At 39.6% G+C, this 57,671-nt stretch carries 51 protein-coding genes (2 of these 51 cut by a window edge); 38 read left to right on the top strand and 13 right to left on the bottom strand.

The annotated features are described in order from the left end of the window. Both pgm and A6E03_RS15940 read left to right on the top strand, forming a co-directional pair. Window positions 1-1,620, top strand: the 3' portion of a protein-coding gene (gene pgm, locus A6E03_RS15935; RefSeq protein WP_065591439.1) for a phosphoglucomutase (alpha-D-glucose-1,6-bisphosphate-dependent). The gene continues 27 nt to the left of window position 1, outside the view; only the last 1,620 of its 1,647 coding nucleotides appear in the window; its start codon lies beyond the left edge, outside the window; its stop codon occupies window positions 1,618-1,620. A gap of 73 nt (window positions 1,621-1,693) precedes the next feature. Next, window positions 1,694-2,449, top strand: a complete 756-nt coding sequence (locus A6E03_RS15940) for a Nif3-like dinuclear metal center hexameric protein (RefSeq protein WP_065591440.1) — start codon at window positions 1,694-1,696, stop codon at window positions 2,447-2,449. A 102-nt stretch (window positions 2,450-2,551) separates the two neighbouring features. Here the strand turns inward: A6E03_RS15940 and A6E03_RS15945 are convergent, their stop codons facing one another. Next, entirely contained in the window at window positions 2,552-3,841 is a 1,290-nt protein-coding gene (locus A6E03_RS15945; RefSeq protein WP_065601242.1) for a citrate synthase, read from the bottom strand. A 392-nt stretch (window positions 3,842-4,233) separates the two neighbouring features. Here A6E03_RS15945 and sdhC point away from each other — a divergent pair, with 392 nt between their 5' ends. The 9 genes from sdhC to A6E03_RS15990 all read left to right on the top strand — a co-directional run bounded on the left by sdhC (window position 4,234) and on the right by A6E03_RS15990 (window position 15,652). Then, window positions 4,234-4,629 (top strand): succinate dehydrogenase cytochrome b556 subunit, encoded by a 396-nt coding sequence (sdhC, locus tag A6E03_RS15950; protein ID WP_065601284.1) that lies wholly within the window; start codon window positions 4,234-4,236, stop codon window positions 4,627-4,629. Then, the gene (gene sdhD, locus A6E03_RS15955) at window positions 4,623-4,970 is read left to right on the top strand and encodes a succinate dehydrogenase, hydrophobic membrane anchor protein (protein WP_065591441.1); all 348 of its coding nucleotides are present in this window, start codon (window positions 4,623-4,625) and stop codon (window positions 4,968-4,970) included. Before sdhC ends, sdhD begins: the two co-directional genes overlap by 7 nt. Then, on the top strand, window positions 4,970-6,736 hold the full coding sequence (gene sdhA, locus A6E03_RS15960; protein WP_065591442.1) for a succinate dehydrogenase flavoprotein subunit: 1,767 nt from the start codon (window positions 4,970-4,972) through the stop codon (window positions 6,734-6,736). The genes sdhD and sdhA overlap by 1 nt, the downstream gene beginning before the upstream one ends. 14 nt (window positions 6,737-6,750) lie before the next feature. Further along, window positions 6,751-7,464, top strand: coding sequence for a succinate dehydrogenase iron-sulfur subunit (locus A6E03_RS15965; RefSeq protein ID WP_065601243.1), 714 nt, complete (start codon window positions 6,751-6,753; stop codon window positions 7,462-7,464). 108 nt (window positions 7,465-7,572) lie between these two features. Further along, window positions 7,573-10,389 carry a 2-oxoglutarate dehydrogenase E1 component gene (sucA, locus tag A6E03_RS15970; protein ID WP_065601244.1) on the top strand — a complete coding sequence of 939 codons (2,817 nt, stop codon included), beginning with the start codon at window positions 7,573-7,575 and terminating at the stop codon, window positions 10,387-10,389. A gap of 19 nt (window positions 10,390-10,408) precedes the next feature. Next, a complete protein-coding gene (odhB, locus tag A6E03_RS15975; protein WP_065601245.1) occupies window positions 10,409-11,620 on the top strand; it encodes a 2-oxoglutarate dehydrogenase complex dihydrolipoyllysine-residue succinyltransferase in 1,212 nt (403 codons plus the stop codon). Window positions 11,621-11,771: 151 nt separating this feature from the next. Then, entirely contained in the window at window positions 11,772-12,938 is a 1,167-nt protein-coding gene (gene sucC, locus A6E03_RS15980; RefSeq protein ID WP_065591446.1) for an ADP-forming succinate--CoA ligase subunit beta, read from the top strand. Beyond that, on the top strand, window positions 12,938-13,810 hold the full coding sequence (sucD, locus tag A6E03_RS15985; RefSeq protein WP_065601246.1) for a succinate--CoA ligase subunit alpha: 873 nt from the start codon (window positions 12,938-12,940) through the stop codon (window positions 13,808-13,810). The genes sucC and sucD overlap by 1 nt, the downstream gene beginning before the upstream one ends. 231 nt (window positions 13,811-14,041) lie before the next feature. Continuing rightward, window positions 14,042-15,652 carry a methyl-accepting chemotaxis protein gene (locus A6E03_RS15990; protein WP_065601247.1) on the top strand — a complete coding sequence of 537 codons (1,611 nt, stop codon included), beginning with the start codon at window positions 14,042-14,044 and terminating at the stop codon, window positions 15,650-15,652. A gap of 55 nt (window positions 15,653-15,707) precedes the next feature. Here the strand turns inward: A6E03_RS15990 and znuB are convergent, their stop codons facing one another. Together znuB and znuC are read right to left on the bottom strand one after the other, a co-directional pair. Then, the gene (gene znuB, locus A6E03_RS15995; protein WP_065601248.1) at window positions 15,708-16,493 is read right to left on the bottom strand and encodes a zinc ABC transporter permease subunit ZnuB; all 786 of its coding nucleotides are present in this window, start codon (window positions 16,491-16,493) and stop codon (window positions 15,708-15,710) included. Beyond that, window positions 16,490-17,260: a zinc ABC transporter ATP-binding protein ZnuC gene (gene znuC / locus A6E03_RS16000; RefSeq protein ID WP_065601249.1), complete on the bottom strand. Its 771-nt coding sequence runs from the start codon at window positions 17,258-17,260 to the stop codon at window positions 16,490-16,492. Before znuC ends, znuB begins: the two co-directional genes overlap by 4 nt. Window positions 17,261-17,348: 88 nt before the next feature. On the opposite strand from znuC, the gene znuA reads away from it, so the two are divergent. From znuA to A6E03_RS16030, 6 genes are all read left to right on the top strand, one after another. Further along, on the top strand, window positions 17,349-18,242 hold the full coding sequence (gene znuA / locus A6E03_RS16005) for a zinc ABC transporter substrate-binding protein ZnuA (protein WP_065591451.1): 894 nt from the start codon (window positions 17,349-17,351) through the stop codon (window positions 18,240-18,242). Further along, on the top strand, window positions 18,239-19,579 hold the full coding sequence (gene mepM / locus A6E03_RS16010; RefSeq protein WP_065591813.1) for a murein DD-endopeptidase MepM: 1,341 nt from the start codon (window positions 18,239-18,241) through the stop codon (window positions 19,577-19,579). Before znuA ends, mepM begins: the two co-directional genes overlap by 4 nt. Before the next feature lie 160 nt (window positions 19,580-19,739). Then, window positions 19,740-23,162: an AraC family transcriptional regulator gene (locus A6E03_RS16015; RefSeq protein ID WP_065601250.1), complete on the top strand. Its 3,423-nt coding sequence runs from the start codon at window positions 19,740-19,742 to the stop codon at window positions 23,160-23,162. Window positions 23,163-23,670: 508 nt separating this feature from the next. Then, the gene (locus A6E03_RS16020) at window positions 23,671-23,898 is read left to right on the top strand and encodes a FeoA family protein (RefSeq protein ID WP_065591453.1); all 228 of its coding nucleotides are present in this window, start codon (window positions 23,671-23,673) and stop codon (window positions 23,896-23,898) included. Further along, window positions 23,899-26,175, top strand: a complete 2,277-nt coding sequence (gene feoB / locus A6E03_RS16025) for a Fe(2+) transporter permease subunit FeoB (RefSeq protein WP_065601251.1) — start codon at window positions 23,899-23,901, stop codon at window positions 26,173-26,175. Beyond that, window positions 26,172-26,414 (top strand): FeoC-like transcriptional regulator, encoded by a 243-nt coding sequence (locus tag A6E03_RS16030; RefSeq protein WP_045101571.1) that lies wholly within the window; start codon window positions 26,172-26,174, stop codon window positions 26,412-26,414. Before feoB ends, A6E03_RS16030 begins: the two co-directional genes overlap by 4 nt. A gap of 191 nt (window positions 26,415-26,605) precedes the next feature. On the opposite strand, the gene pta is transcribed toward A6E03_RS16030, so the two are convergent. Next, on the bottom strand, window positions 26,606-28,777 hold the full coding sequence (gene pta / locus A6E03_RS16035) for a phosphate acetyltransferase (RefSeq protein WP_065591455.1): 2,172 nt from the start codon (window positions 28,775-28,777) through the stop codon (window positions 26,606-26,608). 96 nt (window positions 28,778-28,873) lie between these two features. Further along, the gene (locus A6E03_RS16040; RefSeq protein ID WP_065591456.1) at window positions 28,874-30,070 is read right to left on the bottom strand and encodes an acetate kinase; all 1,197 of its coding nucleotides are present in this window, start codon (window positions 30,068-30,070) and stop codon (window positions 28,874-28,876) included. 316 nt (window positions 30,071-30,386) lie between these two features. Here A6E03_RS16040 and yfbV point away from each other — a divergent pair, with 316 nt between their 5' ends. Beyond that, window positions 30,387-30,836, top strand: coding sequence for a terminus macrodomain insulation protein YfbV (gene yfbV / locus A6E03_RS16045; RefSeq protein WP_065601252.1), 450 nt, complete (start codon window positions 30,387-30,389; stop codon window positions 30,834-30,836). A 113-nt stretch (window positions 30,837-30,949) separates the two neighbouring features. On the opposite strand, the gene argS is transcribed toward yfbV, so the two are convergent. Continuing rightward, on the bottom strand, window positions 30,950-32,683 hold the full coding sequence (argS, locus tag A6E03_RS16050) for an arginine--tRNA ligase (protein WP_065601253.1): 1,734 nt from the start codon (window positions 32,681-32,683) through the stop codon (window positions 30,950-30,952). A gap of 183 nt (window positions 32,684-32,866) precedes the next feature. Here argS and A6E03_RS16055 point away from each other — a divergent pair, with 183 nt between their 5' ends. Next, window positions 32,867-33,463 carry a VOC family protein gene (locus tag A6E03_RS16055; RefSeq protein WP_065601254.1) on the top strand — a complete coding sequence of 199 codons (597 nt, stop codon included), beginning with the start codon at window positions 32,867-32,869 and terminating at the stop codon, window positions 33,461-33,463. A 79-nt stretch (window positions 33,464-33,542) separates the two neighbouring features. Here the strand turns inward: A6E03_RS16055 and A6E03_RS16060 are convergent, their stop codons facing one another. The 3 genes from A6E03_RS16060 to A6E03_RS16070 all read right to left on the bottom strand — a co-directional run bounded on the left by A6E03_RS16060 (window position 33,543) and on the right by A6E03_RS16070 (window position 36,557). Then, entirely contained in the window at window positions 33,543-34,799 is a 1,257-nt protein-coding gene (locus A6E03_RS16060) for an NAD(P)/FAD-dependent oxidoreductase (RefSeq protein WP_255310656.1), read from the bottom strand. Window positions 34,800-34,808: 9 nt separating this feature from the next. Beyond that, entirely contained in the window at window positions 34,809-35,876 is a 1,068-nt protein-coding gene (locus tag A6E03_RS16065) for a methyltransferase (RefSeq protein ID WP_065601255.1), read from the bottom strand. 105 nt (window positions 35,877-35,981) lie between these two features. Beyond that, the gene (locus tag A6E03_RS16070) at window positions 35,982-36,557 is read right to left on the bottom strand and encodes a hypothetical protein (RefSeq protein WP_065601256.1); all 576 of its coding nucleotides are present in this window, start codon (window positions 36,555-36,557) and stop codon (window positions 35,982-35,984) included. Window positions 36,558-36,696: 139 nt separating this feature from the next. Between A6E03_RS16070 and A6E03_RS16075 the strand changes: the two genes are divergently transcribed. The 17 genes from A6E03_RS16075 to A6E03_RS16155 are packed head-to-tail and all read left to right on the top strand — an operon-like array spanning window position 36,697 to window position 51,944. Next, complete coding sequence (locus A6E03_RS16075; protein WP_141677292.1) at window positions 36,697-37,419, top strand: beta-ketoacyl synthase chain length factor; 723 nt, start codon at window positions 36,697-36,699, stop codon at window positions 37,417-37,419. A 1-nt stretch (window position 37,420) separates the two neighbouring features. Then, window positions 37,421-38,218 (top strand): 1-acyl-sn-glycerol-3-phosphate acyltransferase, encoded by a 798-nt coding sequence (locus A6E03_RS16080; protein WP_065601258.1) that lies wholly within the window; start codon window positions 37,421-37,423, stop codon window positions 38,216-38,218. Window positions 38,219-38,225: 7 nt separating this feature from the next. Next, window positions 38,226-38,483 (top strand): phosphopantetheine-binding protein, encoded by a 258-nt coding sequence (locus A6E03_RS16085; protein ID WP_065591464.1) that lies wholly within the window; start codon window positions 38,226-38,228, stop codon window positions 38,481-38,483. Window positions 38,484-38,494: 11 nt separating this feature from the next. After that, window positions 38,495-38,746: an acyl carrier protein gene (locus tag A6E03_RS16090; RefSeq protein ID WP_065591465.1), complete on the top strand. Its 252-nt coding sequence runs from the start codon at window positions 38,495-38,497 to the stop codon at window positions 38,744-38,746. Next, complete coding sequence (locus A6E03_RS16095; RefSeq protein WP_065601259.1) at window positions 38,746-39,306, top strand: hypothetical protein; 561 nt, start codon at window positions 38,746-38,748, stop codon at window positions 39,304-39,306. Before A6E03_RS16090 ends, A6E03_RS16095 begins: the two co-directional genes overlap by 1 nt. After that, complete coding sequence (locus A6E03_RS16100; RefSeq protein WP_065601260.1) at window positions 39,282-40,670, top strand: AMP-binding protein; 1,389 nt, start codon at window positions 39,282-39,284, stop codon at window positions 40,668-40,670. The genes A6E03_RS16095 and A6E03_RS16100 overlap by 25 nt, the downstream gene beginning before the upstream one ends. 11 nt (window positions 40,671-40,681) lie before the next feature. After that, entirely contained in the window at window positions 40,682-41,056 is a 375-nt protein-coding gene (locus A6E03_RS16105) for a 3-hydroxyacyl-ACP dehydratase (RefSeq protein WP_065601261.1), read from the top strand. A gap of 2 nt (window positions 41,057-41,058) precedes the next feature. Further along, window positions 41,059-42,750, top strand: coding sequence for a glycosyltransferase (locus A6E03_RS16110; RefSeq protein WP_065601262.1), 1,692 nt, complete (start codon window positions 41,059-41,061; stop codon window positions 42,748-42,750). Beyond that, window positions 42,740-44,275, top strand: a complete 1,536-nt coding sequence (gene hutH, locus A6E03_RS16115) for a histidine ammonia-lyase (RefSeq protein ID WP_065601263.1) — start codon at window positions 42,740-42,742, stop codon at window positions 44,273-44,275. Before A6E03_RS16110 ends, hutH begins: the two co-directional genes overlap by 11 nt. Then, complete coding sequence (locus A6E03_RS16120) at window positions 44,275-44,733, top strand: thioesterase family protein (RefSeq protein WP_065601264.1); 459 nt, start codon at window positions 44,275-44,277, stop codon at window positions 44,731-44,733. Before hutH ends, A6E03_RS16120 begins: the two co-directional genes overlap by 1 nt. Then, window positions 44,726-45,346 carry an outer membrane lipoprotein carrier protein LolA gene (locus A6E03_RS16125; protein WP_065601265.1) on the top strand — a complete coding sequence of 207 codons (621 nt, stop codon included), beginning with the start codon at window positions 44,726-44,728 and terminating at the stop codon, window positions 45,344-45,346. Before A6E03_RS16120 ends, A6E03_RS16125 begins: the two co-directional genes overlap by 8 nt. After that, window positions 45,330-47,681 (top strand): MMPL family transporter, encoded by a 2,352-nt coding sequence (locus A6E03_RS16130; RefSeq protein WP_065601266.1) that lies wholly within the window; start codon window positions 45,330-45,332, stop codon window positions 47,679-47,681. Before A6E03_RS16125 ends, A6E03_RS16130 begins: the two co-directional genes overlap by 17 nt. After that, window positions 47,681-48,289 (top strand): DUF3261 domain-containing protein, encoded by a 609-nt coding sequence (locus tag A6E03_RS16135; RefSeq protein ID WP_065601267.1) that lies wholly within the window; start codon window positions 47,681-47,683, stop codon window positions 48,287-48,289. The genes A6E03_RS16130 and A6E03_RS16135 overlap by 1 nt, the downstream gene beginning before the upstream one ends. A 25-nt stretch (window positions 48,290-48,314) precedes the next feature. Next, window positions 48,315-49,505, top strand: a complete 1,191-nt coding sequence (locus A6E03_RS16140) for a beta-ketoacyl-[acyl-carrier-protein] synthase family protein (RefSeq protein WP_065601268.1) — start codon at window positions 48,315-48,317, stop codon at window positions 49,503-49,505. Continuing rightward, window positions 49,502-49,972, top strand: coding sequence for a hotdog family protein (locus tag A6E03_RS16145; RefSeq protein WP_065601269.1), 471 nt, complete (start codon window positions 49,502-49,504; stop codon window positions 49,970-49,972). Before A6E03_RS16140 ends, A6E03_RS16145 begins: the two co-directional genes overlap by 4 nt. Before the next feature lie 8 nt (window positions 49,973-49,980). Then, window positions 49,981-50,706 (top strand): 3-ketoacyl-ACP reductase FabG2, encoded by a 726-nt coding sequence (locus A6E03_RS16150; RefSeq protein WP_065601270.1) that lies wholly within the window; start codon window positions 49,981-49,983, stop codon window positions 50,704-50,706. Next, window positions 50,703-51,944, top strand: coding sequence for a beta-ketoacyl-ACP synthase (locus A6E03_RS16155; RefSeq protein WP_065601271.1), 1,242 nt, complete (start codon window positions 50,703-50,705; stop codon window positions 51,942-51,944). The genes A6E03_RS16150 and A6E03_RS16155 overlap by 4 nt, the downstream gene beginning before the upstream one ends. A 119-nt stretch (window positions 51,945-52,063) precedes the next feature. Here the strand turns inward: A6E03_RS16155 and A6E03_RS16160 are convergent, their stop codons facing one another. Both A6E03_RS16160 and rplY read right to left on the bottom strand, forming a co-directional pair. Further along, on the bottom strand, window positions 52,064-52,510 hold the full coding sequence (locus A6E03_RS16160; protein ID WP_065601272.1) for an META domain-containing protein: 447 nt from the start codon (window positions 52,508-52,510) through the stop codon (window positions 52,064-52,066). A 303-nt stretch (window positions 52,511-52,813) separates the two neighbouring features. Continuing rightward, entirely contained in the window at window positions 52,814-53,092 is a 279-nt protein-coding gene (rplY, locus tag A6E03_RS16165) for a 50S ribosomal protein L25 (RefSeq protein WP_060990479.1), read from the bottom strand. A 224-nt stretch (window positions 53,093-53,316) separates the two neighbouring features. Between rplY and A6E03_RS16170 the strand changes: the two genes are divergently transcribed. Beyond that, window positions 53,317-53,742 (top strand): cytochrome c, encoded by a 426-nt coding sequence (locus A6E03_RS16170; RefSeq protein WP_065591480.1) that lies wholly within the window; start codon window positions 53,317-53,319, stop codon window positions 53,740-53,742. Between the two features lie 30 nt (window positions 53,743-53,772). Here A6E03_RS16170 and A6E03_RS16175 read toward each other — a convergent pair whose 3' ends face one another. Further along, window positions 53,773-55,497 (bottom strand): DEAD/DEAH box helicase, encoded by a 1,725-nt coding sequence (locus A6E03_RS16175; RefSeq protein ID WP_065601273.1) that lies wholly within the window; start codon window positions 55,495-55,497, stop codon window positions 53,773-53,775. Window positions 55,498-55,628: 131 nt separating this feature from the next. On the opposite strand from A6E03_RS16175, the gene A6E03_RS16180 reads away from it, so the two are divergent. After that, a complete protein-coding gene (locus tag A6E03_RS16180; protein ID WP_065601274.1) occupies window positions 55,629-57,161 on the top strand; it encodes a phospholipase D family protein in 1,533 nt (510 codons plus the stop codon). A 148-nt stretch (window positions 57,162-57,309) separates the two neighbouring features. Here the strand turns inward: A6E03_RS16180 and A6E03_RS16185 are convergent, their stop codons facing one another. After that, window positions 57,310-57,671, bottom strand: partial view of a VOC family protein gene (locus A6E03_RS16185; RefSeq protein WP_045101602.1) — the 3' portion only. Its footprint extends 124 nt past the window's final position; the window shows 362 of its 486 coding nt (coding positions 125-486); the start codon falls outside the window, past its right edge; the stop codon is at window positions 57,310-57,312.

Here is a 57,671-nt window from a genome sequence, read left to right on the forward strand (position 1 = left end):
AAAGCTCAGCAAGAAGATTTACACAACATCCCAGCATTAGTTGCTAATTATTTTTTATTAGAACCTGATGCAACTAATCCAGATCAAAAAGTTCAGTTTGGTACCTCAGGGCACCGAGGAACGTCTGATAAAGCAACGTTTAATCAGCATCACATTTGGGCGATTGCTCAAGCTGTGGCTGATGTTCGTAAAGAGACTGGAGTAACAGGCCCACTTTTCTTAGGTAAAGACACACACGCTTTATCTGAACCTGCATTTACTTCTACCATTGAAGTGCTTGTGGCTAATGGTGTTGAAGTGATTATCCAAGAGGATAATGGCTATACACCAACGCCTGGTATATCTCATGCAATTTTAACGCATAATGTTAAATTTGATAATAAAGCAGATGGTCTCGTCATTACCCCTTCGCATAACCCTCCTCAAGATGGCGGGATCAAATATAACCCGACACATGGTGGTCCAGCGGAAGGTGAGTTAACTACGGCGATTGAAAACCAAGCCAATGCTTATATCGCGAATGAGTTAAGTGGTGTGAAGCGCATTGCGATCAATGAAGCAATGAAGTCTGATCTGGTTAAGCAAGTGGATTTAGTGAAGCCATATATTGATGACCTTAAAAACGTTATTAATATTGACGCGATTCAAAAAGCAAATCTTAAATTAGGTGTCGATCCACTTGGTGGTTCTGGTATCGAATACTGGCGTCAAATAGGTCAAGTATTTGATCTGGATTTAACTCTAGTAAGTGAAGCAATTGATCCTTCATTCCAATTTATGTCGTTAGATAAAGACGGTGTAATACGTATGGATTGTTCTTCACCTTACGCAATGGCAGGTTTGTTATCATTAAAAGATGATTACGATTTAGCGTTTGGTAATGATCCTGATTATGATCGTCATGGCATTGTTACTCCATCAGGCTTAATGAATCCAAACCATTATCTAGCCGTATGTATTGATTATTTATATCGTAATCGTCCTGATTGGAAGCCAGAGGTTGCTGTAGGTAAAACTCTAGTGTCCTCAGCGATTATTGATAAAGTCGTTGCTGATTTAGGCCGCGATCTATGCGAAGTACCGGTTGGCTTTAAATGGTTTGTTGATGGACTGTACAATGGCAGTTTAGGCTTTGGTGGTGAAGAGAGTGCAGGGGCTTCTTTCTTGCGTTTTGATGGCACACCTTGGTCAACCGATAAAGATGGTATCCTGTTATGTCTACTTGCTGCTGAAATCACAGCAATTACAGGCATGAACCCTCAAGAGTACTATAATAAACTTGCAGCTCAGCATGGCGAATCTAGCTATAACCGAATTCAAGCGGTTGCTAATAAAGCACAAAAATCAGTATTAAGTAAATTATCTCCTGAAATGGTCTCAGCAACAACACTTGCTGGTGATGAGATCACGGCTCGTTTAACGCATGCTCCAGGTAATGGTGCGGCGATTGGCGGCCTGAAAGTGACTACTGCGAATGGTTGGTTTGCTGCTCGTCCATCAGGAACAGAAGAGATCTACAAGATTTACTGTGAAAGTTTTAAAGGTGCTGAACATTTAGCATTAATTGAACAAGAAGCACAAGAAATTGTAAGCAATGTATTTAAAGACGCGGGCTTATAATTTAAACCCGTTAATTCTTTAATAAAAGCAGCGCATGTCGCTGCTTTTTTATTATTTAAAATGGACAGTAATAATGAATAATTTTCAGTTGGAACAGCTATTAAACCAAGAATTAAAACCTCAACTTATCAAAGATTACTGCCCAAATGGATTACAAATCGAAGGCAAATCTGAAGTCACAAAAATCATTACAGGTGTAACCGCTTCACAAGCATTAATTGATGTGGCTATTGAAAAAAACGCAGATGCTTTGCTCGTTCACCATGGCTATTTTTGGAAGGGTGAAAGTGAATCAATTAAAGGAATGAAGGGTAATCGTATTCGTTCTTTAATTAAAAGTGATATTAATCTATTGGCTTATCATCTTCCTTTAGATATTCACCCTATATTAGGTAACAATGCAGAATTAGCTCGTTTATTCTCTATTTCAAATGTGGAAGGATTAGAAGTGACACCTCAATCTATTGCAATGAAAGGAGAGTTTGACGTTGCGTTATCTGGTAAAGAGTTAAGTGCACGAATTCATCAAGTATTGAATAGAGCCCCTCTACATATAGCACCTGATGTTGATAAAGAGATAAAAACGGTAGCTTGGTGTTCTGGTGGTGGGCAAGATTATATTGAATTAGCTGCACAGCAAGGGATTGATGCGTTTATTTCTGGTGAAGTATCTGAAAGAACGACGTATATCGCGCGTGAATTAGGTATTCACTATTTTGCTGCTGGTCATCATGCGACCGAGCGCTATGGTGTTAAGGCTCTGGGTGAGTGGTTAGCAAAAGAACATGGCTTTGATGTGGAATTTATTGATATTGATAATCCAGTTTAAGCTATTTTAAATAGTTATTGTTATTAATTAATACGTAATAAAAAAGGTTGATGCATGAGCATCAACCTTTTTTGTTTACATGTCTAATTACGTAAACTAGTTCTATTCACGCTCATGAAGAGGCTTGAATTCACGAAGCTCTTCACCAGTGTAAAGTTGACGCGGACGGCCGATACGGTTATTTGGATCACTGTGCATTTCGCTCCAGTGTGCAATCCAACCGACAGTACGAGACAGCGCGAAGATAACAGTAAACATAGAAACCGGAATACCAATCGCTTTTAAGATAATACCAGAGTAAAAATCTACGTTTGGATACAGTTTCTTAGAGACAAAGTATTCGTCAGAAAGTGCAATACGCTCAAGTTCCATTGCTACATCCAATAATGGATCTTTAATGTTAAGCTCTTTTAGTACTTCATGACACGCTTCGCGCATTACCGTTGCACGTGGATCATAATTTTTATAAACACGGTGACCAAAGCCCATTAGGCGGAATGGGTCATCTTTGTCTTTTGCTTTTTCAACGTATTCATCAATGTTGTCAAGAGAGCCAATCTCTTCAAGCATACGTAGACAAGCTTCATTTGCGCCACCATGGGCAGGACCCCATAGAGAAGCTATGCCTGCTGCGATACACGCAAATGGATTTGCGCCAGAAGAACCCGCTAGACGAACGGTTGATGTCGATGCATTTTGTTCGTGATCAGCATGAAGTGTGAAAATTTTATCCATAGCGCGAGCGACAACAGGATTTACTTCATACTCTTCACATGGGTTTGCAAACATCATGTGTAAGAAATTTTCTGCGTACGTTAAGTCATTACGTGGATAGATAAACGGCTGACCAATAGAGTACTTATAACACATGGCAGAAAGTGTTGGCATTTTAGACAACAGTCGGAATGCTGCGATTTCACGGTGTTCATCATTACTAACGTCTAATGAATCGTGATAGAAGGCAGCTAAAGCACCTACAACACCACACATAACAGCCATTGGGTGAGCATCACGGCGGAAGCCGTGGAAGAAACTAGAAATCTGCTCATGAACCATGGTATGACGAGTAACAATATCTTTAAATGTCTCGTATTCTTCACGGCTTGGAGCTTGGCCATTTAGCAGTATATAACAGACTTCTAAATAATCGGCATTATTTGCTAATTGATCTATTGGAAAACCGCGATGTAATAAAACACCTTTATCACCATCGATATAAGTTATTTGGGACTCACAAGATGCAGTGGCAAGAAAACCAGGGTCAAAAGTAAAGTAGCCACTTGCGCCTAATTTTCGCACATCGATCACTTCAGGACCGATAGTTCCATCCATGATCGGCATGTCTACTGGGGCTTGACCTTCGATGTGAAGGGTTGCCTTTTTATCAGCCATAACATTCTCCTTTTGTTATATTTTTATATTATCCCGGATATGAGAGTGACAACTTTGTACCCATTACGCGGGCTAATGTCAATTTTTGTGCGCTTATGTGTGCACTTGTTTATATTTTTAATTAAAAAAAAGTTAATTTTCTGTGGTGTGATGTAGGTGTTATTTAACCGTTTGTAATCAGATGTTTCACATCGTATACTGCGGCTGAGTTTCTGTTCTGTCCCTTATATTATATAGGGTTAACGAGATATTCATCTACTTAAAAATAGAGTTTTATTTGTTAAATTACTCACATAAAGAGATGTTGCTCACAATGAAAGTTATTAAAATGTTAAATTTACATAGCTTTTGATAGATCAGAGGTATCTATAACAATAAAATGCTCAATGGAGCTGAGTGAGCCCCTTGTGAAAGTTAAAAAGTCTAGACCTGTCAACTTAGATCTACAAACGATCCGTTTTCCTTTAACGGCTATCGCCTCAATATTGCATCGCGTAAGTGGTGTGATTACTTTTGTTTCTATTGGAATACTACTTTGGTTGCTCAACCTATCACTTTCTTCACCTATTGGATTCGCACAAGCCGCTGATTATATCGATGGTTTTTTTGTGACGTTCATTATGTGGGGAATTCTGACTGCGCTTGCTTATCATATTGTGGTCGGTGTTCGTCATTTAATGATGGATATGGGCTATTTTGAAGAGCTTGAGTCAGGTACTCAAAGTGCTAAGGTTGCGTTTGCAATTACAGCAGTATTATCTCTTTTAGCAGGAGTATTGGTATGGTAGCTAATGTATCTTCCTTTGGTCGTAATGGCGTACACGATTTTATCTTAATTCGTGCTAGCGCGATCATTCTTACCCTATACACATTCTATATTGTTGGTTTCTGTGCCTTTGGCCCAGATCTGACGTACCTATCATGGACAAACTTCTTTGGTGGTTTGTTCACAAAAGTATTTACGATGCTAGCGTTACTTTCCATATTAATCCATGCATGGATTGGTTTATGGCAAGTACTTACTGATTACATTAAACCTATGCTGTTGCGTGCTCTGCTTCAATTAGGTTTGGTGAGTGTTCTTTTGGGATATTTCTTTTCTGGTTTAGTTATAGTGTGGGGTGTGTAGTGAGTATTGCTGTTAGAGAATTTGACACCGTAGTGATCGGTGCTGGTGGTGCGGGTATGCGAGCCGCACTGCAAATTTCAGAGCAAGGCTTATCATGTGCCTTGTTATCAAAAGTATTTCCAACTCGCTCTCATACAGTATCTGCTCAAGGTGGTATTACCGTCGCTCTTGGTAATGCGCATGAAGATCATTGGGAACAGCATATGTACGATACCGTAAAAGGGTCTGATTATATTGGTGACCAAGATGCGATTGAGTACATGTGTAAAAATGGGCCTGAATCGGTTATCGAATTAGAAAAAATGGGTTTACCGTTTTCTCGTTTTGATGATGGCACAATTTATCAACGTCCATTTGGTGGTCAATCTAAGAATTTTGGTGGTGAACAAGCAGCACGAACCGCTGCAGCAGCAGACCGTACCGGTCATGCTTTGCTTCATACCTTATACCAACAAAATATTAAGCATAAAACGACCATCTTTTCTGAGTGGTATGCGCTTGATTTAGTTAAAAATGAAGACGGTGCAATTTTAGGTTGTACGGCACTTTGTATGGAAACCGGCGAAGTTTGTTACTTTAAATCGAAAGCAACCATCCTTGCTACAGGTGGTGCTGGTCGTATTTATGCGTCAACAACCAATGCACACATCAATACTGGTGATGGTGTTGGTATGGCTATTCGTGCTGGTGTTCCAATGCAAGATATTGAAATGTGGCAATTCCACCCAACGGGTATCGCAGGAGCCGGTGTTCTTGTAACGGAAGGTTGCCGTGGCGAAGGTGGTTACCTACTGAACAAAGATGGTGAGCGCTTTATGGAGCGCTACGCTCCAAATGCCAAAGACCTAGCAGGCCGTGATGTTGTTGCTCGTTCAATGATGGTCGAAATCCGTGAAGGCCGTGGTTGTGATGGTCCTTGGGGTCCTCATATCAAGCTTAAATTGGATCACCTAGGTAAAGAAACGCTTGAATCTCGTCTGCCTGGTGTGTGTGAGTTGTCTCGTACCTTTGCTCATGTAGATCCAGTAAAAGAACCAATTCCTGTGATCCCTACTTGTCATTACATGATGGGTGGTGTGCCAACACAAGTGTCTGGTCAAGCAATTAAGCAAGATGACGCAGGTGCAGATGTTGAAATCCAAGGCTTATTTGCTTGTGGTGAGATTGCCTCAGTGTCAGTACATGGTGCTAACCGCTTAGGTGGTAACTCTCTACTTGATTTAGTGGTATTTGGTCGTGCAACAGGGCTTCATTTAGGTGAAACACTGAAGAAGCAAGCCGAAGCTAAGCCTGCTACTGATGCTGATATTGAAGCTTCTCTTGAGCGTTACAATCGTTGGGAAAACAGTACGGGTGGTGAAGATCCAGTTCAAATCCGTAAAGATTTACAACAATGTATGCAAAACAACTTCTCGGTATTCCGCGAAGGTGATGCAATGGCAAAAGGCCTTGAAGAGCTTAAAGTGATCCGTGAACGCCTTAAAAATGCTTACCTTGCTGATAAATCAACAGAATTCAACACACAACGTATTGAATGTCTAGAGTTAGAAAATTTGATGGAAACCGCATTTGCAACGGCGGTCGCTGCAAACTTCCGAACAGAGAGCCGTGGAGCTCATGCTCGTTTTGACTTCCCTGACCGTGATGATGCGAATTGGTTATGCCACTCAGTATATAACCCTGAGACAGAGTCGATGACTAAGCGTGGTGTGAACATGGAGCCAATCCATCGTGAAGCATTCCCACCTAAAGCACGTACGTACTAAGAGAGGGCAGAAAGATGAAATTGAATTTTTCAATCTATCGTTACAATCCAGACGTAGATAATGCCCCTCACATGAAGGCGTATACGTTAGAAGTAAAAGAAGGTTCTGATATGATGGTGTTAGATGCACTTATCTTATTGAAAGAACAAGATCCTACACTATCTTTCCGTCGCTCATGTCGTGAAGGCGTATGTGGTTCTGATGGTTTAAATATGAACGGTAAAAATGGATTGGCTTGTATCACTCCATTATCAGAGCTAATAGGTAAAGGCGATCTTGTTATTCGTCCATTACCTGGTCTGCCTGTCGTTCGAGATTTGATCGTCGATATGGCACAATTCTATGAAAATTATGAGAAGGTAAAACCTTTCTTAATCAGTGATGGTGCAACTCCTCCTTCAAGAGAGAACCTGCAATCTCCAGAAGAACGCGAGCACTTAGATGGGCTGTATGAGTGCATTATGTGTGCGTGTTGTACGACATCGTGCCCATCATTCTGGTGGAACCCTGATAAATTCATTGGACCTGCTGGCCTACTTGCCGCTTATCGTTGGTTAATTGATAGCCGTGATACCGCGACAAATGAACGTTTATCTAATTTAGATGATGCTTTCAGTGTTTTTCGTTGCCATGGCATAATGAATTGTGTAAGTGTATGTCCTAAGGGGTTAAATCCAACAAAAGCAATTGGTCATATAAAGACAATGCTATTGAAAAGAGCGGTATAACCTATATCACCTCAACTGATATGCAGAACTAATGTGTATTAGTTGAGTCTTATAAGCCCGGCACAAAAGACCGGGATAGACGTGAAACTACTGGATTAAGGGAAAATAATGCAGAATAGCGTGATGAAGACATGGTTTGAGTCTTCACATTTAGCTGGCGCTAATGCAACGTACGTAGAAGATCTCTACGAACTCTATCTCAGTGACCCGGAAATCGTTAGCGATGAATGGAGAGAAGTTTTTGATACGCTTCCAGTCGAAAATACTGGCGCATCAGAGCAAGCTCATTCCCCTGTACGAGATTATTTCCGTCGTCTTGCGAAAGAAACAAAGCAAGTTAGTGCTCAAGTTAATGATCCAGATGTAGATGCTAAACAAGTAAGAGTATTGCAGTTAATCAATGCATACCGTTTTCGTGGTCACCAAAATGCAAATTTAGACCCATTAGCACTGCAACAGCATGAATATGTTGCTGAATTAGAACCTTCTTTTCATAATTTAAATGACGAAGATTTTTCAGAAACATTTAACGTTGGTTCTTTTGCTTCAGGGCAAGAAACAATGAAACTGTCTGATTTGTATAACGCATTACGTGGCACTTATTGTGGCTCTGTCGGTGCGGAATACATGCATATTACTAATACAGAAGAAAAGCGTTGGATCCAACAGCGTTTAGAATCTGTAGCGGGTAATCCTGTTTTTACTGCACAAGAAAAATTAACGTTCCTTGAAGAGCTAACGGCTGCCGAAGGCTTAGAGCGTTATTTAGGCGCTAAATTCCCAGGTGCGAAGCGATTCTCATTGGAAGGTGGCGATGCCATGGTTCCAATGGTAAAAGAAATTATCCGCCGTGCTGGTGAAAATGGTGGTCGCGAAGTTGTTATCGGAATGGCTCACCGTGGCCGATTGAACATGCTTATTAATGTTCTAGGGAAAAAACCGCAAGACCTCTTCGATGAATTTGCAGGTAAACATGGCGAATCATGGGGTACTGGTGATGTTAAATACCACCAAGGCTTCTCTTCAGATTTTGCTACCTCTGGTGGTAATGTTCACTTAGCCCTTGCGTTTAACCCGTCTCACCTTGAAATTGTTAACCCAGTTGTTATTGGTTCTGTTCGAGCTCGACAAGACCGTTTAAATGATTCTGCGGGTAATAAAGTTATTCCTATTACTATCCATGGTGATTCTGCAATTGCGGGTCAAGGTGTTGTAGCTGAAACATTCAATATGTCTCAGGCTCGTGCATTCCATGTAGGTGGTACGATTCGTATCGTTATTAATAACCAAGTTGGTTTTACGACATCGAATCCAAAAGATATGCGTTCAACGCAGTATTGTACTGATATTGCTAAAATGGTTCAGGCTCCGATTTTCCATGTGAATGCGGATGATCCTGAAGCCGTTGCTTTCGTTACTCGTATTGCTTTGGATTACAGAAATGAATTCAAACGTGATGTCGTGATTGATTTAGTTTGTTACCGCCGCCATGGTCATAACGAAGCTGATGAACCAAATGCAACGCAGCCATTGATGTATCAAAAAATCAAGAAGCACCCAACGCCTCGTAAGCTATATGCTGATACATTGATTGAACGTCAAGATCTTGAATTGGAAACAGCAACTCAATTAATTAATGAGTATCGTGATGCACTTGATCATGGTGAAGTTGTAGTAAAAGAGTGGCGTCCTATGCAATTGCATAACGTTGACTGGACTCCATTTCTTGGCCATGACTGGAATATTGAATGGGACAGCAAATTCGATAAAACTCGTTTAGTTGAGCTTGGTCAGCGTGTTTGTCAGTATCCAGAGAGTCATAAATTACACAGTCGTGTAAATAAGATGTGTAATGACCGTATTTCTATGGTCGCTGGTGAAAAAGCCATTGATTGGGGTATGGCTGAAACATTAGCTTATGCAACATTGGTTGACGAAGGTCAGCGAATCCGTATTACTGGACAAGATTCAGGCCGCGGTACTTTCTTTCACCGTCATGCTGTTCTTCATAATCAATCTGATGCAAGTACTTACGTACCATTAGCAAATATTCATGATAAACAAGGCCCATTTGAAGTGCATGATTCTGTACTATCAGAAGCGGCAGTACTTGCTTTTGAATATGGCTATGCAACAGCAGAACCAAGCGGCTTAACTATTTGGGAAGCACAATTTGGTGATTTTGCTAACTGTGCACAAGTAGTTATTGACCAATTTATCTCATCAGGAGAACAAAAGTGGGGCCGTATGTGTGGTCTAACTATGTTGCTACCTCATGGTTATGAAGGCCAAGGTCCTGAGCATTCATCAGCAAGACTGGAACGATTTTTACAAATGTGTGCTGAACAAAACATGCAAGTGGTGGTTCCATCGACCCCTGCACAGGTTTACCACATGTTGCGTCGTCAAGTTGTACGCCCAATGCGTCGTCCTCTGATTGTTATGTCGCCGAAATCACTATTACGTCATCCTCTGTGTATTTCATCATTAGAAGAGTTAGCGGAAGGAAACTTCCAAGCAGCAATTCCTGAAATTGATGACTTAGATCCTACACAAGTGAAACGTGTCGTATTTTGTTCAGGTAAAGTTTATTTTGATCTATTAGAGCAACGCCGCACTAATGAACAAAATGACATTGCAATTGTTCGTATTGAGCAGCTCTACCCATTCCCGAAAGAAGACGTAGAAGCGGCAATTGCACAATACACGAATGTTGAAGATTACGTTTGGTGTCAAGAAGAGCCACAGAACCAAGGCGCTTGGTATTCAAGCCAGCATAACTTCCGTTCGGCACTACCAAGCAATGCAATCTTAAATTATGCAGGACGTCCGGCGTCTGCCTCTCCGGCAGTTGGCTATATGTCAGTGCACGTGAAACAACAAAAAGCGTTAGTTGAAGACGCTCTGACCCTAAATAAGAACTAGAAAGTATAGGAAAACGGATATGACAATCGAAATTCTGGTTCCAGATTTACCCGAATCTGTAGCAGACGCTACTGTAGCAACATGGCATAAAAAACCTGGTGATGCAGTTGAGCGTGATGAAATACTTGTAGACATTGAAACGGATAAAGTTGTTCTTGAAGTGCCAGCGCCTGAAGCTGGTGTATTAGAGGCAATTTTAGAAGAAGACGGTGCAACGGTTCTTTCTAAGCAATTACTTGCACGCCTTAAGCCGGGTGCAGTTGTTGGAGAACCAACGAAAGACGTAACAAATGATACTCAACCTTCACCTGATAAGCGCCATACCGCTTCTTTATCTGAAGAGAGTAATGATGCGTTAAGCCCTGCAGTACGTCGCCTATTGGGTGAGCATGATATTGCTTCTTCTGATGTGAAAGGGACTGGTGTTGGTGGTCGTATTACTCGTGAAGATGTAGATGCCCACGTTGCAGCATTAAAAGCGGCACCAAAAGTAGAAACAGCAGCGGAAGTGCCAGCAGAAGCGTTAGCACATCGCAGTCAAAAACGCGTGCCAATGACGCGTCTTCGTAAAACAGTAGCAAGACGTCTTTTAGAAGCGAAAAACAACACAGCAATGCTAACAACGTTTAATGAAGTTAACATGAAGCCAATCATGGAACTTCGTAAGCAATATCAAGAGCAGTTTGAAAAGCGTCACGGTACACGCTTAGGCTTCATGTCTTTCTATGTGAAAGCGGTAACTGAAGCTCTTAAGCGTTACCCTGAAGTGAATGCATCAATTGATGGTGATGATATTGTTTATCATAACTATTTTGATATCAGCATGGCGGTATCTACACCGCGTGGTTTGGTAACTCCAGTACTAAAAGACTGTGATGCACTTGGCTTTGCTGATATAGAGAAAGGCATCAAAGAGCTTGCAATCAAAGGTCGTGACGGAAAGTTAGCGGTTGAAGATTTGATTGGTGGTAACTTTACTATCACAAATGGTGGTGTATTTGGTTCGCTTATGTCGACACCAATTATTAACCCACCACAAGCAGCAATTTTAGGCATGCATAAAATCCAAGACCGTCCAATGGCGGTTAACGGAAAGGTAGAAATACTGCCAATGATGTATCTTGCTTTATCTTATGACCACCGTTTAATCGATGGTCGTGAATCAGTAGGTTTCCTAGTAACGATTAAAGAGTTACTTGAAGATCCTGCTCGCTTACTACTAGACGTTTAATCGTAAACCTCTCGTAATAAACAAAGGCTACTATGCTCACGGTAGCCTCTTATTCAACTTCATTATTGGATAAAAATAGAAAGATGCCTTAGAGCGTCTTAGGACATTAAAAATTCCCATTAAAGGGAATAACTAAAATGGATAGAACATAATGAACCTACATGAATATCAAGCAAAGCAACTCTTTGCAGAATACGGCCTTCCTGTACCTGAAGGTTATGCTTGTGATACCGCTCAAGAGGCTTTTGAAGCTGCTGGACGTATTAGCACAGCGAAAAAAGTTGTAAAGTGTCAAGTCCATGCCGGTGGCCGTGGTAAAGCGGGCGGTGTTGAACTGCATGATACAAAAGAAGGTGTTAAAGAATTCGCACAAAAGTGGTTAGGTAAAAATCTAGTGACTTTCCAAACGGATGCTAACGGCCAACCAGTAACTAAAGTCTTGGTTGAAGAAGCATCAAACATTGCAAACGAATTATACTTAGGTGCGGTTGTTGACCGTGCGACTCAACGTATTGTATTCATGGCATCAACTGAAGGTGGTGTGGATATCGAGAAGATTGCTGAAGAAACGCCAGAGTTAATTCACCAAGCGGCGATTGACCCATTAGTTGGTCCTCAAGCTTTCCAAGGTCGTGAGTTAGCATTTAAACTTGGCCTTGAAGGCGATCAAATTAAGCAATTTGTTAAGATCTTTTTGGGTCTTGGCAATATGTTTGCTGAGTACGACTTAGCTCTACTGGAAATTAACCCTCTTGTTGTGACAGCAGAAGGCAATCTTCTATGTCTAGATGGTAAAATAAACATTGATTCAAACGCAATGTACCGTCAACCAAAACTGCGTGAAATGCATGATCCATCTCAAGAAGATGAGCGCGAAGCGCATGCTGCACAGTGGGAACTAAACTATGTTGCCCTAGATGGAAGCATTGGTTGTATGGTTAATGGTGCTGGTCTTGCTATGGGCACAATGGACATCGTAAATCTACACGGTGGTCAACCTGCTAACTTCCTTGATGTTGGCGGCGGTGCGACAAAAGAGCGTGTCACTGAAGCGTTCAAAATCATTCTATCAGACAGCAATGTTAAAGCCGTTCTAGTAAACATCTTTGGTGGTATTGTACGTTGTGACCTAATTGCAGATGGCATCATTGGTGCTGTTGAAGAAGTGGGTGTAAAAGTTCCTGTTGTTGTTCGCCTTGAAGGTAACAACGCACCACTTGGTTCACAAAAACTGGCTGAAAGTGGCCTAAATATCATTGCGGCTACTTCATTAACTGAAGCGGCTGAAAAAGTTGTTGCTGCTGCGGAGGGCAAATAATGTCTGTACTAATTAATAAAGATACAAAAGTTATCTGCCAAGGTTTCACTGGTGGCCAAGGAACATTCCACTCAGAGCAAGCAATTGATTACGGAACAAAAATGGTTGGTGGTGTATCACCAGGCAAAGGCGGTCAAGTTCATTTAGGCCTTCCTGTATTTAATACCGTTCGTGATGCAGTTGAAGCAACTGGCGCAACCGCTTCTGTTATTTATGTACCAGCACCTTTCTGTAAAGATGCAATTCTTGAAGCAATCGATGCAGGCATTAAGCTTATCGTAACGATTACAGAAGGCATTCCAACACTTGATCTTCTTGACGTTAAAGTTCGTCTAGATGCTGAAGGCGTAGTAATGATTGGTCCTAACTGTCCGGGTGTGATCACTCCTGATGAATGTAAGATTGGTATCATGCCTGGTCACATTCATAAGAAAGGTAAAGTTGGTATCGTATCTCGTTCAGGTACGCTGACTTATGAAGCCGTTAAGCAAACAACAGATGAAGGCTTTGGCCAATCAACGTGTGTTGGTATCGGTGGTGATCCAATTCCTGGTTCAAACTTTATCGATATCTTAAAACTGTTCCAAGAAGATCCAGAAACAGAAGCCATTGTAATGATTGGTGAGATCGGTGGAACAGCGGAAGAAGAAGCGGCTGAGTTTATTAAGCACAATGTAACAAAGCCTGTTGTCTCTTATATTGCAGGTGTTACGGCTCCTCCAGGTAAGCGTATGGGTCATGCTGGTGCGATTATCTCTGGTGGTAAAGGTACTGCTGAAGATAAGTTTACAGCCCTTGAAGCCGCAGGTGTTAAAACCGTTAAGAGCCTTGCTGATATAGGTAAAGGTTTACGAGAAGTGACTGGTTGGTAATGATTTAAACCAATACATGAATAGAGTAAAAGCCATTTATAGAAATATGAATGGCTTTTTTGTATTTGCAACGATTGAAAATATTTTCTTACATATAGATAGGCAGGAAAAAGTATAGGCAATAATCAATCCTTTGATAAGATTCTCCGCTTTTCTTTCTAAGGACATATCTAATAGAACTCAAAGAATGACTAGCACGATTATTAATGGTTATTTAATTTGAGAATACACATGCAACTTAATACTAAATCTAAGTATGTCATCATCTATTTGATTTTTTCTACAGCAATGTTTGGGTCTATTGTTATGGGCGCATACAATGTTAGATATACATTAGAAACAAATAACGTAACAAGGTTAGAAAACTTATTAACAAATGCTAAAAATACGATTTCAACCTTAGAGCAAAAAGTAGTTTCTGGCGAGTTAGATGAGATTAAAGCAAAAAAATTAGCTAGTGAGTTAATGCAAAGCTATGCATATTCAGATAATGAGTATATCTGGATGACGGATGAAAACTTGGTTTTCTTAGCTGCACCCTTAGACCCGCAAATTATTGGTAAGTCGTTTGAAAGTATAGTTAGTCCTGAAGCAAAGAGTCATATTCTAAGTAACCTTACTGTTGCTGGACAGGTGATTACTTATTCTTGGTTTACGACTCGAGAAAGAATTACAACAGAAGTTAAATCTATAGCAGTAAAAACTAAACATTGGAATTGGTATTTAGGCAGCGGTGTTCAAGAGAAAAAAGTAAATGATACCTTCCGTTCATTTCTTATTGAAGGCTTAACTATTGGCTTTATTGTTAACCTATTTATTGGTTTTGTTATGTTTTTTGCCGTACGGAAATATAATAAAACGCTAGGCAATGAACCTGACATTATTTTAAATGTGGTTGATCGTATTTCTCGTGGCGATTTAACACATATTAATGATACAAGCTTTAATCATGTTGGTATCTATGGGCGAATTCTTGACATGGCAAGAAATATTAAAGAATTAGTGACAGATATTAATCAATTAACTCTTGAGCTAAGTGAGTCATCACACCACCTATCGTCATCTGCTCATACAATGAATATAAGTATGAAAGCTCAAACTGAACAACTTGGACAAGCGGCAGTTGCAACAGATCAAGTGGTTGTTAGTATTGATGAAGTAACAAAAAGTGCGATTCAAGCAACGAATTCAGCTTTGGAAGTAAACAGTACGTCTGCGCATTGTATTGACACCATTGGTCACATGAATTGCGATATGCAAACCTTAGCGCTTAATATTAAAGATGTTGCGAAGGTTATTGGTAATTTACAAATCAAAACAGAAAATATAGGTAGTATTTTAGATGTGATCCGTAGCATTGCTGATCAAACAAATTTATTAGCTTTAAATGCAGCGATTGAAGCGGCAAGAGCCGGTGAAAGTGGTAGAGGCTTTGCCGTTGTTGCAGATGAAGTTCGATTATTAGCGAGTAGAACTCAAGATAGTACGACTCAAATATCTAATATGATTATCGAGCTGCAAGATGAAGCAATAAAGTCAGTTACCTTGATGCAAAGTAATTCGGATGATGCTCATCAAATTGCAGAGCAGACGATTACCACTCAAAATACAGTGAGTTCTATTTTTGAATCTGTTGCTATTATACAAACAATGAACAGTCAAATCTCCGCGTCGACAGAAGAGCAATTAGTCGCTACATCTAGTGTTAACCAACTCATTACAGAGATTAATATTTTTGCGAATGAGAACGCGTCAGATGTTGATGCAACGGAAAGACAGTCAGAGAGATTAGGTTTGATGGCCGATAACTTAACTGCGATAGTGAATCGATTTAAGCTTTAAGTTAACGATAGATAAAGCAATACTACGATATGCAGTATTGCTTTACTTTATCACTCTAATTATGTGCTTTCTTTAGCTGACTTAGCATAAAGATAGCAGCACCAGAAACAACCACAGAAGGGCCAGCTGGAGTATCGTAGTGCCATGAAAGAGCTAAACCTGCAATAACAGCGATACAACCAAAAATTGAAGACAAAAGCACCATTTGTTCTGGTGAACGAGAAAAGCGTCTTGCGGTTGCTGCAGGAATGATCAGTAATGAAGTAATGATCAATGCCCCAACAAACTTCATCGAAATAGCAATAACTAGCCCAACCATTAGCATTAAGACTAAACGCATTAAATCTACATTTACGCCCTCAACTTGAGCCAATTCTTCACTAATTGTTGATGACAGTAGTGGCCTCCATACGATGTATATCAAGCCTAAAACAATCATGACGCCAGTATAAATATACATTAAGTCATCATAAGTAACGGCAAGTAAATCACCAAACAAATAAGACATTAAATCGACTCGGACATTATCTAAAAAGCTGACAGCAACCAAGCCTAGCGATAGCGAACTGTGAGCTAAAATTCCGAGTAAGGTATCTGTTGCGACTAAACGCTGTTTTTGTAGCGTTACGAGCAGTAATGCTATTGCCACACAACACACAATTAAAGCTAAATTTAAGTTAATATCGAACAGAAATCCAAGAGACAACCCTAACAAAGAAGCGTGAGCCAGAGTGTCACCAAAATACGCCATTTTTCGCCATACAACGAAAGAACCGAGAGGCCCTGCAAGTAATGCAATGCCTAATCCAGCTAAAAGAGCCGGAAGTAAAAACTCAATCATGATGATGCCTTTTTATTTTTATTGCAGCACGAACCGCCACTCGGTTCACCAGATAAGTCATGGTCATGGCGATGGTCATGATGATAAAACGCTAATTGTTGATCTCGTTGCTGACCAAATAATGCAATATATTTTGGGTGTTGAGATATGGATGCAGGGGCACCAGAACAACAAATGTGATGCTGTAGACAAATCACTTCATCTGTTTTTGCCATTACAAGATGCAGATCATGAGAAACCATAAATACAGCACAATTGAAACGATGGCGAATAGATTCAATTAACGTATATAAACTGATTTGACCTTGAATATCGACACCTTGAGCAGGTTCATCAAGAACGAGTAAATCAGGGCGTTGCAATAGAGCTCTAGCAAGAAGCACTCGTTGTGATTCACCACCAGATAATTTATGCATATTTGATTTCAGCAAATGCTCAGCTTCAACTAATTTCAAAGCATCAAGATGTTCCTGCTGACTGTATTTTCCAGCTAATTTTAAAAAACCTTGTACCGTTAACGGAAGAGAGTCATTTAAATGTAACTTTTGCGGTACGTAGCCAATTCGTAATTTTCTTTCTCTTTTAATTTGACCGCTGGTTGGTTTTTGTAATCCGAGGATTGCTTTTACTAATGTGGATTTACCTGCACCATTAGGGCCAATCAGAGTAATAATCTTATTTGGTTCAATCGATAATGAAATATTATCGAGAACATGGCGGCCATCGAAGACCACACAGACATCTTGTAAAGTGAGTAAAGGAGTCATTTTTAAATAAGAGTCGTTTGCAATTAGTAAGTGTTATAATGTAACATTTTAGAAATCCAATCGCCATCACATTTTTTAAGAGAAGCAAATGAATAAAAAAACTCAATTTATCGTCTTATGTTTATGCTCCCTTTTCGGGATTCAAGCCCAAGCAATGACGGTCTTATCTTCAGTGAAACCAATTCATTTAATCGTACAAGAGCTTACGGATGGTGTCTCTGATTCGACCTATTTAGTCCCACAAAGTGCGTCTCCTCATGATTATGCATTACGTCCTTCTGATATTAAGAAAGTAAAAAAAGCAGATATGATCATCTGGTATGGAAATGACTTAGAACCTTTTTTAAGTAAAATATTAGAAGACCAAAAAAATGTCATCACCATAAGTCAGTTTAGTTCGGTCGATTTTTATCATTTTGATGAGCATGGGCATGATGATCATGCAGAAGAGGCGGGGCATCACCATAATACAGACCCGCATTTTTGGTTAGGTCCAAAGGAAGCATTAGGCGTCGCAAAAGAGATAACCGTACAGCTGATTAAAAAGGATCCATTGAATAAAGAGCAATATCAGTCTAATCTTGCCGTGTTTGAAAATAAGTTAACACAGGCAGTGAAGACGATTTCAGACCAATTAAAGCCTGTGCAAGATAAGGGATATTTTGTATTCCATGATGCATATGGCTATTTTGAACGTTATTTTGAAATGAATAACTTGGGGCACTTTACGGTGAGTCCGGATAGAAAACCGGGTGCAAAAACTTTGATTAATATAAAAAAATCACTTTTAAATCAGCAAGCGGTATGTGTTTTTTCTGAGCCTCAATTTGAGCCAGCAATTGTGACAACAATTACAAGAGGCACAGGGGTACATAAAGGTGAATTAGACCCTTTAGCTATACAGCAGAATGATGAAGAGGGTGCTTATTTTATATTTTTATCAACCATCAGTAATGAGTTATCACGTTGTCTAAGTCAATAAAATATAAAGAAATTATCGCAGCTAAAGTAGGTACATTATCCAAAAGACATAAATTTATGTTGTTGTCTTTATTTCTATTTACGTGTGGTATTTTCATTTGGAATCCAACACATAGTTTGCATACGTCATCTTCTGCTCAAAACAGGAATGAAGTTTCTCTATCGAGTGAAAATCTTCAAACATTAGCCGATCAAAATAGTGAACCTGTTGGAACTATTTTTGAACCTAATGATCCTGAATTTAATGCACCAAAGGATGAATTAGATCAGCAGCTAGATGCTAAGGATATTCTTCATTCACACACTGTTGCTTCTGGTGAGACATTAGGTGCTATTTTTAATCAATATGCACTGCCGATGTCAGACATGTATTCATTGCTTGATGTGAATAAATCGGCTGCGAATATGCGGGTGGGTGTTGGTCTTGAGTGGCAACAAGATGAAGATGGAAAATTAACAGAGCTTAAAATTCATCGAAATATTAAAAATACAGATGTGTATTCTTGGGTTGATGATAAATATAAATTCAGCCAGCTAGAGGAAAAAGGTGAAATTAAACCTGTTTTCCTTTCAGGAAGAGTATCGAGTAATTTTTATAATTCAGCGCGTTCTTCAGGATTAACGCCGGGTCAAATCCAGACATTGGCAAAGCAACTACAATGGAAGTTTGATTTTGGTAAAGAAGCGCGTAAAGGTGATAAATTTGCAGTAGAAATTGATAAAGAATTTATTGATGGCAAATCAGTATCATCTGGTGAAGTTAAAGCGGTTCTTTATGAAAATGGTAATAGAGACATTACTTTAATTAAGCATACTGATGATCATTATTATGATGTTCAAGGTCGTAGTTTAAACCGTGCTTTAGAGCGTTTTCCTACACACCAACGTTTCAGAATTAGTTCTCCATTTGATCCTTATCGAAAGCACCCAATAACAGGGCGTATTTCACCACATAATGGAACTGATTTTGCAGCACCAGTTGGCACTTCTGTTTATGCAACAGGTGATGGTGTGGTTGTTCGAGCATTACATCATCCTCTTGCTGGTAATTATGTAATTATCAAGCATGGGCGAGAATATATGACTCGTTACTTACATTTGAGTAAGATTTTGGTTAAAAAAGGCCAAAAAGTGTCAATGGGAGATAAGATTGCTTTAAGCGGAAATACGGGTCGTTCAACAGGGCCTCATTTACATTACGAATTGATCAAAAATGGTCGAGCCGTTAATTCAATGAAGGTTCCTTTACCTCAAGCATCGCCAGTAAAAGAGTCGGAGCTAGCTCATTTTAAGCAACAAGCTAAATTAACAATTGAGGCGTTAAGAGATCAAATTTAAACTTGATTATTAACGTCTGCCTAAGCCCTTTTTATTGTAGATAATAAAAAGGGCTTTTTTCTTTTATTTCATCTCTTATTATATTTTTTGTTCGTTGCTATATAGACTGAGTTTTTCTATCATGTTGATACTTTTTCTCTTTTTATACTAAGGCGAGTAGATGTTTCATTTTAGAATACTTATTTTAAGTATCTTCCTTTCATTTTCTACTTACACTTATTCCTTATCCGATAATACTATTTTTTACCCAATGCCTATTCATGCTGATGGACAGTATATTACAGCACAGCAGCTATTTTTACGTAATGATGGTGCTCTTTGGATGTACGATATTTATGGACAAGTGCACCTATTTGATGGCTCTAATATATTTACTATTGGAAATAAATCAGATAAAGAACTACCAAAGAAAATTTCATTTCTTGATGATAAATTCTGGTTCATTAGGGACGGACAGATTAAATCGTGGTCTAACGTAGGCGGTTTTAACGTCGAATATATATTACCCAAAGAAACAGACCTCATTAATATAAATCAAAGTTCAGGGATGTTTTGGGGAAGTAATACTGAACAATTTTTTATTTATGAACCAAAAAATCATTCTTTTTATACTGCTAATATAAATGAAGCAAATACCAGTGCAATTCATGATGAGATAGAAATTACTAGTGCTATTTATGTTGATAACCGTTGGGTCGTGTCTTCTTCTGAAGGGCTTTTTGAATTTGATATAACGACAGAAAGCTTTACGCCATTATATCTTGGTCAATATATAGATGCGATTTTTTATTCTAAAGAAACAGATCAAATAATTTTAGGGACGCATGACAGTATTTGGCTAACTAAGCTAAATGGCAATCAATTAGACGTACATCATAAAATAGAAAATGTTCTGACCTTATTGTCTTTTGCTGAAACAGAACATTCTTTCTGGTTGGGGACGGAACATGGCTTGTATCAATGGGGTTTAGAAGATCAAAAATTAGAGTATTTTGAATCAGTTGTAAGAGATGATTATTCACTTGAAGGAAATAAGATTTATGCCTTATTAGCAGATAATAATGATGGTATATGGGTTTCAACTGATAATGGCGTGAGTTACTACTCTGACGGAAATCGTTTATTTTCACGTATCAAATATAAAGAGGCAAATGGTAGTTTAGATATACATGAAATATCAGCGGTGTTACAGACGTTTGGTGGAAATTCATGGATAGGAACGTCTTCTGGTTTATTCCAATTAAATAGCGTTGATTTAACCTCAGATCTGGTTGAGGTTATGCCTTATAGCGTAAACGATCTTGCTAGTGATCAGCGCTTTATATGGGTAGCAACAACATCTGGAATTTATAAAGTAGAGAATGAGTCGAACAAGGTCAATAAGATCGCTGGACTCGAATCAGTAGCAAAAGAAAGCATTGAACATATATTAATGGACCGTTCTGGAACATTATGGTTTTCAAGCAATAAAGGGCTGTATAAATATGATTCCGGTACAGATACATTAAGTTATTTAGGTTTTTCTTGGGCGTTAGAACAGAAATATTCAACAAAAATAACGCACATTTATGAACATGAAAATGGACAAATATCGATTGGAACTAATAGGGGATTATATCGATATGAAAATGGCGCTTTAACCTTTGATTATGCATACATAAGATCGGGCAGTATTCTTGATATAGTTGATACCGAATATGGAGACTCTTGGATTGTAAGTAATTACGGCTTACAGATAAGTGACTCAAAAGGCAGTAGGAAAGACGTTGTTTTACCTGCTGAATATACAACACCTCATTGTGTTATATCTACAAGTCATGGGGTATGGTTATCATCAAGTAAAGGGCTATCTTTATATACACATCAAGGCCGATTAACAAAGCACTTTGGCAGTCAAAGGGGGCTAATTAATAATGAATTACTAACTGATTTATGCTCTATTTCTGATGATGGGACCATGATGTTTGTAAGTAAGGACGGATTGTTTTTTACGAATGAGCAAGAATTAATAGAATATCAAATTACCAAACCATATGCGGTTATTGGCCAAATCACAGTAGATCACAAGACGGTTGGTTCTGGTTCAGAAAAAAGCCTAAAAGAGCCAGTTCCTTACGGCGCAAACATTTCATTTTTGTTTGGTATTCTCCCTGAATTTCAAAATAAATCATTATCTTATCAATTGGTAGGTTTAAATGATGAATCATGGCGATTCTTTAATGGGCGTTCATTAACATTTGATTCTTTGCAACCTGGTCGGTACATATTACGTATCAAACCTCGTAATAATGGCCAAAGAAGCAGTAATGTCACGGAGTTTTTATTTTATGTTGAAGTTCCTTGGTTTTTTTCTCCATGGTTTGTTTTGATATTGTGTAGCTTTGCTATTTTGATCATTCTTGCGGTGTATTCTTGGCGTTCAAAAGAAATTAAAAAAAGTAATGAAAAGCTTAAGAAGAGTGTCGAAATTAAAACACAGCAATTAAGAAATCAAGGTAAGGTTTTAGTCTCGAGTAATCGTCAATTACAAAAGTTACTGACAGTAAGGCAACATGTGATATCTGAAATGGCAGAACAAGCACAACAGCCGATAAGAGATATTCAGCATAATTTACAAAAGAAAGGGTCATTAACTAATCTATCATTAGCAAATCAATGTGAATATAGTCTGACTCTATTAAAGCAATTAACTCATATTGAACCGCTTGTAATGCACCAAAAAAACAATCGAATTAATCAGGTATTATCTACTTTATTAAGGGCAGCAGTGAAAGGGTGGGAAGCTGAATACCATTTCAAAGGTGTCAATATTAATTTAGAAGATGATTCTAAAAATTGTTCTATTTTTGTTCAGCCTTTACTTATTGATGCCATTTTTAATAATGTACTTTTGGATTTATTAAAAAGAAGTAAATTTGGTGAGCAAGTAGTTATAAAAACTGATAGTGACGAAGCGAGAGTAACTATCTGTTTTATTAGTGATGGTGAAAGTATTATAGAGAGTGATCTTGATAATCTAAACAGAGTCGATTTAACCCAAACGGTTGAGGTCATTCACCATGCTTTGGGGCTTTCTTCTGTTAAGCAACTAACAATACAAAATGGAGGGCATTTCGATATAAAAAGAAATACGTTAAATAATAATGAGCTTGTATTGTCATGGCCGATAGCTATGGATAATCAGAATGATAAAGTTCCATTGGCTAAATTTGGCGATCATATAAATGATGACGCCTATTTACATCAACGTTGGTTAATTGGTGTTTATAAAATAGTGGAAGATACCTATCACGATCCAGCCTTTGGTACGAGTGCTGCGGCAAAAGCATTATTTATTTCAGAAAGAAACTTTCAAAGAAAATTTAAGCAATTAACACAGCGTTCATTCATGGAATATTTAATTGAAGTTAAATTAGAAAAAGCGTGTGAATTATTGATTTCAGGTCATAAAGTAGCAGATGTTGCTTTTGAATCTGGTTTTAATGACCCATCTTATTTTAGTAAGCGATTTAAGCGTCACTATGGGTTGTCACCAACTCAATTTGTAAGTGAAAATGAAGATAAAGAAAGTGATGAATTGTAGTTACTAAGAAGAGAGGAAAAAAAAAAGATCGTGACGTAGCCGGGGGGACTACGTCACGGGTGTCAATGACACCTTCGCTTGCTGCCGAGGTAAGAAGATTACTCTTATTACCTCTATTAGAATAAAAGATTAAGAGGTCTCCCTCTCGATGAAATAACTATACCGTTACCATTCTTATTTCACATATCAAAATAACGACAAAGTATTAGTACAAAAGCGACATTTCGTAAGTTTTACATTAAGTTGTTGATATTTGTTGTTTTTTTTATGGTTTGTCGCTTTTGTATTACTCCCTTATTATTTTGACGTCAATTTTAACGTTTCATTAATTGACGTGATTGACGTTAGTTTGGAATGAGTCTCACAGAAAGTTTTTTCATTAAAATCTCTTCTATCGAAAGAGTTTTGTCAATTTACTGACAAAAATTGATTTAGCGCAAGATAAAAGTAACAGTTAGTTATAAAATGAAACGAAATAATAATGATTCTCACTATCGTGGAGCTTTTAATGAACTTAGCGCAATTAGAAAGCGGCCAAAAAGCCGTTGTAACAGATATGTCTCTATTACCAACAGATACAAGAAAAAAGTTGATGGTAATGGGAATGCTTCCTCATACTGAAATATCTATATTGCGTAAAGCTCCAATGGGTGACCCATTACAAATTAGTGTAAGAGGGACTTCTCTTGCTATTCGTAAAAATCTAGCTGAACAAATTACAGTTAAGGAGTTATAGATGCAGTATCACGTATTAACTGTAGGTAATCCAAACAGTGGTAAAACAACTTTATTCAATGGGCTTACTGGCGCGAAACAACAAGTCGGTAACTGGGCTGGTGTAACCGTTGAGAAAAAAACAGGCCGTTATACTTGTTCGGGTGATGAGTTCTTATTAACCGATTTACCCGGTATCTATGCACTAGACAGTGGTAATGATGTAAATAGCCTTGATGAAACGATCGCGTCTCGTGCAGTATTAACACACGATGCTGATGTGATAATTAATGTTGTTGATGCATCGTGTTTAGAACGCAGTTTATACATGACATTGCAGTTGCGTGAGTTGGGTCGACCAATGATCGTAGTTTTAAATAAAATGGATGTATTAAAACGCCAACGACAAGTTCTCGATATTAAAGGATTAGAGAAAAAGTTAGGTTGTCCGGTACTCGCGCTTTCGGCTAATAACAATGGTCAAGTCCATAAGTTTAAAGAGAAGCTACATAAGTCTATTGCTCAAGGCATAAAAATGGTTCCGCTTGAGTTGACGTATGGTGAGAAAGTAGAGGCGGCAATAAAAGAAGCGTCATCATTATTTACAAGTGATTATGCATCAAGTCGTTCATTGGCAATTCGTGCATTAGAAAATGACGCATTAGTCCTAAATACATTGGAAGCAGATAAACGTAATTTAATTGCAAATATCGCGAATGTATTAACGACGCAAGTAGAAGCTGATTTTCATATTGCGGATTGTCGATACACATTTTTACATCAATTATGTCAGCAATTACGTCGCCAAGAAGGCGGTTTAAGCCACAGTGTTAGTGAGAAAATTGACCGTGTAATTTTGAATAAATGGATCGGTATTCCTTTCTTTTTCTTTGTCATGTACCTGATGTTTATGTTCTCTATTAACATTGGTAGTGCATTTATTGATTTCTTTGATATTGGTGTTGGTGCATTACTGGTTGATGGCAGCCATTATTTATTAGATGGTCATTTGCCTGTTTGGTTAGTTACACTTATCGCTGATGGTGTCGGTGGTGGTATTCAAACCGTTGCGACATTTATTCCAGTGATCGGTTGCTTATATTTATTCTTATCTTTACTTGAAAGCTCTGGCTATATGGCTCGTGCCGCTTTTGTGCTTGATAAAGTAATGCAGAAGATTGGTTTACCAGGTAAAGCGTTTGTTCCTTTGGTTCTAGGCTTTGGTTGTAACGTTCCTGCTATCATGGCAACTCGTACGCTAGAGCAAGAGCGTGAACGTAAATTGGCAGCATCAATGGCGCCATTTATGTCATGTGGTGCACGTCTTCCTGTTTATGCTCTATTTGCTGCGGCTTTCTTTCCTGAAAATGGTCAGAACGTAGTCTTTGGTTTGTACTTCCTTGGTATTTTAGCTGCGGTATTTACAGGTTTATTGCTCAAACACACTATTTATCCGGGTCGTAGTGATACGTTTATCATGGAAATTCCAGATTATGAATTTCCAACAATGCGTAACATCATGATTAAAACCTGGCAAAAGCTGAAGCGCTTTGTTCTTGGTGCAGGTAAAACGATTGTTGTTGTTGTAACTATTTTAAGCTTTTTTAACTCATTGGGTATGGATGGTTCATTTGGTAACGAAGACAGTGAAAACTCTGTGTTATCAAAAGCAGCTCAAATCGTGACTCCAGTATTAGCACCAATTGGTATCCAAGAAGATAACTGGCCAGCAACGGTAGGTATTATTACCGGTATTTTTGCTAAAGAAGCCGTTGTCGGTACATTAAACAGCTTATATTCAGATCCTGCTGATGAAGGTGCTGAGTTTGATTTAATGGCAAGCCTTGAAGAAGCGGTGATGTCTATTCCTGATAACCTATCAGGCTTAAGTTATTCAGATCCTCTAGGTGTAGAAGTCGGTGACTTAACGGACTCTAATGCTGTTGCTGAAGATCAGGGTGTTGCTGATTCAATCTTTGGTAATCTACAAGCTCACTTTGTAACAAGTGCAAGCGCAATGGCTTACTTAATATTTATCTTGCTATATACACCGTGTGTTGCTGCTATGGGAGCCTATATGCGTGAGTTTGGTCGCCAGTACTCTTACTTTATTGCGGGTTGGACGATGTTATTAGCTTACGTATCAGCTACGCTGTACTACCAAATTGCAAACTTCTCTAATGCTCCAATGACAAGCAGCATGTGGATTGCGATTTCGCTAATCGCAATGGCAGTGACTTATCTTGCCTTGAAACACAAGAGCAAAGAAGTAGAGCAACAAGAGGCAGCCTTAGTATGATTTTAACAGAGCTTAAACAGTACATTGATGAACAAGGTCGAGTTGAACGTATTACTTTAGCTAAGAAGTTCAGTATGAGTGAAGATGGTGTCGATGCAATGCTTGAGCTCTGGGTGAAAAAAGGGAAGTTAACTCGTGAGCTTATTGGGTGTGATAAGACTCAGTGCTGCCAAGAAGCAGAACGTGTCTGGTATCGCCCTGTATACAAAGATGAGTTAATGACCACTTACATACGATAGTCGCTTAACTTAGATTAAAGTGATAAATAAAAGCGAGATCCAATTGGTTCTCGTTTTTTTATGGGCGAAAGGGGGCTAGGGATGAGAATTTAGGGACTAGTCACTATCTTATAAGCACAAAAAAAGACACGCAATTTGCATCGCGTGTCTTTCTATTCTCGTTAACTAAACTCTATAACTAGAGCATTAAATTAGTTAATTACTTTTTCAGCTTTCTCTGCTTCTTCAGCTTGAGATGCTTGGATAGCCGTTAGAGCTACTGTGTAAACGATATCGTCTACTAGAGCGCCACGAGACAAGTCATTTACAGGCTTGCGCATACCTTGAAGCATTGGACCGATAGACACTAGGTCAGCAGAACGTTGAACGGCTTTGTATGTTGTGTTACCAGTGTTTAGGTCTGGGAATACAAATACAGTCGCTTTACCCGCAACAGGAGAGTTAGGTGCTTTAGAAGCAGCTACGTTTTCCATGATTGCAGCATCGTACTGAAGAGGACCATCGATCATTAGATCAGGACGTTTTGCTTGAGCAAGTTTTGTTGCTTCACGTACTTTATCAACGTCTGCGCCTTTACCAGATTCACCAGTAGAGTAAGAGATCATTGCAACGCGAGGGTCGATACCAAATGCCGCTGCAGAGTCAGCAGATTGGATAGCGATTTCAGCAAGTTGTTCAGCTGTTGGATCAGGGTTGATCGCACAGTCACCGTATACAAGAACTTGATCAGGCAGAAGCATGAAGAAGATTGAAGATACGATAGAAGCATCAGGAGCTGTTTTGATGATTTGGAATGGAGGAACAATCGTGTTTGCTGTGGTATGAACCGCACCAGAAACAAGACCATCAACTTCACCCGCTTCAAGCATCATAGTACCAAGGAATACAGAATCTTGTAGTTTCTCACGAGCCACAACTTCAGTCATGCCTTTCGCGCCACGTAGCTCAACTAAACGAGCAACGTAGTTTTCACGTACAGATTCAGAATCGATGATCTCAACGCCAGCACCAAGTTCAACACCTTGTTGCGCTGCAACACGACGGATTTCTTCAGGGTTACCAAGAAGAACACAAGTCGCGATACCACGCTCAGCACAGATAGCCGCAGCTTTAACTGTACGAGGCTCATCACCTTCAGGAAGAACGATACGTTTAGCCGCTTTACGAGCAAATTCAGTTAACTGGTAACGGAATGCTGGTGGGCTTAGACGACGGATGCCTTCAGTACCTTCAGATAAAGAATCAATCCAAGGGCCATCAATGTGGCTAGCAACGTGTTCGTTAACAAACTCAATACGCTCTTTATCATCTGCAGGAACTTCAAGGCTGAAGCTTTGTAGATTTAGAGAAGTCTGCCAAGTGTTACCTTGAGCTGTGAAGATTGGAAGACCAGCATCTAGTGCAGGCTTACAAAGTTCAGCGATTGATTGAGGGATCTCGTAACCACCAGTTAGTAAGATTGCACCGATTTCAACGCCGTTCATTGCAGCAAGACATGCAGCAACGATAACGTCAGGACGGTCAGCAGAAGTTACTAATAAAGAACCTGGTTTGAAATGCTCAATCATGTGCGGTAAAGAACGTGCACAGAAAGTGATGCTCTTAATACGACGAGTCGAGATTTCACCTTCGTTGATGATTTCAGCATTAAGGTGCTTAGCCATATCGATAGCACGCGTAGCGATTAGATCGATTTTCCAAGGCACACAACCAAGAACACGAATAGGGCTAGAGTTGAAGATTTGCATTACTTCAAGATTAGTCTTAGTCGTAGCATCTGCATCATCAAAGATTTCAGATAGGTCAGGGCGAGTACGGCCCGCTTCATCAACAGGTGCGTTTAGCTTGTTGATGATAACGCCAGCGATTTGTTTGTTCTTAGTGCCGCCGAAGTTAGAACATGCTACTTCGATACGCTCTTTAAGTTGAGAAGGATTATCTGTACCAGGAGTAGCTACAAACACAATCTCAGCGCCCAGAGTTTTTGCAATTTCACCATTTAATTGGTTAGCAAATGGGTGCTTACGAGTAGGAACAAGACCTTCGATAAGCGTCACATCAGTGTCTTCACTGATAGACTTATAACGAGCAACGATTTCTTCTAAAAGAACATCAGTTTGATCGTTACGTAGAAGTTCTTCTGCACGAGAAACTGTAGTAGGTTCTGCTGCTTTAATATCGCTACTGCTAGTCACAATTGAAGTAGTTAGATCAGGTTGATCACCACCGTGACGAGGTTGAGAGATAGGTTTGTAAAAAGAAACGCTTACGCCTTTACGTTCCATAGAACGTAAAACACCCAAACTTGCGCTAGTTAGACCAACACCAGCACTGATTGGAACAAGCATAATAGTACGAGACATGGAAGATTCCTCTACACTATTGGGGCAAGAGACTTTAAATTTTTAAAGTCACAGAAAGAAAAAAGGCTAACCTAATGGCTAGCCTCTTAGGAGATATTATAGACCAGTAAGTTTCGCTGTGTCTTCTGCGATAACTAGCTCTTCGTTAGTAGAGATAACCATTGCAGGGATGCGGCTGTTTGCTGTAGTGATAGTACCTTCACCACCGAAACGCGCTTTAAGGTTAGCTTCGCCATCAACTTCGATACCGAAGATGCCTAGACGGTTAAGAACCATTTCACGGATTGGAGCAGAGTTTTCACCGATGCCGCCAGTGAAAGTGATTGCGTCTAGACGACCTTCTAGCGTTGCTGTGTAACCTGCAACGTATTTAGCTAGACGGTGACAGAATACATCCATTGCACGAGTTGCTTCTTCTTTCTCGCCGTAGTTGTCTTCAACGAAACGACAGTCAGAAGTCACTTGAGTAAGACCTTGTAGGCCAGACTCTTTAGTTAGCATGTTGTTGATTGCTTCAACAGAGTAACCTAGTGCGTCATGTAGGTGGAAAATGATAGCAGGATCGATATCGCCACAACGTGTACCCATTACTAGGCCTTCAAGAGGAGTAAGACCCATAGAAGTATCTACAGATTGACCGTTCTTGATTGCACATACAGATGCGCCGTTACCTAGGTGACAGTTGATGATGTTAACTTCTTCAACAGGCTTGTTTAATAGACCAGCTACTTCACGAGTGATGAATAGGTGAGAAGTACCGTGCATACCGTAACGACGAATACCGTGATCTGTGTATAGGTTGTATGGTAGAGCGTATAGGTAAGACTCTTCAGGCATTGTTTGGTGGAATGCAGTATCAAACACAGCAACGTTTTTAAGTTCAGGGAAGTTGTGTTTAGCCGCTTCGATACCAGTGATGTGAGCTGGGTTATGAAGAGGTGCAAAAGTTGCAGCGTCTTGAATACCTTTAAGCACTTCGTCAGTAATAAGAGCTGATGAAGTGAATTGCTCACCACCGTGTACGATACGGTGACCGATTGCGCCTAGGTTAGCTTTAAGCTCTGGCTTAGAAGCAAGAATAGAATCAACCATAAACGATAGAGCTTCTTCGTGAGCTGCACCTTCGCCTAGTTGAGCTTCGTGCTTGCCATCAAGTTTCCACTTGATACGAGCTTCAGGAAGACCAAGACACTCAGCAAGACCAGTTAAGTGCTCTGCACCAGATTCTGCGTCGATAACCGCAAACTTAAGAGAAGAACTACCGCAGTTTAAAACTAAAACCAGCTTAGACATGTATAAATACCTATTTATTCATCAGTAATTAAAGTTATATCGTAATGACATAACATGACAAATGTAGTCGTTTAATTGATAAAAACCACATTTGTACAAAAAAATTGGCTATCCTTAGAAAGAGCATTACAGCAGTCCTTGCCGATTTATCCTTTTTTAGCTTATAGTAGAACTACAGCAAAAAATAAATCAGCACATAGGATAACGATTGTGCGCTAAGATAACAAAAATATTTTAAGATAATATTAATTCTAATCAAGTTTATTCTGTGTTTTTTTGAATATTTAAACTTTTGTTTAGAAATTAAGGGGGCAATATGAGTGAAAGCGGTTTTCTATTCCGATTTCGAGATGGCCAAGCCTACATGGACACGTGGCCAGAGCGAAAAGAGTTAGCTCCAATGTTCCCAGAGCAACGAGTGATTAAAGCCACTAAGTTTGCAGTTAAGGTTATGCCAGCCGTTGCTGTTATCAGTGTGCTGACTCAAATGGCGTTTAATAACACCGCGGGTTTACCTCAAGCGATTATCATTGCATTATTTGCGTTAAGCATGCCACTGCAGGGATTTTGGTGGTTAGGCAATCGAGCGAATACGGTATTACCACCAGCACTTGCAAACTGGTATCGAGAGCTTTATCAGAAAATTATTGAAACAGGGGCTGCATTAGAGCCAATGAAGAGTCAACCTCGCTACAAAGAGCTGGCTAACATTTTAAATAAAGCGTTTAAACAGTTGGATAAATCCGCGTTAGAACGTTGGTTTTAATAATTTGTAACACAAATTCGTCATAATAAAAAAGGAGCTAAAATTAGCTCCTTTTTTGATCTTTATTTTTCACTATACTGAATAAACAAGTATTCAGTATAGTGAAATAGGCATTACATACGCTCTAGCGTTTCAATACCTAATAAATCTAGACCTTGCTTGATTGTCTTAGCGGTTAATGCCGCTAGTTTCAAGCGGCTTTGCTTAACAGTTTCGTCTTCATTGTTAAGAATAGGGCACGCTTCGTAGAAACTAGAGAATTGTCCAGCAAGTTCAAATAGGTAAGCACACATTAAGTGAGGTTGACCTTCACTTGCTACTGCTTGAACTGCTTCTTCAAATTGCATTAACTTAGAAACAAGTGCTTTTTCTTTTTCGTCAGTGATCTTAACTTCACCAGTTAACTCATCCATAGACAAGCCAGCTTTGCTGAAGATAGAAGCAACACGAGTGTAAGCATATTGCATGTAAGGCGCTGTGTTGCCCTCAAATGCAAGCATGTTGTCCCAATCGAAGATGTAATCGGTCGTGCGGTGCTTAGAAAGATCAGAGTATTTAACCGCAGCCATTGCAACAGTTGTCGCAATCTTCGCTTTTTCTTCAGCAGATAGGTCTTTGTTTTTCTCTTCGATTAGTGCTGTTGCACGTTGCTCTGCTTCATCAAGAAGATCAGCAAGACGAACCGTACCACCTGCACGAGTTTTAAATGGACGACCATCTTTACCTAGCATCATACCAAACGCGTGGTGCTCTAAAGATACGCTTTCAGGAACATAGCCCGCTTTACGAACAATAGTCCACGCTTGCATTAGATGTTGGTGTTGACGTGAATCGATGAAGTAAAGAACACGATCAGCATTCAGTTCTTCGAAACGGTATTTAGCACAAGCGATGTCAGTAGTTGTGTAAAGGAAGCCACCATCACGTTTTTGAACGATAACGCCCATAGGCTCGCCATCTTTGTTCTTATATTCGTCAAGGTAAACCACTTGAGCACCATCACTTTCAACCGCTAGACCTTGTTTTTGAAGATCAGCAACGATTGGAGCAAGCATGCTGTTGTACATGCTTTCGCCCATTACGTTATCACGAGTCAGTGACACGTTTAGACGATCATAGTTGCGTTGGTTTTGAACCATAGTAACGTCAACAAGCTTCTTCCACATCTCTGCGCAGAACTCATCACCGCCTTGAAGTTTAACAACGTAACCACGTGCAGTTACTGCAAACTCTTCGTCTTCGTCATACAGTTTTTTAGATTCACGGTAGAAACCTTCAAGATCAGACAGTTCCATAGAAACTTCGCCTTTCTCTTTTTGGATGCGCTCAAGGTTTGCGATAAGCATACCAAATTGAGTACCCCAGTCACCGATGTGGTTAGCACGAGTCACGTTGTGACCTAAAAACTCAAGAGTACGAACAACAGCATCACCGATGATAGTTGAACGTAAGTGACCAACGTGCATCTCTTTTGCAACGTTTGGCGCAGAGTAATCGGCAACGATGTTTTGTTGTTTTTCTTTAGCAACACCTAAGCGCTCATCAGCTAATGCTGCTTCAGCTTGTTTTGCTAGAAATTCTTCAGACAAGAAAATATTGATAAAGCCAGGGCCTGCAATTTCAGTTTTGCTAGCGATGCCATCAAGATCTAAAACATCCAGTACTTTCTGAGCAAATTCTCGAGGGTTAGTACCTAGTCGCTTAGCTACGCCCATTACGCCGTTAGCTTGGTAGTCACCAAATTGAGCTTTTGCAGATTGACGAACTGCGGCAGGGCTGCCTGCTGGTGCGCCGGCTGCTTCTAAGGCTTGAGATACTTTGTCGTTAATAAGTGATTGAATATTCAAAGAGTTATCCTTCATATCGCTGTTAAACAGGAATGCTGTTGCATGGAAAGCAAAATAGTCGCTAATAATAGCAATAAAACAGGGGATATTTAATAGTTTCTGCTATTTTTTCTTAAGACGCTAAACATCAAGTAAAGAGGTTGATACAATTCGGTTTCTCTTTTTTACCGTTAGGTTGCCTTCATGTCATCGTTATTATTAAAACAACAACAATTAGAGCCCCAGCAGTTAATTAATGCGTTACCTGTGTTTATGGATAGAATTCAAAGTTTACTTGATGTGTTGGGATTAGATCTTACTGACTATCAAGCGGATCATATTGCATTACGAATTAATGATCGCGGTGTGGCTGAAGCAGCTCATCAAGCGTGGTTACAACAAGCTGAAGAATGGTCAAATAATGAGATTAATGGCCGCCCAATTATTGCTCTAGGCTTTAATCAACCTATCGAGATGAGTGGTTGGTCTATTGAATGTTTAGAGTTGCCCTATCCTGGTGAAAAAAGTTATCCGCAGCAAGGTTGGGAACATGTAGAGTGGGTCATCCCATGCGATGTTAATTCTCAAGAAGCGTTTCTGGAATATGTATTTAAAACGTTTCCAATGTTAGAAGAGAAGTGGGAGAGCTTGGCGTCTTTAGGCGTTAAAGTAAAACAGAGCTGTCCATCGGGTGATGCAGAGCGAATTGCAAATTATACCGTTGCTTTTAAATATCAAGGGGTATGTATTAAGTTGCACCCACATAGCTTAAAAGCGGTTATCGAGAGTGAGCAGGCATAAGGCTTGATATCTCAATAATATAAAAGGCACCCAATGTAGAATTTGGATGCCTTTTTTAGGTATTTATCTATATGAAGATTTACTTCGTTAACGGTTTACATAATTCAGCAACCACTTTTAAACGGCGTTCAGGCTCTGCCACAAATGGATTCTCTTCATCCCACGCATAACCGGCCAAAATAGCACAGATCATTTGTTTAATTTTAGGGTTTGAATCCTCATGGAAGATAACATCTTGAAATGTTCCTTCGTACCAGCCTTCCACATAGCAACGGAACGTATTTACGCCCTTCATTAGTTTGTCAGAGTAATCAACCTGCCAATCAACCTCTTCTTGGTTAAATTGTTTAATCAAGGCCTCAGCAACCAACTCTGCCGATTTCATCGCAATGGTTACGCCAGAAGAAAATACAGGATCAAGAAATTCACCAGCATTACCTAAAAGTGCAAAGTTACGATCAAACAGCTTGGTGACATTGGCTGAATATCCCATGATCTCACCACATGGGTTTGGGTACTCGGCATTGATAAGTAATTGCTTGAGGTTCTTATCCTCAGTTGCCAACTGCTTTAATGCTTCGAGATTATCGCTAGAGTAATCTGCAAAAAACTCAGGTTCGCCAACCACACCAAAAGAACAGGTTCCATTACTGAATGGGATTAGCCAGTACCACACTTGCGTGTTGATTGGATGGACAGAAATAAGGATTTTATCTCTGTCATAACCTTCACTAATAATATTATCATTAAGGTGAGTAAAAATGGCTTTTCGTGGTGGTAAACAAGAAGGTTCTTCTAGGTTTAACAATCTTGGTAATACACGACCGAATCCACTCGCGTCCAAGATAAAATCTGCTTCAACTTGATAAGGGTTGCCTTGAGTATCTAATACAGAAAGGAGCGCTTTAGGTTGAGAAACATCAACATCAGTAATTTCATGTTGGTAACGAATTTCTACCCCTTGCTCTTGAGCACTGTCAGCAAGTACTTTATCAAAGTTGCCACGCTGAACTTGGTAAGTTGTTCCAGCACCCTCTGAAAATTTATTCGTAAAATCAAATGAAGTAAACATACCATCAAAATGAAAAGCAGCGCCATCTTTATACTGAAAACACGCCTTTTCTACTGCCTCAAGCATTCCAGCTTTTTTAATTGATTCCATACAGGCAGGAAGCAAACTCTCACCAATTGAAAAGCGAGGAAAGGTCGATTTCTCCAAGATTATGCAATCAATATTGTGTTTTTTTAATAACGCAGCAGCAATCGAACCCGACGGACCGGCACCAATAATAGCAACCTGAGTTGATTCTACGTTGATTGATTGTTTTGATAGCACAAGTGGCTCCTATTTAGCTCTAAGCTCAAGCAGCGTATGACCTAAACCAATATTATTAGTTTGTTCAGCAACCGCAAAGCCAGCTTCTTCAATAATTTCTAAGAAATCGCTGCAACGATAGAAACGGCTGTTACCGTTAGCTAAACACGTGAAGTACAGTGATGTTGCATTTAGGCTGTATGACGCGGCATCGTATTTTTGCTCATCCCAAAATAGTTCAAGAATATAAACTTTTGCATCAGCAGACATAGCAGCGCGTACACGTTTTAAAATACTTAAAATTTCCATTGGCGAGAAGCAATCTAAAAATTGGCTCATCCACCACACATCAGCGCCTTGAGGTAAGGGCAGTGTTTTATCCAGCATGTTGGTTGGATGACCACTAATACGATCAGCAAAGCCTTGTTGCTCTGCATTTATTAGTGCCATTTCGATCTGTTGTGGCAAATCAATAATCGTGACATTCACATCTTGATCGTATTTACAGCACTGCAGCGCCCATTTACCAGTGTTACCACCAATATCAAAAAGACGCTTAGGTTTTTTGCTTAATACTTTTTCTAATAAAATAGGGAATGAACGGTCAGAATAGAAATGATCAAACTTAAACCAGCTCTCTTTTGCTTTTTCTGGCAGTCGAGATAAGCCTTCATAAATAGTCGGCCAATCACCCAGTTCTTTCAAACCCGCAGGGGTGCCTTCTTGAATTGATTCTGTTAAGTGCATCATTGCTGCATAACAAACATCAGCAGTGAAATCTAAATTCGCATTAGTCATGCCATCGTGTAATAAAAAATGCCCAAGATTAGCAAGTACGTAATTTGGCTCGTCCCATGTCACAATATGTGCGCTCAGTGCCATATCAAGAAGAACTTTAACGCCATATTCAGAAACGCCAGTCTCTTGAGATAATTGAACGGCATCTAAGCCTTGATCATTTGCTTTATCTAGCGCGGCAAGAATACCAAGATCTCTGAGAGTACGAGCGGTTTGAAAAACGATAGGGGCAAAAGAGAGTTTCTGTGCTTCTGTTTTTGCTTCTAGTGCATTAAAAGGGTCATTTTTATATTGAGTCACGAAATTAGCCATATTATAAGAAGATGAAAATGATCATATCAGCGGTTGTGAGTGAAACTTTGTTCAAAAGCAAGAAACCACTGATATTTACTAAAGATCAATAGATTAGTCTATGATATTGGAAACGGTATTATCTTTGAATTCGACTTTAAACGTATTAAATCTATTCTTCCAATATAGCCATTCACTGTTATTTAAGTCAGGTGTCTTATGCTCTGGTGGGAAGCCGATCGCATATTTTACACCTTCCTTAGTCATTCCTTTTTTCACAACACCGTCTTTAATTCCTTGCTGATCTAACGTACTGAGTGTTTTAATTTTTGAGCTATTACATTCAGTGCCAAAATAATTACTTAGATATTTTGAAAAATCAGGAGAAGACTTATGCTTCGTCAAAGTATATTGCTTATCTGTACTGCTAATTTTAAAGGTTAAATTTTTATTAGTTACATCAACAATATTAACTTGAGTACAAAGTGGGATTAAACCATCTTGTTGAAAATTAACGGAATAAAGCTTCATTCTTTTTTCATCAGGGTGGAGGTTAACCAAGGTATAAACGGGTTTATTGGTTTGAAATAAATCTTCACCTGTTACTTTGTCGGTAAGGGGAATTACACTTGCACAGCCGGATAATATAAGAACGCTAGCGGAGAGTAAAAGTGGTTTGTAAAATGACATGTTTAGTCCCTTATCATCTGTTTTTATATTTATTTACCGTATGGATTGTCGCATTTGTATTTGCGCCAAGTCACTGAATTCATATATCCTATACGAGTAGGGTAACAAATTGTAATGTTTTTACTACTAGATGGATATCATGGCATACGCAAATTTTAATATTATCGATTGGCACGCAATTTCTGCTGGAATAGCTACCAAAGCGGCTTGGCTACAGTGGCAAGAAACTAATTTCACTTGGCCTGAGGGAGAAAAAGCCCCTGTCGATAAAATTCCAGCGATGGCTCGCAGAAGAATGAGCTCATTAAGTAAATTAGCAGTGCAAACAGCCTTAATGTTAATTGAAGAGCAAGAGGTTAATTATCTTGTATTTGCAAGCCGTCATGGTGAATTAACAAGAACCAGTGCCTTATTAGAAGATGTATTAACAGGGAATGATGCTTCCCCAATGGCATTTTCACAGTCAGTGCATAATACCGCCGCAGGGCTATTTACCATTACAGCCAAACAAGCCCTTCCTGTGACCTCAATTGCGGCAGGCGAGAATACATTTCACTCTGCATTAATAGAAGCCTCTGTTTATTTAAATGAAAATCCGACCCATAACGTATTAGTGATTGATTTTGATGAACCACTCTCCTCACATTATGAACAATTTGAAACTGAGACATATCAAGGTTATGCGTTAGGTGTAATATTAAGCGCAGGCGAAGAAATTCGGCTTGAGTGGAACAATAAACCATCAATCAGTTCTGAAGTTTTACCTCATGGGTTGCAATGTATTGCTAACTTAGTAGGATCACAATCTCACTGGAAAGTAGATAGCAAATCAACGCAATGGACATGGACTTATAATAAATAGAATGACGGTATTTTCACGGATAGATAAATATTGGCGAATAGTAGCAACAGGGCTTTGCTTCTCTCTTTTTGGCATTGGCGCGCTGTGTTTAACGTTTATTATTTTTCCTACGCTTACGTTTACCGCAAAAAATGCGCAACAACGAGAAATGCGTGTGCAATTAATTATTCAACGTAGCTTTTTATTGTTTTGTAAAACGATGCATTACAGCCGAGCTATTCGTTATCAATTTGATGGTGCTGAGCTATTAAAAGAGGATAAAAGTTGCTTAATTATCGCGAACCATCCTAGCTTGATTGATTATGTTTTAATTGCTTCACAATTACCGCAATGTGACTGCATTGTAAAAGCGGCCTTATGGCATAATCCGTTTATTCGCGGAATAGTGAGGGCTGCGGGTTATATTCCGAACCGTGAACCAGAAGCATTTCTAGAAGAGTGTTCAGATAAGTTAAATTCAGGAAATGTATTATTAGTTTTCCCTGAAGGAACACGGACAACACCTGGTATTAAATCTAAACTCCAGCGTGGCGCGGCACAAATAGCCGTTCGTAGTGAAAGTGATTTACGCATTATTCATGTCACGGTAACGCCAAGCTTCTTAACTAAAGAAGCCAAATGGTATCAAGTTCCAGATGTTAGACCGTTCTTTCATATACAAGTGAAAGATAAGGTAGCGATAACGCCATACATTGAAGACGCTGATTCGTCATCATCGGCGGCTCGAAACGTAAATCGATTTTTAGATACAGCTTTGTATCCGCAAAATGAATTTAAATCATCAAAAGAAAATAAGTAGGTTATTGATGGAAGTATTACACAACGAAATTAAGCAATTAATTATTGAAGCGCTTAACCTAGAAGATATCTCAGTTGATGATATTGAAACGGATGCACCATTGTTTGGTGATGGATTAGGTTTAGATTCTATTGATGCTTTAGAATTAGGTTTGGCAATTAAGAAAAAGTACAACCTTGTATTGGATGCTGACGATACGCAAACTCGTGAACATTTTGCGTCAGTGGCAAACTTGGCTACTTATATTACTGAAAATAAAGCGTAAGAGAGTAAGTCATGACAGATGTAAATAGAGAACAAGTATTAGAGCAAGTAACGGCAGCATTGGTTGAGTTATTTGAGATTGATGAAGCTGATATTACCCTTGATGCTAAATTGTATACCGATCTTGATTTAGACAGTATTGATGCCGTTGATTTAGTTGTTCACTTACAAAAAGTAACAGGTAAAAAAATCAAACCAGAAGAATTTAAAGAAGTTCGCACTGTTGAAGACGTTGTTAACTCTGTCGCTGCCCTTCTAAAATAATGCGTTGGCTGACGGTATTGTCAGCCATTGCACTGCTTACTTATCCGCTGGCGGTTTACTACGGTCTCCATTTTGGTGGGGTTACGACAGTAGCAGGCGTGCTAGCGGTGTTGTTTGTAGTGCGAATGGTCGGAGGCAAACAGGTTCCAATTCAAGAACTTAAATACATTGCAGTGATCAGTGGAGCAGCAGGGCTCATTCTTGCAGGCTTAGGCTGGTTATTTCGATCAGAAGGGTGGTTTACGTTTTACCCTGTGATCGTTAACGTAGTGATGTTTACTGTCTTTTTTTGGACGCTATCTCAACCTCAAAGTATGATTGAACGCTTTGCTCGCCTTCAAGAACCAGATCTTCCGCCGAGTGGCGTTGCCTACACGAGAACCGTAACCAAAGTGTGGTGTGTTTTTTTTGTCATAAACGGTTCGGTTTCACTCTCTACTTGTTTTTTAGAGATGAAAGTATGGATGTTGTATAACGGTTTTATTAGCTATTTATTGATAGGGACTTTATTTGTCACTGAATGGCTAGTGCGTCAATGGATAAAGAGAAAAGAAGCATGAGCTACACAGCACTTTCCCATCTTATCAATCAAAAAGACCTAACTCATAATGTGTGTTTTGATGAGCAGCACACTTACGTGAGTTATGAGCAGTTTCAGCATGACGTGCAACGAGTGTGTGGTTATTTATCTCATCAACCAGAAAAAAAATGGGCGTTATGTTTTGACGACAGCTATCAGTTTTCCGTCTCTTTTCTTGCTTTAGCTCATGCTGGTAAGCACATTATTTTACCCGGTAATCATCAACCTGCGGCACTAACTGAATTATCTGAACATTTTGATGCCTTGTTGCATGATGACATAATACAAGTCATGCCTTGTGAACATCATTGCCATTATCAAACCATTACCGATAATGTCATAAGCGTATTATCCCCGTTAGTGTTAGGTAACATCCGCCTTACTTTATTCACCTCTGGTTCTACTGATACTCCAAAACCAATCGAAAAAACATTGCAGTTACTGAGTAACGAAATCCAGCAATTGGAGCAGTTATGGGGTGACAAGCTAGACGCGACTGAAATTTACAGTACCGTTTCTCATCAACATATTTATGGGTTGTTATTTCGAGTGCTGTGGCCATTGTGTACTGGTCGTGCGTTTAGTCGAACAAATTTTATTTACCCTGAGCAAATTTTATCTCATCAACCTGAGCATAAAAAAACACTCATTTGTAGTCCTGCATTATTAAAGCGCCTTGCTGATCATGAAGGCTACAATCGCTACCAAATGGTTTTTTCTTCAGGTGGTCCTCTCGCTATTGAAGGGGCAGAACAGAGTGAAATCAAACTCTCTTTACGTCCATTTGAAGTCTATGGAAGCACCGAAACCGGTGGGGTAGGTTATCGCCAGCAAATGGAGCCCACGTCGCTTTGGACATTCTTCCCATCTCACCAAGCTCGCTTAAATATTGAGCATTGCCTAGAGTTGTTGTCTCCTTTTATTGATGAATCATTATGGTATCCGACCAGTGATTACTGTGATTTGTTGGATAATGGACAATTCATGCTAAAAGGGCGAGTCGATAGAGTCATTAAAATTGAAGAAAAACGCCTTTCACTCACTGAAGTTGAAAAGCGTTTGATGCAGCTAGAGTGGATTGATGAAGCAGCCGTGATCCCAATGGAAGAAGTTAAACGAACCGTGTTGGGTGCGGTTATTGTTCTTTCTGATGCAGGGAACAAATCAATACAACAAGGCTCTAAAGGTAAGTTTTGGTTAAAGTTACGCTCTGAATTAAGAGAGTGGTTAGAACCTGTCGGTATTCCTCGACGCTTTAGAACGGTTAAAGAAATTCCATTGAATAGCCAAGGTAAGCGTCAAATGCACGACTTACAGCAGCTATTTAATGATGTTAATGATTAAAAGAAGTACTCATGACAAAACGTAAACCGACAATTATTTCCACTGAAATCTCGACTCTAGATGATAATCAATCTAGTGTGATTATCACTATGCACGTGGATGACGATATTCTTGATTTTTCTGGCCATTTCTTTGATCATCCACTGTTACCAGGGGTAACACAAGTTGATTGGGCTATTTATTACGGTCAACAATACTTGCAAGCACAATCGAACTTTAAAGGAATGGAAGTGCTTAAATTTCAAGAGCCAATCCTACCAAATACTCAAGTTGAACTAGAACTAAAGTGGGTTAAAGATAAAGAAAAACTCTATTTTTCGTTTAGTTCAATACATGGAGGCGGTGTAAGTAAGCACTCTTCTGGCCGTATATTATTAGGGCAATAATTATGACTACCTTCCGTCCTTGTTTTCTTATTCCTTGTTATAACCATGGAAAAACTGTCCCCGCGGTTGTTGAATCGTTATTAGCTTTTGGTTACCCAATGCTAATAGTAGACGACGGTAGCGAAATGGAAACGCAACAAATACTCATTGATATTGCAGCGAATAATAGCGATATAACGTTAATTACATTGGCTCAAAACCAAGGTAAAGGCGGGGCGGTTATCGCTGGTATTGAAGCGGCCTATCAACAAAGTTTTAGTCATGCAATTCAAATTGATGCCGATGGCCAGCATGATCTCAATGCGCTACCTAAGTTAATTAAAGAATCACAAATCCACCCTGCGGCCTTAATTTCAGGCCAACCTGTTTATGATGAAAGTGTGCCTAAATCACGCCTATATGGCCGATATGTGACTCATGTTTGGGTATGGATAGAGACGCTTTCTTTTGCGATTAAAGACAGTATGTGTGGTTTTCGTTCTTATCCAATAGGTCCAACTATTAGCGTTCTGGAACGTGCGGTCTTAGGACGTAGAATGGATTTTGATACCGAAATCATGGTTCGTATGTACTGGAATGACACGGATATCCGATTTATCAATACTCGCGTTATTTACCCAGAAGATGGCATTTCTCATTTTGATGCTTTATGGGATAACGTCAAAATTAGTTGGATGCACACGAAGCTATTTTTTGGCATGTTGCTACGGATCCGACCATTATTAAAACGAAAACCAATGCAAGATGATCATTGGTCGTCTCATGCAGAGCGTGGCACGATTTTAGGTATTCAATTCCTGCTTTGGATCTATTCAACATTTGGGCGTGGTGTTTTCTCATTATTATTAAAGCCAGTTATGGCGTATTACTACTTACGTGGTGGTCCGGTAAAACAAGCGTCTGATGATTTTATTCAACAAGTAAATGCCTATGCTAGAGTAAAAAACATTACGTTGCCTGAGAAACTATCGTCATACCGTCACTTAGTTTCATTTGGTGAAACCATGTTAGATAAATTAGCAGCATGGCGTGGTGATTTTTCTGAGAAAAACTTAATAGTGCATGGTACTGAGCATTATGAAGCGTTATCCAAACGAGAAAAAGGCATCGTAATGCTAGGTTCTCATTTGGGTAATTTAGAGTTATGTCGTGCTTTAAGTCGACGACATAAGGACCTTAAAATAAATGCACTGGTATTTACTGAGCACGCAGAGCGTTTTAATGCAGTAATGAAAACGGTTAACCCTCAATCTGATGTTAATGTGATTCAAGTCAGTAAAATGGGGCCAGATACCGCTATTTTATTACAACAAAAGATAGATGCGGGAGAGTGGATTGTCATCGTAGGAGACCGTACCTCGGTAACCAAAGAAGATCGTGTTATTTGGGCTGATTTCTTAGGAAAACCAGCGCCATTCCCACAAGGGCCATTTATGTTGGCTTCTATTTTAAAGCAGCCTGTTTATTTAATGTTTGGTCTGCGTGACGATACACAAAAAGAGTCACGTTTTGATGTGTATTTTGAACCGTTTTCAGAACAAATTATATTACCTCGTGGACAACGAGAAGAGGCTTTACAGGAAGTCGTGCAAAACTATGCTCGACGTTTAGAGCATTTTACACTGAAAGCACCATCGCAATGGTATAACTTTTTTAATTTTTGGCAGCTAACTGGAAAGAAAGATGACAACTAATTCAATTATATTTGGCAAGGGACGTCTGACGATTGAAGACGTTGTTGAAATTGCAAACGGTGCAGACGCACAACTTAATAATGCTGATGAATTCATTGCAAAAATTGACCGTGGTGTTGAATTCCTAGAACGTCTTTTAAAAGAAGAAGGCGTGATCTATGGAGTAACAACAGGGTACGGTGATTCTTGTACTGTCGCTATTCCAATGGATTTAGTGGATGAACTGCCATTACATTTAACTCGTTTTCATGGCTGTGGTTTAGGTGAAAACTTAGATGAACAACAATCTCGTGCGGTATTAGCCACTCGTTTGTGTTCTTTATCTCAAGGGGTTTCTGGCGTTACTCACGATTTGTTAAATCAAATTGTTACCCTAATTAATCACGGAATTTCACCGCGTATTCCTCAAGAAGGTTCAGTGGGCGCAAGTGGTGACTTAACACCGCTTTCTTACCTTGCAGCCACTCTTATTGGTGAGCGTGAAGTGATCTATAAAGGTGAAGTCCGCGCAACCGCTGATGTGTTTAAAGAGCTAAACATCACACCGATTAAGCTAAAACCAAAAGAAGGTTTAGCGTTAATGAATGGTACATCAGTAATGACGGCATTGGCGTGTTTAGCGTATAAACGTGCAGAATACTTAGCACAAATGGCAACGAAGATCACCGCAATGGTATCTGTTGGCATGCAAGGCAATGACTTCCATTTTGATGAAGCATTATTTGCGGTAAAACCGCACCCAGGCCAGCAACAAATTGCGTCATGGTTGCGTTCTGATTTACACAATGAAACGCCACCAAGAAACAGTGATCGTCTGCAAGACCGATACTCTTTACGTTGTGCTCCTCACGTCATTGGTGTTCTTCAAGATAGCCTACCGTTCTTACGTCAAATGATTGAGAACGAACTGAACAGCGCTAACGATAATCCAATTATTGATGGTGATAATGAGCGTGTTCTTCATGGCGGTCATTTCTATGGTGGCCATATTGCGATGGCGATGGACATGCTAAAAACGGCTGTGGCAAACATTGCGGATTTATTGGATCGTCAAATGGCACAGTTAATGGATTATAAGTTCAATAACGGCCTACCATTTAACCTAACTGGGGCAACAGGCGCACGTAAACCAATTAACCATGGCTTTAAAGCGGTTCAAATTGGTATTTCAGCGTGGACAGCAGAAGCACTCAAAGGCACGATGCCAGCAAGCGTATTCTCTCGTTCAACAGAGTGTCATAACCAAGATAAAGTGAGCATGGGAACTATAGCTTCACGTGATTGTTTGCGTGTTCTTCAGTTAACCGAACAAGTCACTTCAGCGTCTCTATTAGCAGCAACTCAAGCGTTAGTATTGCGTGAAAGACAAGGTGAACTAAGTGATAACGAACTGAGCGTTGAGTTAAAAACCATGCGTGATGCGGTATTGTCTGAGTTTGAATTTGTGAACGAAGATCGCCCACTAGAGCAAGACCTACGTAATTTTATTAATAAAATTCAACAACAACATTGGACGCTATATTAATGTCAAACACTGTGATTAATGCTGATGGATCATCTAAATTGAACGTTCTGAGTTCAGACGTGTTGATCACAACTGCTTTTCAAGATGCGGATCCAATGGGCATCATTTACCACGGAAACTATTTCCGATTTTTCGAAACCGCTCGCCACGAGATGCTAAAAAAAATCGGATATAGTTATAATGATATGGTTGACTCTGGTTATCTCTGGCCAATCATTGATGTTGGCGTGCGATACACTAAATCTATACGTTATGACCATACCATTCGAGTAGTGGCAACACTGACCGAGTGGGAAAATCGTATGCGTGTAGATTATGTTATTTATGATGCTGAATCTGGTGCCAGAATGACAAGAGGGCATACGATGCAGGTTGCTGTTGAAATGGAAAACGACGAAATGTGCTTTGTATCACCTAAAGCATTTACCGATAAAGTAGAGGCTTACCTGAATGCATAGTATCAAACGATATATCTCAACCTTGTTATTGTCATTAAGCGTCTTATTCAGTGCGAATAGTTTTGCTTTTGGTGTAAATGACTTACAGCAACAACTCGCTCAGTCAACGTTAGTGCGAGGAGACTTTCAGCAAGTTAGAACCATGCAAATGTTTAGCCAACCGCTATTAACATCAGGGTCTTTTCTGTTGGATCATGAACAAGGGTTGTTATGGCAACAAACTAAGCCATTTCCAATTACGCTGACGCTAACGCAAAATAAACTTCGTCAGTTAATAAATGGTGAAGCCCAAGTGATGAATGATACTCAAAATCCAATGGCATTCTACTTTACGCGATTATTCCTTTCGTTATTTAAGGGCGATACTGATGCGATTAAGGAAAACTTTATCTTAACGTTATCGGGTGAGAAAGAAGCATGGACGTTGTTATTAACACCAACCACATCACCGATTGATAGCGTGTTTAAATCGATCAAGATCGAAGGTGGCACTTACTTAAATCGCGTAGTGTTAAGTGAAGTTCGTGGTGACGTAACCGAAATGCTGTTTACTAAGCAGTCAACCAAACCAATTACATTAACAAAAGAAGAGTTACGTGCATTTACCTTCTAACTGGTTCAAGCTTCGACAGTTTGCTTTAAGTTGGTTATTGATAATCATAGGGTTAATCGGTCTTTTTGCTTATCAAGCTAATACAAAGGGCGTTCTCCCTGTAGAAACCAACATATTAGCGCTACTGCCTGATAATCAACAAGATAAGGTTGCCCAGCAAGCCTTTGATACCATAGCAAATACCATGAGTGATAAAGTGGTGTTCGTTGTTCGCCAAACGGAGAATGACAATAAAAAGCTTATCAATGCCGTTGATCAATTTAGTATTGCCTTAAAAGAACTGCCTTTGTTTGATTCAGTTACAGCAACAGTGAGCAAAGACCAACAGCAAGCGTGGGGACAATATTACTTTCCAGCTCGTGCTCAGCTATTAACGAAAAGACAACAGCAGCAATTAATCTCAGCACCAGAGCAACAAGTACAACAAGTATTGCAGGCACTGTATAACCCTTTCTCTGGTGTAACAGGGGTTGAATTAGAAAATGATCCATTCCTATTATTTAGGGACTACTTGTCAGGTTTAACAAAAAGCTCCGGCAATATTAAAATAGAAAATGGTTACCTCACCGCAACGGTTGATGATCATAAATACATCGTGATTACCGCCGATCTTTCAGGATCATCTTACCAACTTTCTTTACAGCAGCAATTGCCTGATTTAATAGCATTAGAGCAAAGCATACAGAAGCAATTCTCTGTTGATGTTCAGCACACTGGCGTAATTTTCTATGCTGCTCATGGCACAGAAAGTGCGAAAGGAGAGATAAGTACGATTGGACTTGGTTCTCTGATCGGTATTCTTGTTTTAGTGCTTGTTGTGTATCGAAGTGCCATGCCATTAGCGCTGGCCTTATTGTCTATAACGACAGGCTTATTCTGCGCTTATGTGTTAACTATTGCCTTGTTTGGATCGATTCATCTATTCAGTTTGGTATTTGGTGCCAGCTTGATAGGCGTCTCTATTGATTATGCTTTTCATTTCTTAACTGATCGTCTAAATGCCGGCACAAAATGGAATTCAGTTGAGGGTATAAAACAACTTTTTCCAGCAATTACTCTAGGGCTAATCACAAGCTTAATTGGTTATTTAGGTATGTTGATAGCGCCATTTCCAGGTTTACAACAATTATCGTTATTCTCAGCCATTGGATTAACTGCCGCCTACTTTACGGTCGTGTGCTGGTATCCGTTACTTGCAAGCAAACCAAGTAAATATCATGTTATTCCTGCTCAACGAGCATTAAGTCAATGGTTACTTGTATGGCAACAACCGTTGATCCGGTTGGTGGTGCCGTTAAGCTTATTAGTTGCCGCTGTATTTGGGGTAACACAAGCTAAGTACGATGATGACATTCGTCAGCTTCAAGCCTTACCACAAGCGCTTCAGCAACAAGAAAGAGAGATAAAAAGCATTACAGGCGCTGGCGGCTCTCAACAATTATTGCTAGTACGAGATAGCTCTGAAGAGGGGTTATTACAGAAATTAGAGTCAATCTCAAATGAATTAGAGCAAGGTAAGGGGTTTGGTGGTTTTCAATCCATTACCCGCTACGTGCCTTCGCAAAAAACACAGCAAGAAAATTACCAATTGGTTGATAAGTTATATAGAGATCAAGCGAGTACTTATCAAAAAGTAATACAACAAAAGCACGCTTTGTCTCAATTGCAGCCATACCATCCGCTGACCGTTGATGGTTTTTTAGCATCCCCAATCTCAGAGACAGTAGGTTTCTTGTGGCTTGGGAAAATTGATAACGTATTCGCATCGGTTATTACGTTTAATCAAGAAGTTGATAGCGCCGAGTTAAGTGAGTTTGCTCAAGATAATGGAGCCACTTATCTCAATAAAGCAGAAGAGATTTCGACCCTGTTTGCTCAATACCGCCAACGAATCACTGATCTGTTATTGATGGCTTATGCTGCGATATTTTTGCTGCTTCTGCCTCGTTATAAGCTGAAACAAGCGTTCTTAATTGTATTGCCTCCATTTATAGCGGGTTGTGCGGGGCTTTCGGTTACGGTATTAACAGGCGTACCATTAAATCTGTTCAACTTATTGGCCTTGATGTTGATACTAGGAATAGGGATTGATTACACCCTTTTCTTTGCAGAGCAGAATAAACAAAGTGACCATTCACATAAAGAGAGCACGTTACTCGCGATTTCATTATCTGCTTTAACCACGATACTTTCCTTTGGGTTATTAGCCCTAAGCGAAACTCAGGCTATTCACAGTTTTGGTATTACAGTGTTAACAGGTATTATTGTGGCTTGGTTATTAGCCCCATTAAGTCAACTACCTAAGTATAATTCACATCATAAAGGAGACAAATAATGAAGAGTCAGCCATTAACATTACGTTATTTTTGCATCTTTATTTTGTCGTTTATCGTCATGGGATGTACATCAAAACCGATTAAGCTAGCCAATCAAGTTGAGGTTGCTCAGGGTAAATTTATTACGCTTCCTCAACCGGCACAATATGGCAGTGATTTATCATTGAGCCAATTAATTTCGGTAGAGTTTCAAGGGAATAAACAGCAGTTACCAGTTCAATTGCAACTAACGGGTAATGATCTTGTTCTCGCAGGATTTGCCTCATGGGGTTCTCGATTACTGAGTTTAGATTACGATGGTTTAACACTAGATACGTATGTTATGGCAGGGCTTTCCGATACATTACCTCCACCAGAGCAAGTATTATTTAATGTCATGATCACCCTATGGCCGATGGAAGCTTGGCAGGCATCATTAGATAATATTGGTTGGACGTTGAGTGAGAGCGATAATCATAGGGTGTTGGTTGATGAATCAGGTAAAACAGTATTAGATATTCGTTATGATTCAATCACCAATAAATTTGATGGTGATATTCTCTTAACCAGCCCTCATTTAGGTTATGTCATTACAATTAAAACGTTTTCACATTCATCAGAAGCGTAAACTCAACGAATAATGGATAAATAAAATGAGTGACTTTCCTGTATATATTCATGCCTGTGGTTCGCATTCAGCATTAGGTAAAGAGATAAGTGATATTCATCAATCCCTCAGTGGAAATAAAAAATCATCAATGAGAGCTGAGGGTGGGTGGTTAAACGATGGTAAATCGACCGTTGTTGGTAAGGTTGAAGGTGAATTGCCTGCAGTACCACCGCGTTTATCTGCATTTAATACTCGAAATAATCAATTAGTGCTTTCCGCGCTACAGCAAATAGAGCCTAAAATCGAAGAGGCAAAAACAAAATACGGAGCAGATCGTATTGCGGTTGTTGTAGGGACGAGTACTTCAGGGATATCTGATGGGGAAATCGCACTGAGTGAGAAATTAAATTCAGGTATTTTCCCCGTTGATTACCACTATAGTAAGCAAGAGCTAGGAAACCCTGCGGAATTTATTGCCGATTACTTAAAAGTGTCAGGCCCAACGTATGCAATTTCAACGGCATGCTCATCAAGTGGCAGAGTGTTTTTATCCGCGAAGCGATTGTTGAAATCAGGCCTTGTTGATGCCGTTATTGTTGGTGGTACAGACTCTTTATGTAAGCTAACTCTTAATGGTTTTAATAGCCTAGAAGCGCTATCAAATGAACATTGCTTACCGTTCAGTCCTAATCGTAAAGGGATTAATATTGGCGAAGCCAGTGCGTATATGTTGTTAAGTGCAGACTCAAAAGACTCCGATAATCCAATTGCGTTACTTGGCGCGGGTGATAGCTCTGATGCTCACCATATCTCAGCGCCACAGCCAGAAGGAAAAGGGGCGATTGAATCGATGAATAAGGCTCTAAAAGATGCAGGCCTTGATGCTTCTGAGATTGGCTACATTAATGCACATGGTACAGCAACCCCGTTAAATGATGCGATGGAATCAAAAGCCGTTAATGCTGTTTTTGGTAGCGATACTCCGATCAGTTCCACTAAACCATTAACAGGGCATACTTTAGGTGCCGCTGGTATTATCGAAGCCTCTATCGCTTGGCATATTCTAACGTTTAATTTACCTTTACCAGTGCAAATTAATGATGGTGAAAAAGACAGTGAGTTAGCCGATATTAATCTTGTGACCAATCAAACCTTAGAAAAAAAAGCCATCATTAGTAATTCATTTGCTTTTGGTGGCAATAACATCAGCTTAATTTTTGGATATCAATCATGAGAACTATTCCTGATTTAATCGATCTTTTACCTCATGATATGCCTTTAGCATTAGTCGATAGGCTTATTGATGTTCAAGAATTATCTATTCACTGCCAAGTAACGATTAATGAGCAAAATATTTTCTTTAACCATGAAACAAAATCTATTCCCGCATGGATTGGTATTGAGTTTATGGCTCAAAGTATTGCTGGCTGGTCAGGCTTCCATGCATGGGAAAAAGGGAATAAACCACCAATAGGTTTCTTACTTGGCAGCCGAAAATACCAAGCAGAGTGCAGTGAATTTCAGCAAGGCGACACACTCGACATTTTTGCAGAGCAAATCTTAGAGAATAATGGCATGGCGGTATTCAGTTGTTATATTGAATGTAATGGTCAACAAATAGCGTCAAGCCAATTAAATGTATTTGTGCCAACAGAAGAAAAATTAGAAGAGCTTTTAGCTCCTAAGCAAGACAAGCAGTAGAGGGAATCATGATGAGACAAGTATTAGTGACCGGAGCCAGTAAGGGGATTGGTCGCGCAATTTCAGAACAGTTAGCAAAAGATGGTTTCTTTGTGATTGTTCACTATATGAGTGATAAAGCTGGAGCCGAACAAACATTAGCGACGATTAAAGAGAATGGCGGTTCAGGCCGATTAATTCAATTTGATATTAGTAATCGCGCACAATGTAAAGAGAAATTAGAAAACGACATCGAAGCACATGGTGCTTATTATGGTGTAGTGAGCAACGCCGGAATTACTCGTGATACTGCATTCCCAGCGATGACAGAAGAAGAGTGGGATGGCGTAATTCATACCAACCTTGATAGTTTCTACAATGTGCTTCACCCTTGTGTTATGCCGATGGTTCAGCTGCGTAAAGGCGGCCGTATTGTGACATTAGCGTCAGTCTCTGGCATTGTAGGCAACCGTGGACAAACCAACTACAGCGCGGCTAAAGCGGGTGTTATTGGTGCGACTAAATCGTTAGCGTTAGAATTAGCGAAGCGAAAAATTACCGTTAACTGTGTCGCTCCAGGTTTGATAGATACAGGTATGGTTGATGAACATGTAAAAGAACATGCATTACCACAAGTACCACTACGTCGCATGGGTGATCCAGCAGAAGTTGCAGGGCTTGTGAGTTACTTAATGTCAGATGTTGCGGGCTATGTGACTCGTCAAGTTATTTCTATTAATGGTGGTTTAGTATGATTCGTCGTGTTGTGGTTACGGGTATGTCAGGCGTGACAGCCTTAGGCAGCGATTGGGACACCGTCGGTGAAAACCTTCGTAAGTGTGAAAATGCAACGCAATATATGCCAAGCTTTGAAGTTTATGATGGCCTTAATACTAAGCTTGCTGCACCGATTAATGATTTTACATTACCAACGCATTATACCCGTAAGAAAATCCGTTCAATGGGGCGTGTTTCATTACTATCAACGGTTGCGTCAGAACAAGCATTAGAGCAAAGTGGCTTGATTGGTAATGATATACTTACCAATGGTCAAACAGGTATCGCCTTTGGTTCATCAACAGGATCTACTGATGCGGTTGGCGCGTTTGGTATCATGTTGAGTGAAAAAAGTACCAAAGCAATAACCGCAACGACTTATGTAAAAATGATGCCTCATACCGCCGCTGTAAACGTTGGGTTATTCTTTGGTTTACGTGGTCGTGTTATCCCAACAAGCAGTGCGTGTACTTCAGGTAGCCAAGCGATTGGTTACGCGTATGAAGCGATTAAACACGGTTATCAAACCGTAATGGTTGCCGGTGGTGCAGAAGAGCTTTGCCCTACTGAATCGGCTGTTTTTGATACATTGTTCGCAACGAGCTTAAAAAATGATGCGCCTAAAACATCACCAAGTCCATACGATCAAGATCGAGATGGCCTCGTTATTGGTGAAGGTGCAGGTGTATTAGTGCTTGAAGAGTATGAACATGCAAAAGCACGTGGTGCGACGATTTATGCAGAACTAATTGGCTTTGCAAGTAATTGTGATGCAGCTCATGTGACGCAACCTCAAATGGAAACCATGCAACTGTGTATGGAAATGTCACTACAAGATGCTAATTTATCTCCTGAACAAATTGGTTATGTATCAGCGCATGGAACAGCAACAGAGCGTGGAGATATTGCAGAGAGCACAGCAACAGAAAATGTGTTTGGCTCATCAATGCCAATCAGTTCATTAAAGTCTTACTTTGGTCATACACTGGGTGCTTGTGGCGCGATTGAGGCGTGGTTATCGATAGAGATGATGCGTAACAATTGGTTTAGTCCAACCTTAAATTTAAATAAGGTTGATGAGCGTTGTGGCAAGCTTGATTACATTACAGGCACAGGTCGCGAGATTGATTGTAATTATATCATGAGCAATAACTTTGCTTTTGGTGGGATTAATACTTCGCTGATATTTAAGCGCTGGACAGAAAAACAATCCTAAATTGATACTCAAAAGCAATTAAAAGAGACAGATAATAAAAAACCGGTGAAGGGAATTCACCGGTTTTTTTGTATCTTGTGTTTAAGTGATAACAAAGATAGATAATTATGCAGGATTGATTAGTTTACCCAATCACGCAGTGTAAATGTTAACTCGTGATCTTGACCTTTAAGGATCAAGTTTTCTTTAGTAAGCGTAATGTCGCTCCATGTAGATAGAGTGCTTGATACGGCTTGTTCAGTCGTCATTGCATCGCCCATACACATTTTCATTGTCATTCCCATTTTTTCAATGCGGAATTGACCTTCTTTGTTTAGCTCACCTTGGCCAAAGAAGTTATTACAACCAGCGTTACCGTTAGCTGTCATTTTTTCGCCAATTTCAAGACGAGGTACTTCTACTTTTTCTTCAGAAACAACATCTTTACCATCAACTTGCGTTAACTGCCAATTGTGGTGCTGAAGCATATCCGCTGAAACTTGAGCGTCAGCCATTAGATTATCGCCATTGCTTGCACATGCAGCCATTAATACAGGTAGAGATACAGCCACTAATAATTTTTTCATTTTAACTCCTAACTGGTTTATGAAGTTTAGCTTTTTTTAATACACAGAAGTATAGAAGAGAATACCCCAATATTGTCAGTAAAAAGTAAAAAACACTGTCCAATTACTGTTGTCTTATAAATTAGAATACAAAATGAGAAGGGGATCTTAGTTTTTAAGTAGAAGAATATTGGGAGGGTTTATAATTGAGTGCGTCAGATAGATTAAAGCCCCGATACTGGTAATATCAGGGCTTTAAAGGGGTTGTTATTTCAATTGGTAAGAAAGAAATAACATAATGCAAAAGAGTAAAACAGACTCGAATTAGATGCGGATGAAGTCCATGTGCTCAACTTTAGGCTTAAACGCGTGACGTTGAACGTCTTGCGGTTTAACCTTAACAGTAGCGCCATCGATTACTAGCTCAATTGCTTCGTAAAATTCAGGCTTATCCATTTGGTTGATGATATCACTGTGGATTAGTTCGATTGATACTGGAGCTTCTGTGCCACCGTAAACGATTGCAGGGAATTTACCAGCGTGACGAAGGCGGCGGCTCGCACCCTTACCTTGTTCAGTACGTACTACTGCTTCAAATTTCATAGTCTTTACTCTCAAAATAGTAAAATAAAAAAATGCCATTAAGCTTAGCGACCTAACTTAACAGACTTTTCGTTTCGAAAAACGAGCGCGAATAGTACCATTCGATTATTTATCTAACAACCTATTTTCGTGTGTTTTTACGAGGTTTTTGTTAATGTGAAAAAACTATCGTAAAATTAAAACGATGAAAGCATAAACAATAAAATAACTGCATGGAGGCAAGTATGAAAAAAATAGGAATAGTGGCGTTATTTTCTGTTTCAGTCATTGCGGCAGATTACTCTACGGAGATTAAATCTCGTCAAAATAATTTTCAGCATCTTGATGCAACCGCTGATTTGTTAGATGACGCGTTTGATGAAGAGACGTTAGATTGGGATAAAATTATGCCGTTAGCGCAAAGTGCGCATTTAACGGTTGAAGAACAAAAGACGTTATTCCCAGAAGGCAGTGCAGACAATAGCCGGGCACGCACCAAGATCTGGGATCAAAAAGCAGAGTTTGAAGGCAAGTTTGATACGCTATCGCAGCAATTTATGTTAATCAGCGAAGCCGCAGTAGAACAAGATGAAGTAGCCGCACGAGCCGCACTTGATAAAGCTTTTTCGCAGTGCCGCTCTTGTCACATGAATTATCGTTCGCTGTGGTAATTTTCTAGATAATACCAATCATAATTCAAATTACTCTTCAAAGATCTTATCGCGAATAGACCAAAACTTACCTTGTTTACGAGCAATCACAAAACTCGGTGGACGAAAACGGTGTTGGTTATTCGCGATTTTAATTGCGGTTGTTTCTTCAAATGGACGATGTCTATCTACCAAATGAGGGCGAACAAAGTTATTTAAAAAGAGCTGCTTTTGTTTCTTTGTCACCATTTGCCACACTTCGTGTAACTCAGAATCATCATCGCCTATATAGGTCACTTTAATTTGTGGCTTATCGAATTGGTTTTTTCCTGCTGTAAGCGTCAAATCAATACAGTTGAGAATACGAGCGTCTTTTAATTTGAGCGCTTCTTTTAGCTTTTTATCTGGATCAACTAAGATCGCATCACACTCATGACAGATACGTGCAGCAATATCATTATCTGCGCCACACTCGTTACAATATTTGGCTCTAAAGCGATAACCACACTCTTCACGAATGCCTTCATCATCTTCAAAATAGCCCTGACAACGACGACCAAAATGCTCAAGTAAAAAGCCATTACTGTCTAATTTACCCCAGAAGTTATTATTAAAACCGCAAGCAGGGCAGGGAATAGTAATGATTTCGCTGTTACTGTCAGGTTTAGGATCACCCACTTCAGGTTGATAGAGATCGTAGCAATTGCCTGCGTAATCCAAAATGGTACATTCTGTTTTTCCTTCAGCTAAACGTAGCCCTCGCCCAATGATTTGTTGATACAAACTGACCGATTCTGTTGGACGTAAAATAGCAATCAGATCAACATGAGGCGCATCAAATCCCGTAGTTAACACAGACACATTAACTAAAAACTTGGTTTGTTGTTTCTTGAAGCGTTGAATAATAGCATCACGTTCAATCACTTTGGTATCGCCAACCACTAACTCAGATTGCTCTGGTGGCAGTAATGACAATACCTCTTGAGCATGACGAACCGTGGCAGCAAAGATCATCACGCCTTTTCTGTCTTTTGCGTACGCTACAATTTGCTGAACAATTTGTGGCGTAGCACGTTTAGATTCTTCAATCACCAAATCCAATTCAGATTCTTTGTATTTACCTGTAGAAGCGGGTTTTAATTGCGAGAAGTCATAACTCAATACCGGAGCATCTAGCAGCTTTGCAGGGGTTAAAAAGCCCTCATCCAATAAATATTGAATAGGCAACTCAAAAATGCAATCACGGAAAAAACGAGGTGTGTCAGTTTTGACTTGACCGCGAGTGTGGTACTGGTAAATCCAACCAATACCTAAACGATAAGGTGTCGCGGTTAAACCAAGCACCTTAATGCCCGCATTTTGGGTTTGTAGATGTTCAATCACTTTACGGTAACTGGTGTCTTTGTTATCAGGGACTCGGTGGCATTCATCAATAACTAATAATGAAAACTGATCTTTAAATGAATCAAGATTACGCACCACAGATTGCACAGAGGCAAACACCACTTTCTTATCGGTTTCTTTACGACCTAATCCTGCTGAGAAAATAGAGGCTTCTTCACCATAGCCTTCGTATTTTTCATGGTTTTGTTCAACCAATTCTTTAACGTGAGCAAGTACCAATACACGACCTTTAGCAATACGAGCCAGTTCCGCAATTACCAAACTTTTTCCTGCACCAGTAGGTAGCACTAACACGGCCGGAGAGGCGTGCTTTCGGAAATAATGAATAACGGCTTTCACTGAATCTTGCTGATAAGGACGTAACGTATACATGGATATAAACACAGTGGTTAAGGTAAAAAGGCATCATATCAGAATATATAAGATTACTCTTTGTTTTCTTGCTAATATTACGGCAGAGATAATCAGGATTGGTTACTAAAAATTAAAAGGAAGTTTAATAAATGTCTGTGCTTCAACGCATTAATATCACGCTATTTTTTGTCGCTATTCTTTCAGGGTGTGGTTCACTTCCTGATAAGGTTGATCACGCTAATGAGCCAGTAGTTACGCCATTAACAAGTACCTTATCTGAATTGAAAAACACCTCGCAACCTCAGAAACTAACAGAAGAAACAAGCGCGATCCTGATACAAGATGCGGGGTGGGCTGCACTTGCTCAGCGATTAGCATTAATTGAAACCGCCGAACACACCATAGATATCCAATATTACATCTGGAACTCAGACGCATCAGGTCATTATCTTGCGAGTCGTTTATTAGCGGCAGCAGATCGCGGTGTAAAAGTTCGCGTTATGCTCGATGACATTAACTTAAACGAGCGTGAAGATCTCTTGATTGCGCTGAACTCACATCCTCAAGTCGAGATCCGTGTATTTAACCCAATTCCAACTCGTCGTGGTGTTACTAAATGGGTGAACTTCTTAGGGGACTTTTCTCGCCTAAATCGCCGTATGCACAATAAATCATTTACTGTTGATGGTGTTTTTTCGGTTGTCGGTGGGCGCAATATTGGCGATGAATATTTTGATCTCTCTGATGACATTAATTTTCGTGACCGTGATGTGTTAGTCACAGGCTCTGTGGTAGCAGATATTCAAAGCAGTTTTATTCAATATTGGGACAGCACTTGGTCTTACCCGGTTGATTTATTGGGTGAGGCAACATCACCAGACCAACCTGTATTGGATGAGATAGCAGCGCCAATTTACACAAATTATCCAGCGTTACCTGAGGGCAATAAAATCGCACATCAATTCTTAAAAGACTTGATGAGTAAAATGACTTGGGTTAATGCGCGTTTTGTTTTTGATCGCCCAGTACCCGTTGATAAAAACAATACCAATGAACCGAAAGCTACCGCAAAAGAATTGGCCGAATTAGCTCGAGAATCGGATAAAGAGATCTTATTAGAATCGGCTTATTTAATATTTGATGACAACCAATTAGAAGAGTGGCAGGCGTTAAGTAATAATGGCGTTCAAATAAAAGCGCTAACTAACTCAATGGCCTCAAATGATCTGACGACCAATCACTCTGGTTATGCTGGTCGACGTCAAGAGATGCTTGAACATGGCATTCAGTTATATGAATTAAAACCAGAAACAGGCTTATGTGAAGAGTCGACCCGTGACGTGTCTAAATGTGCCCCAACACTTGCTTATGGTCTTCATGCTAAGTCTGCCGTTTTTGATGACCGTATCGCGAGTATCGGCTCTTTTAACTTCAATTTACGATCAACTTATCTGAATACTGAGTCGATTTTAATCATTGAAAATCAAAAAATAGCAGAACGTCTTGCGAGCGATATAGAAAAAGCGATGGATGAAAAGAACAGTTGGCATTTAAAGCTGCAAGAGGGCGAAGTTCGTTGGTATTCCGGTGATAAAAGCTGGGAAGATGAGCCAGAAACAGGGCGATGGGAGCGTTTTGAATCTCAATTTTTGCAGTTGCTGCCAATAGAGAAGTACCTGTGATGCGAATAATCTTAATGTGCTAAGTTGTGATTCTGCACTTACTGCAAATTAAGCGATAGATGCCTTATTAAACATTCAATTGCTCACATAGAAAAAGGATTGGTATTTCTACCAATCCTTTTTTAATGCCGCTTTTACTAGAGTTCGATTACTCGTAATCGGCAGTGTATGTTTCTTTATATGTATGAGAATAAAGCTCAAATAAGTTACCAAACGGGTCTTCTAGGTAAACCATTTGGCTTGTATTGTTATCATCTTCTGGGTGGTAACGCATGATATCCATACGTACCTTGCCACCAAATTCTTCTGTGCGCTTAATTACACCATGAAAGTCATCGGTTTGAAGACAAAAATGGAAGATACCAATGCGAGAGAAATCAACTTCGTGGCGCTCTTGACGCTCTTTCATTTCAAATAATTCAAAGCCAATGCCATCTTTAGTTAATAAATGCGCAATGTTAAAACCTTTAAAGCCTTCACCAAAAACAGCAATACACATACGGCCAATTG

It is taken from the genome of Aliivibrio sp. 1S128, from assembly GCF_001691065.1.
Lineage (GTDB): Bacteria > Pseudomonadota > Gammaproteobacteria > Enterobacterales > Vibrionaceae > Aliivibrio.

What these genes read in the sequence shown, in the direction of transcription:
- A6E03_RS16160 (WP_065601272.1), bottom strand. Translation starts at nt 52,510, where the DNA reads ATGAAAAAATTATTAGTGGCTGTATCTCTACCTGTATTAATGGCTGCA.
- A6E03_RS16085 (WP_065591464.1), top strand. Translation starts at nt 38,226, where the DNA reads ATGGAAGTATTACACAACGAAATTAAGCAATTAATTATTGAAGCGCTT.
- A6E03_RS16145 (WP_065601269.1), top strand. Translation starts at nt 49,502, where the DNA reads ATGAGAACTATTCCTGATTTAATCGATCTTTTACCTCATGATATGCCT.
- A6E03_RS16015 (WP_065601250.1), top strand. Translation starts at nt 19,740, where the DNA reads ATGTTTCATTTTAGAATACTTATTTTAAGTATCTTCCTTTCATTTTCT.
- A6E03_RS16120 (WP_065601264.1), top strand. Translation starts at nt 44,275, where the DNA reads ATGTCAAACACTGTGATTAATGCTGATGGATCATCTAAATTGAACGTT.
- sdhD (WP_065591441.1), top strand. Translation starts at nt 4,623, where the DNA reads ATGGTAGCTAATGTATCTTCCTTTGGTCGTAATGGCGTACACGATTTT.
- A6E03_RS16100 (WP_065601260.1), top strand. Translation starts at nt 39,282, where the DNA reads ATGGATAAAGAGAAAAGAAGCATGAGCTACACAGCACTTTCCCATCTT.
- A6E03_RS16125 (WP_065601265.1), top strand. Translation starts at nt 44,726, where the DNA reads ATGCATAGTATCAAACGATATATCTCAACCTTGTTATTGTCATTAAGC.
- A6E03_RS16110 (WP_065601262.1), top strand. Translation starts at nt 41,059, where the DNA reads ATGACTACCTTCCGTCCTTGTTTTCTTATTCCTTGTTATAACCATGGA.
- A6E03_RS16090 (WP_065591465.1), top strand. Translation starts at nt 38,495, where the DNA reads ATGACAGATGTAAATAGAGAACAAGTATTAGAGCAAGTAACGGCAGCA.
- A6E03_RS16055 (WP_065601254.1), top strand. Translation starts at nt 32,867, where the DNA reads ATGTCATCGTTATTATTAAAACAACAACAATTAGAGCCCCAGCAGTTA.
- feoB (WP_065601251.1), top strand. Translation starts at nt 23,899, where the DNA reads ATGCAGTATCACGTATTAACTGTAGGTAATCCAAACAGTGGTAAAACA.
- A6E03_RS16075 (WP_141677292.1), top strand. Translation starts at nt 36,697, where the DNA reads ATGGCATACGCAAATTTTAATATTATCGATTGGCACGCAATTTCTGCT.
- sucD (WP_065601246.1), top strand. Translation starts at nt 12,938, where the DNA reads ATGTCTGTACTAATTAATAAAGATACAAAAGTTATCTGCCAAGGTTTC.
- A6E03_RS16095 (WP_065601259.1), top strand. Translation starts at nt 38,746, where the DNA reads ATGCGTTGGCTGACGGTATTGTCAGCCATTGCACTGCTTACTTATCCG.
- A6E03_RS16080 (WP_065601258.1), top strand. Translation starts at nt 37,421, where the DNA reads ATGACGGTATTTTCACGGATAGATAAATATTGGCGAATAGTAGCAACA.
- odhB (WP_065601245.1), top strand. Translation starts at nt 10,409, where the DNA reads ATGACAATCGAAATTCTGGTTCCAGATTTACCCGAATCTGTAGCAGAC.
- A6E03_RS16105 (WP_065601261.1), top strand. Translation starts at nt 40,682, where the DNA reads ATGACAAAACGTAAACCGACAATTATTTCCACTGAAATCTCGACTCTA.
- A6E03_RS16140 (WP_065601268.1), top strand. Translation starts at nt 48,315, where the DNA reads ATGAGTGACTTTCCTGTATATATTCATGCCTGTGGTTCGCATTCAGCA.
- A6E03_RS15965 (WP_065601243.1), top strand. Translation starts at nt 6,751, where the DNA reads ATGAAATTGAATTTTTCAATCTATCGTTACAATCCAGACGTAGATAAT.
- znuB (WP_065601248.1), bottom strand. Translation starts at nt 16,493, where the DNA reads ATGATTGAGTTTTTACTTCCGGCTCTTTTAGCTGGATTAGGCATTGCA.
- znuC (WP_065601249.1), bottom strand. Translation starts at nt 17,260, where the DNA reads ATGACTCCTTTACTCACTTTACAAGATGTCTGTGTGGTCTTCGATGGC.
- A6E03_RS15945 (WP_065601242.1), bottom strand. Translation starts at nt 3,841, where the DNA reads ATGGCTGATAAAAAGGCAACCCTTCACATCGAAGGTCAAGCCCCAGTA.
- A6E03_RS16155 (WP_065601271.1), top strand. Translation starts at nt 50,703, where the DNA reads ATGATTCGTCGTGTTGTGGTTACGGGTATGTCAGGCGTGACAGCCTTA.
- A6E03_RS16020 (WP_065591453.1), top strand. Translation starts at nt 23,671, where the DNA reads ATGAACTTAGCGCAATTAGAAAGCGGCCAAAAAGCCGTTGTAACAGAT.
- A6E03_RS16175 (WP_065601273.1), bottom strand. Translation starts at nt 55,497, where the DNA reads ATGTATACGTTACGTCCTTATCAGCAAGATTCAGTGAAAGCCGTTATT.
- A6E03_RS15990 (WP_065601247.1), top strand. Translation starts at nt 14,042, where the DNA reads ATGCAACTTAATACTAAATCTAAGTATGTCATCATCTATTTGATTTTT.
- rplY (WP_060990479.1), bottom strand. Translation starts at nt 53,092, where the DNA reads ATGAAATTTGAAGCAGTAGTACGTACTGAACAAGGTAAGGGTGCGAGC.
- A6E03_RS16180 (WP_065601274.1), top strand. Translation starts at nt 55,629, where the DNA reads ATGTCTGTGCTTCAACGCATTAATATCACGCTATTTTTTGTCGCTATT.
- A6E03_RS16030 (WP_045101571.1), top strand. Translation starts at nt 26,172, where the DNA reads ATGATTTTAACAGAGCTTAAACAGTACATTGATGAACAAGGTCGAGTT.
- A6E03_RS16040 (WP_065591456.1), bottom strand. Translation starts at nt 30,070, where the DNA reads ATGTCTAAGCTGGTTTTAGTTTTAAACTGCGGTAGTTCTTCTCTTAAG.
- znuA (WP_065591451.1), top strand. Translation starts at nt 17,349, where the DNA reads ATGAATAAAAAAACTCAATTTATCGTCTTATGTTTATGCTCCCTTTTC.
- hutH (WP_065601263.1), top strand. Translation starts at nt 42,740, where the DNA reads ATGACAACTAATTCAATTATATTTGGCAAGGGACGTCTGACGATTGAA.
- A6E03_RS16170 (WP_065591480.1), top strand. Translation starts at nt 53,317, where the DNA reads ATGAAAAAAATAGGAATAGTGGCGTTATTTTCTGTTTCAGTCATTGCG.
- A6E03_RS16070 (WP_065601256.1), bottom strand. Translation starts at nt 36,557, where the DNA reads ATGTCATTTTACAAACCACTTTTACTCTCCGCTAGCGTTCTTATATTA.
- pta (WP_065591455.1), bottom strand. Translation starts at nt 28,777, where the DNA reads ATGTCTCGTACTATTATGCTTGTTCCAATCAGTGCTGGTGTTGGTCTA.
- sucA (WP_065601244.1), top strand. Translation starts at nt 7,573, where the DNA reads ATGCAGAATAGCGTGATGAAGACATGGTTTGAGTCTTCACATTTAGCT.
- sucC (WP_065591446.1), top strand. Translation starts at nt 11,772, where the DNA reads ATGAACCTACATGAATATCAAGCAAAGCAACTCTTTGCAGAATACGGC.
- A6E03_RS16150 (WP_065601270.1), top strand. Translation starts at nt 49,981, where the DNA reads ATGATGAGACAAGTATTAGTGACCGGAGCCAGTAAGGGGATTGGTCGC.
- A6E03_RS16135 (WP_065601267.1), top strand. Translation starts at nt 47,681, where the DNA reads ATGAAGAGTCAGCCATTAACATTACGTTATTTTTGCATCTTTATTTTG.
- yfbV (WP_065601252.1), top strand. Translation starts at nt 30,387, where the DNA reads ATGAGTGAAAGCGGTTTTCTATTCCGATTTCGAGATGGCCAAGCCTAC.
- A6E03_RS15940 (WP_065591440.1), top strand. Translation starts at nt 1,694, where the DNA reads ATGAATAATTTTCAGTTGGAACAGCTATTAAACCAAGAATTAAAACCT.